Origin of the sequence: Azospirillum palustre (genome assembly GCF_002573965.1) — a bacterium.
Taxonomy (GTDB): domain Bacteria; phylum Pseudomonadota; class Alphaproteobacteria; order Azospirillales; family Azospirillaceae; genus Azospirillum; species Azospirillum palustre.
Genome location: NZ_PDKW01000040.1, coordinates 846404 through 902645, shown reverse-complemented (window position 1 = coordinate 902645; position 56242 = coordinate 846404). Strand labels below are relative to the sequence as shown.

At 68.0% G+C, this 56242-nt stretch carries 45 protein-coding genes and 1 pseudogene; 17 read left to right on the top strand and 29 right to left on the bottom strand.

What is annotated here, in order from left to right; genetic code table 11:
• Together CRT60_RS13905 and CRT60_RS13900 are read left to right on the top strand one after the other, a co-directional pair.
• Positions 1-953, top strand: a pseudogene (locus CRT60_RS13905) (type I glyceraldehyde-3-phosphate dehydrogenase); the annotation flags it as partial.
• 38 nt (positions 954-991) lie between these two features.
• Complete coding sequence (locus CRT60_RS13900; protein ID WP_098736954.1) at positions 992-1237, top strand: hypothetical protein; 246 nt, start codon at positions 992-994, stop codon at positions 1235-1237.
• Between the two features lie 80 nt (positions 1238-1317).
• Here CRT60_RS13900 and CRT60_RS13895 read toward each other — a convergent pair whose 3' ends face one another.
• The 6 genes from CRT60_RS13895 to CRT60_RS13870 all read right to left on the bottom strand — a co-directional run bounded on the left by CRT60_RS13895 (position 1318) and on the right by CRT60_RS13870 (position 9304).
• The gene (locus CRT60_RS13895; RefSeq protein ID WP_098736953.1) at positions 1318-2403 is read right to left on the bottom strand and encodes an FUSC family protein; all 1086 of its coding nucleotides are present in this window, start codon (positions 2401-2403) and stop codon (positions 1318-1320) included.
• 136 nt (positions 2404-2539) lie between these two features.
• Complete coding sequence (locus CRT60_RS13890; protein ID WP_098736952.1) at positions 2540-3793, bottom strand: cytochrome c; 1254 nt, start codon at positions 3791-3793, stop codon at positions 2540-2542.
• Positions 3790-5562, bottom strand: coding sequence for a GMC family oxidoreductase (locus tag CRT60_RS13885; RefSeq protein WP_098736951.1), 1773 nt, complete (start codon positions 5560-5562; stop codon positions 3790-3792). Before CRT60_RS13885 ends, CRT60_RS13890 begins: the two co-directional genes overlap by 4 nt.
• Before the next feature lie 3 nt (positions 5563-5565).
• Positions 5566-6348 (bottom strand): gluconate 2-dehydrogenase subunit 3 family protein, encoded by a 783-nt coding sequence (locus CRT60_RS13880; RefSeq protein ID WP_098736950.1) that lies wholly within the window; start codon positions 6346-6348, stop codon positions 5566-5568.
• Positions 6349-6589: 241 nt separating this feature from the next.
• Positions 6590-8281 carry a caspase family protein gene (locus tag CRT60_RS13875; protein ID WP_244592478.1) on the bottom strand — a complete coding sequence of 564 codons (1692 nt, stop codon included), beginning with the start codon at positions 8279-8281 and terminating at the stop codon, positions 6590-6592.
• 60 nt (positions 8282-8341) lie between these two features.
• Positions 8342-9304 (bottom strand): LysR family transcriptional regulator, encoded by a 963-nt coding sequence (locus CRT60_RS13870; RefSeq protein WP_098736948.1) that lies wholly within the window; start codon positions 9302-9304, stop codon positions 8342-8344.
• A 107-nt stretch (positions 9305-9411) separates the two neighbouring features.
• Here CRT60_RS13870 and CRT60_RS13865 point away from each other — a divergent pair, with 107 nt between their 5' ends.
• From CRT60_RS13865 to CRT60_RS13825, 9 genes are all read left to right on the top strand, one after another.
• Entirely contained in the window at positions 9412-10242 is an 831-nt protein-coding gene (locus CRT60_RS13865; RefSeq protein WP_098736947.1) for an SDR family NAD(P)-dependent oxidoreductase, read from the top strand.
• 217 nt (positions 10243-10459) lie between these two features.
• Complete coding sequence (locus CRT60_RS13860) at positions 10460-11569, top strand: type II asparaginase (RefSeq protein WP_280177218.1); 1110 nt, start codon at positions 10460-10462, stop codon at positions 11567-11569.
• Positions 11570-11731: 162 nt separating this feature from the next.
• On the top strand, positions 11732-12298 hold the full coding sequence (locus CRT60_RS13855; protein WP_098737046.1) for a histidine phosphatase family protein: 567 nt from the start codon (positions 11732-11734) through the stop codon (positions 12296-12298).
• Positions 12299-12527: 229 nt separating this feature from the next.
• Positions 12528-13118, top strand: coding sequence for a DUF6655 family protein (locus CRT60_RS13850; protein WP_098736946.1), 591 nt, complete (start codon positions 12528-12530; stop codon positions 13116-13118).
• Positions 13119-13151: 33 nt separating this feature from the next.
• Positions 13152-13589, top strand: a complete 438-nt coding sequence (locus CRT60_RS13845) for an EamA family transporter (protein WP_098736945.1) — start codon at positions 13152-13154, stop codon at positions 13587-13589.
• A 393-nt stretch (positions 13590-13982) separates the two neighbouring features.
• Positions 13983-16280 (top strand): TonB-dependent receptor, encoded by a 2298-nt coding sequence (locus CRT60_RS13840; protein WP_098736944.1) that lies wholly within the window; start codon positions 13983-13985, stop codon positions 16278-16280.
• A 241-nt stretch (positions 16281-16521) separates the two neighbouring features.
• Positions 16522-17208 carry a Fe2+-dependent dioxygenase gene (locus CRT60_RS13835; RefSeq protein ID WP_098736943.1) on the top strand — a complete coding sequence of 229 codons (687 nt, stop codon included), beginning with the start codon at positions 16522-16524 and terminating at the stop codon, positions 17206-17208.
• A gap of 11 nt (positions 17209-17219) precedes the next feature.
• Entirely contained in the window at positions 17220-17882 is a 663-nt protein-coding gene (locus CRT60_RS13830) for a tetratricopeptide repeat protein (RefSeq protein WP_098736942.1), read from the top strand.
• A complete protein-coding gene (locus CRT60_RS13825; protein WP_098736941.1) occupies positions 17879-18958 on the top strand; it encodes an alpha-hydroxy acid oxidase in 1080 nt (359 codons plus the stop codon). Before CRT60_RS13830 ends, CRT60_RS13825 begins: the two co-directional genes overlap by 4 nt.
• A gap of 8 nt (positions 18959-18966) precedes the next feature.
• On the opposite strand, the gene CRT60_RS13820 is transcribed toward CRT60_RS13825, so the two are convergent.
• From CRT60_RS13820 to CRT60_RS13770, 11 genes are all read right to left on the bottom strand, one after another.
• The gene (locus CRT60_RS13820) at positions 18967-20556 is read right to left on the bottom strand and encodes a methyl-accepting chemotaxis protein (RefSeq protein ID WP_244592477.1); all 1590 of its coding nucleotides are present in this window, start codon (positions 20554-20556) and stop codon (positions 18967-18969) included.
• Between the two features lie 454 nt (positions 20557-21010).
• Positions 21011-21655 carry a response regulator transcription factor gene (locus CRT60_RS13815; RefSeq protein WP_098736939.1) on the bottom strand — a complete coding sequence of 215 codons (645 nt, stop codon included), beginning with the start codon at positions 21653-21655 and terminating at the stop codon, positions 21011-21013.
• Positions 21655-23175: a response regulator gene (locus tag CRT60_RS13810; RefSeq protein WP_098736938.1), complete on the bottom strand. Its 1521-nt coding sequence runs from the start codon at positions 23173-23175 to the stop codon at positions 21655-21657. Before CRT60_RS13810 ends, CRT60_RS13815 begins: the two co-directional genes overlap by 1 nt.
• Positions 23172-28217, bottom strand: a complete 5046-nt coding sequence (locus tag CRT60_RS13805) for an AAA family ATPase (protein WP_098736937.1) — start codon at positions 28215-28217, stop codon at positions 23172-23174. Before CRT60_RS13805 ends, CRT60_RS13810 begins: the two co-directional genes overlap by 4 nt.
• 87 nt (positions 28218-28304) lie before the next feature.
• Positions 28305-29261, bottom strand: a complete 957-nt coding sequence (locus CRT60_RS13800; protein ID WP_098736936.1) for a helix-turn-helix transcriptional regulator — start codon at positions 29259-29261, stop codon at positions 28305-28307.
• A gap of 216 nt (positions 29262-29477) precedes the next feature.
• On the bottom strand, positions 29478-30284 hold the full coding sequence (locus CRT60_RS13795) for an alpha/beta fold hydrolase (RefSeq protein WP_161958045.1): 807 nt from the start codon (positions 30282-30284) through the stop codon (positions 29478-29480).
• A 190-nt stretch (positions 30285-30474) separates the two neighbouring features.
• Positions 30475-31467: an alpha/beta hydrolase gene (locus tag CRT60_RS13790; protein WP_098736934.1), complete on the bottom strand. Its 993-nt coding sequence runs from the start codon at positions 31465-31467 to the stop codon at positions 30475-30477.
• A gap of 17 nt (positions 31468-31484) precedes the next feature.
• Positions 31485-32081 carry a helix-turn-helix domain-containing protein gene (locus tag CRT60_RS13785; RefSeq protein WP_244592476.1) on the bottom strand — a complete coding sequence of 199 codons (597 nt, stop codon included), beginning with the start codon at positions 32079-32081 and terminating at the stop codon, positions 31485-31487.
• Between the two features lie 263 nt (positions 32082-32344).
• Positions 32345-32707, bottom strand: a complete 363-nt coding sequence (locus tag CRT60_RS13780; RefSeq protein WP_098736932.1) for an HPF/RaiA family ribosome-associated protein — start codon at positions 32705-32707, stop codon at positions 32345-32347.
• A 209-nt stretch (positions 32708-32916) separates the two neighbouring features.
• The gene (locus tag CRT60_RS13775; protein ID WP_098736931.1) at positions 32917-34011 is read right to left on the bottom strand and encodes a YeiH family protein; all 1095 of its coding nucleotides are present in this window, start codon (positions 34009-34011) and stop codon (positions 32917-32919) included.
• A gap of 123 nt (positions 34012-34134) precedes the next feature.
• The gene (locus tag CRT60_RS13770) at positions 34135-35337 is read right to left on the bottom strand and encodes an ATP-dependent DNA helicase (RefSeq protein ID WP_098736930.1); all 1203 of its coding nucleotides are present in this window, start codon (positions 35335-35337) and stop codon (positions 34135-34137) included.
• A gap of 129 nt (positions 35338-35466) precedes the next feature.
• Between CRT60_RS13770 and CRT60_RS13765 the strand changes: the two genes are divergently transcribed.
• On the top strand, positions 35467-36441 hold the full coding sequence (locus CRT60_RS13765) for an MBL fold metallo-hydrolase (RefSeq protein ID WP_098736929.1): 975 nt from the start codon (positions 35467-35469) through the stop codon (positions 36439-36441).
• Positions 36442-36624: 183 nt separating this feature from the next.
• On the opposite strand, the gene CRT60_RS13760 is transcribed toward CRT60_RS13765, so the two are convergent.
• Positions 36625-37611 carry an aldo/keto reductase gene (locus tag CRT60_RS13760; protein WP_098736928.1) on the bottom strand — a complete coding sequence of 329 codons (987 nt, stop codon included), beginning with the start codon at positions 37609-37611 and terminating at the stop codon, positions 36625-36627.
• A gap of 190 nt (positions 37612-37801) precedes the next feature.
• Between CRT60_RS13760 and CRT60_RS13755 the strand changes: the two genes are divergently transcribed.
• On the top strand, positions 37802-38902 hold the full coding sequence (locus CRT60_RS13755) for a hypothetical protein (RefSeq protein ID WP_143273244.1): 1101 nt from the start codon (positions 37802-37804) through the stop codon (positions 38900-38902).
• A 13-nt stretch (positions 38903-38915) separates the two neighbouring features.
• Here the strand turns inward: CRT60_RS13755 and CRT60_RS13750 are convergent, their stop codons facing one another.
• Complete coding sequence (locus tag CRT60_RS13750; RefSeq protein ID WP_098736926.1) at positions 38916-39401, bottom strand: Lrp/AsnC family transcriptional regulator; 486 nt, start codon at positions 39399-39401, stop codon at positions 38916-38918.
• 121 nt (positions 39402-39522) lie between these two features.
• Between CRT60_RS13750 and CRT60_RS13745 the strand changes: the two genes are divergently transcribed.
• Positions 39523-40413: an EamA family transporter gene (locus tag CRT60_RS13745; RefSeq protein WP_244592475.1), complete on the top strand. Its 891-nt coding sequence runs from the start codon at positions 39523-39525 to the stop codon at positions 40411-40413.
• A 15-nt stretch (positions 40414-40428) separates the two neighbouring features.
• Here CRT60_RS13745 and CRT60_RS13740 read toward each other — a convergent pair whose 3' ends face one another.
• Genes CRT60_RS13740 through CRT60_RS13730 form a run of 3 tightly spaced genes read right to left on the bottom strand, consistent with a single transcriptional unit; the run spans position 40429 to position 43493 of the window.
• Complete coding sequence (locus CRT60_RS13740) at positions 40429-40758, bottom strand: AtuA-related protein (RefSeq protein WP_098736924.1); 330 nt, start codon at positions 40756-40758, stop codon at positions 40429-40431.
• Position 40759: 1 nt separating this feature from the next.
• A complete protein-coding gene (locus CRT60_RS13735) occupies positions 40760-42103 on the bottom strand; it encodes an acyclic terpene utilization AtuA family protein (protein ID WP_098736923.1) in 1344 nt (447 codons plus the stop codon).
• A 37-nt stretch (positions 42104-42140) separates the two neighbouring features.
• Positions 42141-43493, bottom strand: a complete 1353-nt coding sequence (locus CRT60_RS13730) for a CitMHS family transporter (protein WP_098736922.1) — start codon at positions 43491-43493, stop codon at positions 42141-42143.
• 321 nt (positions 43494-43814) lie between these two features.
• On the opposite strand from CRT60_RS13730, the gene CRT60_RS13725 reads away from it, so the two are divergent.
• Both CRT60_RS13725 and CRT60_RS13720 read left to right on the top strand, forming a co-directional pair.
• Positions 43815-44747, top strand: coding sequence for a LysR family transcriptional regulator (locus CRT60_RS13725; RefSeq protein WP_098736921.1), 933 nt, complete (start codon positions 43815-43817; stop codon positions 44745-44747).
• Between the two features lie 131 nt (positions 44748-44878).
• Positions 44879-46573 carry a methyl-accepting chemotaxis protein gene (locus tag CRT60_RS13720; RefSeq protein WP_098736920.1) on the top strand — a complete coding sequence of 565 codons (1695 nt, stop codon included), beginning with the start codon at positions 44879-44881 and terminating at the stop codon, positions 46571-46573.
• 21 nt (positions 46574-46594) lie between these two features.
• Here CRT60_RS13720 and CRT60_RS13715 read toward each other — a convergent pair whose 3' ends face one another.
• From CRT60_RS13715 to CRT60_RS13685, 7 genes are all read right to left on the bottom strand, one after another.
• On the bottom strand, positions 46595-47695 hold the full coding sequence (locus CRT60_RS13715; protein WP_098736919.1) for a lactonase family protein: 1101 nt from the start codon (positions 47693-47695) through the stop codon (positions 46595-46597).
• A gap of 95 nt (positions 47696-47790) precedes the next feature.
• Positions 47791-49314 (bottom strand): galactarate dehydratase, encoded by a 1524-nt coding sequence (garD, locus tag CRT60_RS13710; RefSeq protein WP_098736918.1) that lies wholly within the window; start codon positions 49312-49314, stop codon positions 47791-47793.
• A gap of 47 nt (positions 49315-49361) precedes the next feature.
• On the bottom strand, positions 49362-50699 hold the full coding sequence (gudD, locus tag CRT60_RS13705) for a glucarate dehydratase (RefSeq protein ID WP_098736917.1): 1338 nt from the start codon (positions 50697-50699) through the stop codon (positions 49362-49364).
• Positions 50700-50732: 33 nt separating this feature from the next.
• On the bottom strand, positions 50733-51821 hold the full coding sequence (locus tag CRT60_RS13700; RefSeq protein ID WP_098736916.1) for a mannonate dehydratase: 1089 nt from the start codon (positions 51819-51821) through the stop codon (positions 50733-50735).
• A 71-nt stretch (positions 51822-51892) separates the two neighbouring features.
• A complete protein-coding gene (locus CRT60_RS13695) occupies positions 51893-53275 on the bottom strand; it encodes an MFS transporter (protein WP_098736915.1) in 1383 nt (460 codons plus the stop codon).
• A 163-nt stretch (positions 53276-53438) separates the two neighbouring features.
• Positions 53439-54350, bottom strand: coding sequence for a 5-dehydro-4-deoxyglucarate dehydratase (gene kdgD / locus CRT60_RS13690; protein ID WP_098736914.1), 912 nt, complete (start codon positions 54348-54350; stop codon positions 53439-53441).
• Between the two features lie 312 nt (positions 54351-54662).
• The gene (locus CRT60_RS13685) at positions 54663-55394 is read right to left on the bottom strand and encodes a FadR/GntR family transcriptional regulator (protein ID WP_167421698.1); all 732 of its coding nucleotides are present in this window, start codon (positions 55392-55394) and stop codon (positions 54663-54665) included.
• 261 nt (positions 55395-55655) lie between these two features.
• On the opposite strand from CRT60_RS13685, the gene CRT60_RS37050 reads away from it, so the two are divergent.
• Positions 55656-56242 (top strand): aldehyde dehydrogenase family protein (locus CRT60_RS37050; RefSeq protein WP_244592493.1); only part of this gene is annotated, 587 nt, incomplete at its 3' end.

Here is a 56242-nt window from a genome sequence, read left to right as displayed (position 1 = left end):
CACCTGCTGAAGTACGACAGCGTCCACGGCCGCTTCCCCGGCACCATCGAGACCGGCGACGGCGTGCTGATCGTCAACGGCCACTCCATCAAGGTCGTGCAGGAGCGTGACCCGGCCAAGCTGCCGTGGAAGGATCTGGGCGTCCAGATCGCCATGGAATGCTCGGGCATCTTCACCAAGCGCGCCGACGCCGCCAAGCATCTGGAAGCCGGCGCCGAGAAGGTGCTGATCTCGGCCCCGGCCACCGACGAGGACATCACCGTCGTCTACGGCGTCAACCACGACAAGCTGACCGCCGAGCACTGATCTCGGCCCCGGCCACCGACGAGGACATCACCGTCGTCTACGGCGTCAACCACGACAAGCTGACCGCCGAGCACAAGATCGTCTCCAACGCGTCCTGCACCACCAACTGCCTGGCCCCGGTGGCCTTCGTGCTGAACAACCTCGTCGGCATCGAAAAGGGCTTCATGACCACGATCCACTCCTACACGGGTGACCAGCGGATCGTCGACACCAACCACAAGGATCTGCACCGCGCCCGCGCCGCGGCCCTGAACATGATCCCGACCTCGACCGGTGCGGCCAAGGCGGTCGGCAAGGTGCTGCCGGAGCTGAAGGGCAAGCTGGACGGCACCGCCATGCGCGTGCCGACCCCGAACGTGTCGGTCGTCGACTTCAAGTTCACCGCCAAGCGCAACACCTCGGTCGAAGAGATCACCAAGGCGATCGTTGATGCCGCCAACGGCCCGCTGAAGGGCGTGCTGGGCGCCTATGACGAGGAACTGGTGTCGTCGGATTTCAACCACGACCCGCACAGCTCGACCTTCGCATGCAACGAGACGAAGGTCGTCGACGGCAATTTCGTTCGCGTCATGGCATGGTACGATAACGAGTGGGGCTTCTCCAACCGGATGGCCGACACCGCCGTCGCGATGGCGAACGCCAAATAAGACTGACCAGCCCGACCCAGACCAGAAGGAGCCGGACGATGAGCAAGACGATCATGTGGGCCGAAACCGATGCCAAAGGCTTCGAGTCCGAGTGCCTGTTCAACGAGGACAGCCGCCAGTACGAAGTGATGGTCTGCGCCTCGGGCCGCCGGCTCTGCCGGTCGGAGTCCTTTCCGGCCCAGTCCGACCCCATGCAGGGGATGAGCGACGACGACCGCCAGCGGGCGCTGCACTGCGCCGAACGGCTGGTGACCGAAATCGAACATGATCTGGGCGACCGCTGAACGGGCAAGCCCGGACTTTTGAAACGGCGAAAGGGCCGGCATCCTCGCGGTGCCGGCCCTTTCGCCGTTGCACCGACGGCCTACCGATGGGCGGCGAAGTCAGCCGTCCGTTCGACGAGGTCGTCCAGGTTGCGGCGGAACTGCTCCAGCGCGAAGCCGGTGCCGAACATCCGCCACAGCCAGTCGGTCGGCATGTCTCGCGTCCGCCTTTCCGCCCGCGTGCGGTCGATCCCGGCCCGGTAGCCCGCCAGCGCATCGGCGAGCGCCGTCGAGCGGTCGGGCGGCTGGCCAGTGGCAAGCGCATCGGCCAGACCGCGCAGGGTGGACGCGCCCGCCGCCGCGACCGGTGTCCAGTCGGGGCAGACGTCGCGGTCGGCGATATCCTGCCTGGGCTCCCCCACGGCGCGACGCAGCATCACCACGTCGTGCCGCAGCCGCATCAGCGTGCGCAGCAGCGGATCGGGGTCGGGCATGTCGGCCAGCCGGCTCCGCCGCTCCCGCGCGGCCTCGCCCACCAGGGTTTCCAGACGGGTCAGGGCTTGCCGGGTCCGCACCACCAACCGGTTCATGACGGCCTGGGACGCGTCGTCGGCAACCGCCAACGCCTCCAACTGCTCCGCCATCAACCGAGCCGCCTCCGCCGCCGTGTCCAGCACGGAGCGCGAGGCGCGGGCCGGTACCACCAGCAGTGACACCAAGATGCCGACGATGCAGCCGAGCCCGACCTCCAGCATGCGGTCGGTGGCGAAGCTGAGTGGGCCGAGGCTGGCCCCGGCGCTGCCCAGCAGCACGATGATCGCGGTGATCGGCGCAATGCGGAAGCCAGCCGACTTGGCGGCCAAGTAGGATAGCGGCGCCACCGCCGCAAGCAGCGCCGCGGCACGCGCCAGCCCGTCCGTGTGTGGGATCAGCATGGTGATCGCCCCGCCATAGGCAACGCCGACCAGCGATCCGACGAAGCGGTCCAGCGCCGCCTTCAGCGAGCCGCCGACATTGCTTTGGGTAACGATCAGCGCGGTGATGACGGCCCAGAATCCCTGCGGCAGGTCCAGCACCTCCGCCAGCGCGAAGGTTGCGAGGGTTGAGGCGGTCATCCGCAAGGCATGCACCAGCTTGGACCGGTTTCGTGTCACCCACGACGCCGCCACGCTCCGCCAATCGCTCATCCCATCAGTCCCGGCCATCTCCGACTGATGCTCAGTGTCCACCATGACGACGCAAATCGCCAGAGACGGTGCGACGCCTTCATCGTCCCGGAGAACGGGCAGCGGCGGCCGGTTCGCTGCCGCTGCCCCGCCCCCGTCAGTTCGCCTGGGCCAGCGTCTTGCGCACCTTCGCCACATCCCCGGCGCTGACCGGCGGGGCGGCATTGCTCCAGCTGTTGCGGATGTAGGTGACGACCGCCGCCACGTCGGCATCGGTCAGCCGCCAGCCGAGCGGCGGCATCGCCGGGCCGGTCGGACGGTCGTCGGTCGCCACCGCGCGGGAGCCGTCGAGCACCAGCCGGATCAGCGTCGCCGGATCGTCGGCCTGCACCAGACCGCTGCCGGCCAAGGTCGGGAACAGGAAGGTCTGGCCCTTGCCGTCGCCGCCATGGCAGGCCATGCAGGTGTCGGTATACACCGCACCGCCCGTCCTCATCCGCGCATCGTCCGCCGCCAGCGGCGCCGGCGCCTTCCCCGCGGGCGGCGTCCGGTCGAGCAGATAGGTGGCGATGGCCTTCAGATCGGCGTCGGTCATCTTGGAGCTGGAGTTCTGGATCTCCTCCGCCATCGGGCCGGAAGCGAGCGACTGATGGTTCGCCCCGGTCTTCAGATAGGCGGTCAGCTGCTCAACCGACCAGTTGCCGATGCCCTGCCGCTTGTCGGCGGTGATCGACGGCGCATACCAGGCCTGGAGGTTGGCCCCCTGCAAGGCGCGGTCGTTGTCGTCGGCGCCCAGCGCGCTCTTCGGCGTGTGGCAGGTGCCGCAATGGCCCAGCGCCTGGACCAGATAGGCGCCGCGGTTCCACTCCTCCGACTTCTGCGGGTCGGGCTTGAAGCTCGAAGGTTCGAAGTTCAGCAGGTTCCAGCCCGCCATCAGCAGCCGGATGTTGAAGGGGAAGGGCAGCTGGTTGGCTTCCACCGCGTTGCTCACCGGCTCCAGCGTCTGGAGATAGACCCACAACGCATGGATGTCGTCATCGGTCATCCGGGTGTAGGCGGGATAGGGCATGGCGGGGTAGAGCCGCTTTCCGCCGCGACCGACGCCCTCGCGCAGGGTTCGGCGCAGATCCTCCTCGGTCCAGTTGCCGATGCCGGTCTCGCGGTCCGGCGTGATGTTGGGGGCGACCAGCGTGCCGAACGGCGTCTGCAAGGCCGCTCCGCCGGCATAGGGCTTGCCGCCCGGCACGCTGTGGCAGGCGACGCAGTCGGCGGCGGTGGCGACATAGCGGCCACGCTCGATCAGGGTGAAGTCCTGGTCGTCGGCAAGCGCCGGCGCCGTGACGGCGGCAATGACGCTGAATGACGCCGTGACCAGCAGGGCCGCGGCGATGGCGAGACGGATCCTGGTCATGCGTGCACCAAGGGGCCGGGGGATTTCAGGTAGCGGCTGCGGATCGCATCCGCCGCGCGGAAGGCCAGCGCCCCCACCGTTCCGGTCGGGTTGAAGCCCGAATTCTGTGGGAAGACGTTCGCCCCGACGGTGAAGACGTTGGGCACGTCCCAGCTCTGCAGGAACGGGTTCACCGCGCTGGTCGAGGGGTCGGCACCTATCGCCGTGCCGCCGACCACGTGGGTCGACTGGTAGGGCACCGTCGACCAGGGCCCGGTGCGCGGATACTCGACGCTCTGCTGCGCCCCCATGGCGCGGACGATTTCCGCCACCTTCTTGGTGACATAGGCCGACATCTTCACGTCGTTCTCGGGGAAGTCGAAGGTGATGCGCATCAGCGGCCGGCCGAGACGGTCGGTGTAGGTGGGATCGAGGTCGAGGAAATTGCCGCGGTTGGCATAGCTGCTGGCCTCGCAGCCGACGCTGAGATTGCTGAGATAGCTGTCGCGCATCGCCTTCTTCCAGCCCGATCCCCAGGCCGGAGTGCCCGGCGGCGTCGGCCGCTTGGAGATCGGCTCCGCCCCGATGGGCGCGCAGCGCGTGCTGCCGCCGCCGAGGAAGCCCAGCGGCCCATGGTCGAAATTGTCGTTGTTCAGCTCGTCGATGGCCATGCCGGTGGCGCCGCCGCCGATGAAGTTGTTGAAGTTGTATTTGGCGGGATCGAAGAAACCGACCACCTGATTGGCCATCTGGTAGCAGAAATTCCGCCCCACCACGCCAGTGCCGGTGCTGGCGTCGTAAGGCTTGCCAATGCCGGACAGCAGCATCAGCCGCACATTGTCCAGCATGAAGGCGCAGAGGATCACCAGATCGGCCGTCTGCTCCAGCTCTTCGCCCGAGGTGTCGACATAGGTGACGCCGGTCGCCTTCTTGCCGGTGGAGTCCAGATTGACCTTCAGCACCTCGCACAGGGTGCGCAGCTCGAAGTTGGACTTGCGCATCAGCACCGGCAGCACGGTCGTCTGGGCGCTGGCCTTCGAATAGTTGGCGCAGCCGTAATTGGTGCAGAAGCCGCAGAAGGTGCATTGTCCCATCGTCACGCCCAACGGGTTGGTGTAGGTGCGCGACAGCAGCGAGGACGGGATCGGGAAGGGCTTGTAGCCCAGCTTGGCCGCCGCCTCGGCGAACAGGGTGGGGCCGTAGGTCTGCATCATCGGCGGGTTGGGGAACTCGCGCTTGCGCGGCCCCTCGAACGGATTGCCGCCGTCCTGTATCTGGCCGTTCAGGTTGCCGGCCTTGCCCGAGACGCCCGCGAGATACTCGAACTTGTCGTAATAGGGCTCCATGTCCTCATAGGTCAGGCCCCAGTCCTGGATCGTCATGTCGTCCGGTATGGCCTGAGCACCATAACGCTCGGTAAAATGAGAGCGCAGCCGGAAGTCGGCGGGCGAGAACCGCCAGGTGATGCCGGCCCAGTGCACACCGGCGCCGCCGACGCCGTTGCCGGGATGGAAGGAGCCGAATTGCCGCATCGGCAGCGCCGTCTGGCCGGCGTTGTTGCGGGCGGTCACCGTCGTCTGCGCCGGGCGCAGCATCAGTTCCTGGCGCGAGTTGTAGCGCAGCTCGTCCGCGGCATAGCCGATGTTGAAGTCGGTGGCGGTGTCGCGCCAGGGGCCGCGCTCCAGCGCCACCACGTCCAGCCCTTCGTCGCACAGTTCGTTCGCGATGATCGAGCCGGTCCAGCCGAGGCCGACGATCACCACATCCTTGTGGGGAAGTTTGCGCGCCATTCCTCAGCCCTTCCTGGCCCAGTCGCCGCGGCCGCCGATCGACACCGGCGGCAACGTGTATTTCTGATTGTGCTTCAGCACATGGTCCCGATAGTCGTACCGGGTGCCGGGGAAGCCGATCATCTTCCAGCTGACCATGTCGCGGTTGCCGCCATGGATCGGGTCGGCGAAGAACCCTTCCATGGTGTTCTGCAACAACAGGCTGAAGAGGCTGCCGGAACCGACGGGACCGTCGAACTTTGCCTCGCCCGCCTCCATCGCCGTCAGCAGTTTGTCCTTCTGGTCCGGAGACAGGTCGGTGAAGCTCTTGCCGTCCATCGTCCGGCGGCAATGGTCGTCCAGCGCCTTCAGACCCTGGCGGTACGTCATCGCCGGGGTCAGGTCGGTCTGGTCGCCCTGGGTCGGCAGGCCGGGCTGGAACGGCCCCTTCATGTAGAGCCGGTCAGAGGTGCCGTAATGGCCGGACAGCTGGCGGTCGATGAAGACGGCGCAGCCGGCATCCTTGCCGCTGACGCTGAGGTCGTCCGCGGGGATCAGCCGTTCGACGATGGCCTCGACCAGTTCGCCTTCGCGCGGGGTGAAGAAGGTCCAGGGGCCGGGAAGCACCTGGCGGGGCGGCTCGATGGAGCCGGAATCCCAGGGCAGCCCGGTGCCGAACAGGATTTTCGCCCTGGCGCCGGAGGCGGTCAGCGCCACCAGCCCCATCGCCGTGGTGGCGAGGAAGCGGCGGCGGCTGGTGTGGAACACGCTTGGCTGGCCCGTATTCGGGCGTTCGCTTGGGTTCATGTCTGGATCATCCCGGAATCGTCACAACCGCAGCCGTTGTCGCATTGCACAACAAATCAGCGGCGAAACGATAATTTCCAATGATCGAAAGACATACACCCGGGCTCAATGGCGCACGCCGTCATCATTGGGCGATGATCGAGCACAAACGGTCAGTGCGGCGGACGCAAATGTAGTCTCCACCGGTGGTAACCGCGGACGGACACTGACCTGTGGCGACGCAATCTTTCGGCGCCCTCGGTCACTCCTCTTCCTCGTCTTCCTCCTCTTCCGGGGCCTCTTCGAAGACGATCCTGTCGCCTACGGCGTAGAGCATGCACTCATGGTTGCCGCCGGACTGCTCGCACCGCTCCAGCGCCGCGTCCTTCGCCTCTTCCTCGCTGTCGCGATCCCAGACGGTGGCCCAGCGCCCGGCCAGCGTCACGGCCAGCGCCTTGTAGCCGGGGTTGCGCTGGTAGTTCACCATGCCGACCTTGCGGGTGTGGTCGCTGACGAAGGGCACCCGCGCCGGATCGAAACGGCCGGCCCCGAGGATCTCGACCGGCATCGGCGTGAAGCCCTTGGCATCCATCACCACCGCATCGTCCACCGCATAGAGCGTGCAGGGCTCCTCCGCACGGTACTGGCAATATTGCAGGGCGCTGCGCTTGACGTCGTCCCCGGTCCGGCTGTTCGACCTGTTGGAGAAATAGGCGTAATTGCCCTTGGTCGAGATCGCCAGCGCCTTGGGCGAGGGCAATCCCCCATACATCGCCAGCGTCTGCCGCGCTTTGGCGTTGAGATAGGGGATCGCCGCCACATCGAGCGGCTGGGCCGGCGGAGCCGCCGGTGCCGGGATTGCCGAAGGGGCCGGGATCGGCGCCGGGGCAGGAGTTGGCCCGGGAACTGGGGCGGGAATTGGAGCAGGAACCGGCGGGGCGGCGAGTGCCGCGACCGAAAGCTGGGCCCGCTCCGCAGGCACCGCCCCGCCCAGTTCGGCGACGCGCACCTCGGCGATGGGGGCGAAGGTGCCTTGCGGGAACTGCTTCAGATAGGCTTCGAAGAGCCCGCGGTTGGAACTGCCCTTGATGCTGTCCCAGAACAGCGTCTCCTTGTCGGCGTTCGCCGCGGAAGCCGCGGGAACCGGAGGCGTTGCTTCGGCGGGAGGCGCCGTCACCACCGTGGTCGGCCCCAGGAAATAGAAACGCCCTTCGATGGGAGACGCCGAAACCCAAGGCTGCTGCACCCCGCCGGAGTTGCGCTTCACCGCGATGCCGACATCGTTGAAGACATCGAAAACCGCCTCGCCCGGCTTCAGCAGCGCCTTGGACAGCACCTCGGTGTAGGGGCTGTTGGAGCCCGCACCATCAGCCGCCACGGCGCCCGGCTGGGTCGCATAGGCGATGATCGTCCCGGCGGGAGCCTGCATCTGCGCCAGGCCCGGCGACGCCGCACGCATGCCGCGCCCACCGAAGGGATTGTTGCGGCAGGCGTCCAGGATGACGATGTTCAGCCGGCTTTCCGCCAGCGCCATCTCGTCCAGCACCATGGCGACGTCGATCAGTTCGTACCGGACATCCGCCTCCTTCTCCAGATTGGCGGAAACCGGCAGCAGGTAATTGGTGCCCCGCGCCTGCATGCCGTGTCCGGCATAGAAGAACAAGCCGACATCGGCCCCGGCCAGCTTGGCGCCGAAGTTGCGGATCGCCCGTTCCGTTGCCGCCCGGTCCAGATCGAGCTGCGGCGCCCCGCCGATCAACTCGAAGCCGGCCGCGCGCAGGGACTCCGCCATCGCCTTGGCATCGTTGGTCGGGTTGGGCAGCCGCGGCGCAAAGCGGTAGTCGCTGTTGCCCAGCACCAGCGCCACCCGCCGTTCCGCCGCGGCCTCACCCGAGGCCGCCACCCACACGAAAAGCGACAGGGCGAGCGCGACGGTGCGTCCCAGGATCTTCAAAGCCGGTTTCCTTCGGATCGAAAGCAGTGCCGGCACTCTGCCCAGGCAACGGCACGGGATTCAAGGCCGGCGACCGTCGTCCTGCACCAACCCGGCATCCGCCTTGCCGTCCGCCATGGACGCGGCGGTGCGAACCGCGTCGATGAAGGCCCGCAGGGCCGGGGCCATCTGCCGCTGGCGCGGATAGCACAGGAACCGGCCGGGAAAGGCGGCGGACCAGTCCTCCAGCAGCGGAACCAGTTTTCCCGCCGCGATAGGCCCGGCCACCGCGTCCTCGACACAAAAGCCGATCCCGATTCCCCGGAGGGTCGCACGCAATGCCACGTCCTTGTCGTTGAAGATCAGCGGCCCGTCGACCGCGACCTCGAACCAGGACCCGTTTCCGAAGAATTCCCAGGCATAGGGCATCACATGGCCCGGCCAGCGCCAGCGGATGCAACGATGGTCGACCAGATCGCGCGGATGCGCCGGACGGCCATGGCGATCCAAATAGTCGGGCGACGCCACGGCGATCTGTCGCAGGTCCGGACCGAGACGCACGGCGACCATGTCGCGGTCGATCACTTCGCCGATCCGGATGGCCGCATCGAAGCCGCCGGCCACCAGATCCACCACGGCATCGTCCAGCGTGATGTCCAGCACGACATCCGGAAAGTCCCGCGCGAAGTCCGCCAGCATCGGTTCGATGTAGAGTTCCGCCGCCGCGCGGAAACTATGCACACGAACGGTGCCGGAGGGGCGTTCGCGATACTGGCGCACCTGCCCGATGGCGTCGCCGAGTTCCGAGACGGCCGGCTGCACGCGCCGGAGCAGATTCTCGCCGGCATCGGTCAGCGCGACGCTGCGCGTGGTCCGGTTGAGCAGCCGCACTCCGACACGCTCCTCGAACCCGCGCACCAGCTGGCTGAGCGCAGACGGGGAAACGCCCAGACGCTCCGCCGCCCGGCTGAAACTCAGCGTCTCGCCGACGGCGAGGAACGCGCGAAGTTGGTTGTAGTCGCTGCCGGAGAGCAAGGGGTCCATCGCTTGAAGAAAGCATTCTTCAGCCACGCTTACAAGTCTGATCAGAAATCCGGGCATTCTGTAAACATGTTACGGGACGTATCTCTGACCGCGAAAGGAGACTTCCCATGACCACATGGTTCATCACCGGCATCTCACGCGGCCTCGGGCTGGCGCTCGCCAAGGCGGCCCTTGCGGAGGGCGACACCGTCATCGGCACCGTCCGCACCGGCAGGCCGGACCTCCCCGCGGGACGCGGCACCCTGCATGTCCTTACCGTCGACCTCGCCGACGGCGATGCAGCGGAGGCGGCGGTCGGTCAGGCCTTCGCTCTTGCCGGCCGCATCGACGTGATCGTCAACAATGCGGGCTACGGCCTGCTGGGGGCGGTCGAGCAGGCCAGCGACGACGAGGTCGCCCGGCTGTTCGCGGTCGACGTGTTCGCGCCCTTCCGCATCATCCGCGCCGCCCTGCCCCGCCTGCGCGCCCAGGGGGCGGGCCATATCGTCAACATCACCTCCATCGCCGGACGGGCACCCGGCGCCGCTTCCGGTCTCTATGCGGCAGCCAAACATGCCTTGGAAGGATTGTCCTCCAGTCTCGCGCAGGAGGTCGGCCCGCTGGGCATCAAAGTAACGGCGGTAGCTCCCGGCGCCTTCCGCACCGACTTCCTGTCCAACCATTCGATCCGCAAGAGCAGCGCCGAAGACGCGGCCTATGCCGACAGCGTCGGACGCATGTCGTCCGCCTTCGACGGCATGGCCGGACGCCAGCTCGGCGATCCGGATCGGGCGGCGCAGGCCATCATGGCCGCCGTCCGTTCAGACACCCCGCCGCTCCATCTGCTGCTGGGGTCCGATGCCCTCAACCGCGCCCGGTCCAAGCTCGACGCCGTGATCGCGGAAATCGACGCCTGGGAAGCGGTGACCCGCAGCACCGACTTCACCGACCGGGGCTGAGGCGCAGGACTGGCGAACGGGTGGGCCAATGGGCAGGAGGGTTTGCAAGGCCGGCGAACTCTCCCGCCCGCGGCGCCGATTTTCGAACGGGCATTCACATTCGGTCCGCAAACCGTTCATGACGCTGACTAAGGGCATTCAATGGAATTGCCGAGACTGCGTCCTCCCGCAGGCTGGCACGGGCCGGCCAATAAAATCGCAATGGGAGAGGAACGCCGTGTTCAAGACCACCACCCGCATCATGGGCCGCGGCATGGGCCGCAAAGTGGCCGCCGCCGGACTTGCCGCGCTGCTCCTGAGCGGAACCGCGACCCACGCCGCCTTCGCCGATGACGGGCTGCCCAACGTCACCATCCTGGCGACCGGCGGCACCATCGCCGGCACCGGCGCCACCAGCACCACGACCGTCGGCTACACCGCCGCCAAGGTCGGCGTCGAAAAGCTGATCGAAGCGGTGCCGGAACTGAAGAAGGTCGCCAACGTCAAAGGCGAGCAGGTCTTCCAGATCGCCAGCGAGAACATGACCAACGACCATTGGCTGAAGCTGGCCAAGCGGGTCAACGAACTGCTGGCGCAGAAGGACGTCGACGGCATCGTCATCACCCACGGCACCGACACCATCGAGGAAACCGCCTATTTCCTGAACCTGACGGTCAAGAGCACCAAGCCGGTGGTGATCGTCGGCGCCATGCGGCCGTCCACCGCCATCAGCGCCGACGGTCCGGTCAACCTCTACAACGCGGTGACGCTGGCCGGCTCCAAGGATGCCGTCGGCAAGGGCGTGCTGGTCTCGCTCAACGACCAGATCAACGCCGGCCGCGACGTGACCAAGACCAACACCTCGACCGCCGACACCTTCCGCACGCCGGAACTGGGCTTCCTCGGCTACATGCAGGACAACAAGGCGCATTTCTACCGGCAGGTCGTGCGCAAGCACACCGCCGAGGCGGAGTTCGATATCTCCAACCTCGACAGCCTGCCGCAGGTCGACATCGTCTATGGCTATGCCAACAACAACCGCACGGCGCTCGACGCGCTGGTGAAGGCGGGGGCCAAGGGCATCGTCCATGCCGGCGTCGGTGACGGCAGCCTGTCCAACGCGATGAAGCCCGGCCTGATCGACGCCCGCAAGCAGGGGGTGGCAATCGTCCGCTCGTCCCGCGTCGGCAACGGCATCGTCGCGCGCAACGGCGAGGCCAACGACGACGAGCTGGATTTCGTCGCCAGCGACACCCTCAACCCGCAGAAGGCGCGCATCCTGCTGATGCTGGCGCTGACCAGGACGACCGACAGCAAGGCCATCCAGAAGATGTTCTACACCTACTGAGCCGGGACATGCAGACAGGGGCCGTCCGGCACTCTCCGGCGGCCCCTCTCCCGTCGCGGAGAATGCTGCCGGCAACAAGCACCCCGGACCGGGCGTTGAGCAGGAGGAAACGGAAGCCGCACCGGGCTCCGATCAGCGGCCGCACCACCGAAGGAGATGCCGATGCCTGCCCCATGCCGCCGCAGCCTGATTGTCCTGTCCGCCGCGGCGCTGGTTGCCGTCCTGGCCGGCGTATGTCCCGCCGCGGCACAGGACACGGCCGGGCTCATCGTGCTGATGCGCCATGCGGAGGCACCCGGCACCGGCGATCCGGCCGGATTCACGCTGGACGACTGCGCAACCCAGCGCAATCTCAGCGAGGATGGCCGCACCCAGGCGGCACGGATCGGCGGGCGGCTGCGGCAACTCGGCATCGATCAGGCGCGCGTTCTGTCCAGCCAATGGTGCCGCTGCCTGGACACCGCCCGCCTGCTGGACCTCGGCCCGGTGAAGGATCTGCCGGTGCTCAACTCCTTCTTCGGCCAGCAGGATGAGGAGAAGGACAGGATCACCCAACTGCGCCAGTTCCTGGCCGACCTGCCGCGCGACGGCAAGCCGGTCGTTCTGGTCACCCATCAGGTCACCGTCACCGCCCTGACCGGCATCTTCCCGGCTTCGGGCGAGGCGGTGCTGCTGCGGGCGAACGGCACCCCCAACCCGGAGCAGGTGGATCGGCTGACCGTCCCCTGATCCGTGCGATGGGGGTGGGTGGTACCGCCCTTCGCGGTGGACCTGGACATCTGCGCCGTTGACCGGACGCCTGCCGTCGGTCTGGATAGGCCGCCCAACGCGGCCGATCGCCGGGAAGATGCCAGGAAAAGGACTGATGTTCGGTGGGCGAACCAAATATTCTCACAATGAATTACCGACCCATGACGGCGCATGGCGCCGGCTTTACCGGATCGGGCTGCCGATTCTATTGAGCATCGTTGGGTTTGGACTGGCCGGCTGCTCGACCTCCCACGTCACCACCCCTGCCCGCTCCGCCACCGAACAGCTGCTGATCTCCACCGCGGCTGATCAGGCCGCCGAGCGTTTGGCAGGCAAGCTGGCGGTGCGGGGAAGCATCTATGTCGATTCCGCCGGCGTCGAAGGCTACGACACCAAATACGCCGTCTCCGCCGTGCGCGACGCCCTGCTGCGCCATGGCGCCGCTATGGCCGAGAACCGCGACAAGGCGGCCACCATCGTCGAGTTGCGGGTCGGAGCCCTGTCGGTGGACAGCGAAAGCTCCCTGCTCGGCATTCCCAGCATCGACATTCCGATGCCGGTCGGCGGCAGTTCCTCCACGCCGGAGATTTCGCTGTTCAAGAAGGAACTGACCCAGGGCGTCGCCAAGATCGCCGCAACCGCCTACGACAGGAATTCCGGTACGCTGGTGTCCTCCAGCGGGCCGCAATACGGTTTCTCCAACCGGGCGGAATGGGTGCTGCTGCTGATGCTGAGCTGGGACACCAACGACCTGCTGCCGCCCGACACCCGGCCAGACCCGAAACCCTGGGACAACTGACCGGACGGAAGCGATCTGAAGGAAACCAAGAGAATGACCGGTGACCTGTTTCCGTCCTGGATGCTGTGGGCGCTGCTGTCGGCCTGCTTCGCGGCGTTGACCGCCATCTTCGCCAAGGTCGGCGTCGAAGGCGTCGGGTCCGACATGGCGACGCTGATCCGCACCGCCGTCATCTTCGCCATGCTGATCGGGATCGTCGTCTCGTCGGACCAGTCGCTGTCGCCGTCGGCGGTGTCGGGCAGGACGTGGCTGTTCCTCGTCCTGTCCGGCCTCGCCACCGGGGCCTCCTGGCTGTGCTATTTCCGCGCGCTGAAGCTGGGGCCCGCCTCGCAGGTGGCGCCGGTCGACAAGCTCAGCGTCGTGTTGGTGGCGGTTTTCGGCGTTCTGTTCCTTGGTGAAAAGCTGTCGGCGCCGAACTGGCTGGGGGTCGTGCTGATCGCTGCCGGGGTGATTCTGCTGGCATTCAGGTGACGCCGGTTTCCACACAGGAACGGGCTACCTCACCTAGTCCTATGCGAATGAAAATCATTCTTATTATCATAGTGACTTTTCGGCAACATTGCCGATTTCCACCCTGGAAAGCCCCTTCCCACTGACATCGACCCGCCACCGCTGGCACACGCCATCTCATTGATAATTAATCATAAATTTCATAACGCGCCGCAGCTTGCCGCCACCGTGACCCGGACCGCCAACCACGCGCATTCGGAGTGAAAGCCGCTTTCGCCGCCCGTGATGGCTGTCGGGGCGCTCTCCAACTCAGAATGCCTCTCAATCTCAGCTGTTGCAAGGGTGGCCTATCCCATTGGTAGAAGGCGCTCCAGCGATCGTCCAATCCACCTTGGCGCATTTCGGGAGAGCTTGATGCGACAGACCACGTCCCCCCACGGACTGAGACCCCTTCTGGCAGGTGCCGCCGCCACCGCCAGCCTTGCCATGAGCTTCGCCCTGCCGGCGACGGCCGCTGCGCAGGGCACCGGCACGGGATCGGGAACTCCGGGGACGGGTCCGACGCCGCAACGGTCCTCCGGCGACGCCTTGCAGCTCGATTCGATCAAGGTCGATGCCGCGGCACCGCCGACCGGCAACGTCAACGCCGCCCCGACCGGCGTGTCCCGCCTGCCCGACACGGTCAAGGACACGCCCCGCGTCGTCAATGTCGTGCCGCAGGAGATCATCGAGCAGCAGCGCGCCACCTCGCTGGAGCAGGCGCTGCGCAACGTGCCGGGCATCACCATTTCGACCGGCGAGGGCAACGGCGGCCAGAACGGCGACCAGTTCCGCATCCGCGGCCTGACCGCGCGCGGCGACATCTACACCGACGGGCTGAAGGATTTCGGCGTCTACACCCACGACGTCTTCAACACCGAGACGGTGCAGGTCTTCAAGGGCCCGTCGGGGAACGGCTTCGGCGTCGGCAATTCCGGCGGCGTCATCAACCAGGGCACCAAGAAGGCGTCCCTGCAGCAGAAGGCCAAGGTGGAGCAGTCGGTGGGCAGCGGCCCGACCTACCGCACCACGGTGGACGTGAATCAGCCGCTGAGCGACACCGCGGCGCTGCGGGTGAACGGCCTGTACCACACCCAGAACGTCTCCGGCCGCGACGATGTGGACGCCGACCGCCGCGGCATCGCCGCCGACCTGGGCCTGGGTCTCGGCACGCCGACCACCTGGCATCTGAACTACGCCTTCCTGAAGGGCGAGAAGACGCCCGACATGGGCCAGCCGATGGTGCAGGGCCGCGACGGCATCTTCCGTCCGGCGGCGGAGTTCGGCCTCAGCCGCTCCACCTCCTATGTCCGCACGCTCGACCGCGACGACACCGAGAACCACATCCTCACCTCGTCCTTCGCGCATGAGGTGAACAAGGCGCTGTCGGTCTACAACGACTCCCGCTTCAGCCATTACGAACGCAACATCGCCTCCACCACCCCGTCGCCCCTCAGCGGCGCCGCGGCGACCCAGTTCCTGGCCGGCCGCGACGTGGCGCTGAGCTATGGCGCCGGCGGCGGCATGGCGTTCAAGCAGCAGGGCTTCGGCGTCCAGAACGTCACCGGCGCCAAGGTCGACGGCGATCTGTTCGGGCTGCGCCACTCCCTGAACGGCGGCCTCGACGTCAGCTATCAGCGCGACAAGCGCGAGAGCGGCACCTGGGTCAACCGGGTCAACAACCAGACGGTCCGCAACCCGACGCGCAACTACTCCGCCAACACCGCCATCGTCTATCCGGAGAGCGGCGGCCGCGAGGCCAGCGTGACCAACGCCGGCCTGTTCGTCACCGACCGCATGTGGCTGTTCGACACGCTGTCGGTCCAGGGCGGCCTGCGCTGGGACTATTTCCGCACCAGCTTCGGCTCCGCCTCTCCGACCATCGCCGGCGGGCAGGCTTCCGACCGCACCTGGAGCCCGTCGGTCAGCCTGATCTATGAGCCGACCAAGGAGTCGTCGGTCTACGCCTCCTACTCGCGCTCCTACAAGCCCATCGGCACCGACATCGCCGCCGCGGTCACCAACGGCACGGCGGAGACGCCGAACGGCGCCCGCAGCTTCGATCCGGAGCAGACCGATCTGTACGAGATCGGCGGCAAGGCCGACTTCCTGAACGGCCGGCTGGGCATCAGCGGCGCGATCTTCCAGGCGGAAAAGACCAACACCTACTCGGTCGACCCCGCCACCGGCACCGTCACCGACGGCTTCTCCGAAGCCGGGCTCGGCGTCCGCATCCGCGGTTTCGAGGCCAGCATCAGCGGCAAGCTGACGGAAGGCTGGAGCGTCTACACCAACTACGCCTATCTGACCGGCAAGGTGACGGAGTCGCGCACCAACGCGGCGCTGGTCGGCCACGCCGCCCCCAACGTGCCGAAGCACAATGGCAGCCTGTGGACGACCTACGAGTTCGATACCGGCAGCGTCGGCAAGTTCACGGTCGGCGGCGGCATGCAGGTGGCGTCGGAGTATTGGACGGACAGCGCCAACACCGGCCGCCTGCCCTACACCTTCTCGGCGGATGCGCTGGTGTCCTACGAGTTCCGCAACGTCTCGGTGGCGCTGAACGGTTACAACCTGACCGACCATCGCAACTACACCTCGGCCTTCAACGCCAGCCGCGCCGTGCCGGCCTCCGGCCGCACCGTCATGCTGACCACCGGGCTGACCTTCTGATCCATAACCGCATCGTCTGATACAGCCGGGCATAAGTCCTGACTTATGCCCGGCTGTAAGGGCCGCGACTGCGGCCCCGCAGGCCCATGCCTGCGCAGGCAAGCGGCCGGATGGCCGCGCCCGCCGATTGAGGGCGAGCGCAAAGCCTGATGTGTCAGGCTTTACGCTCGATAGTATGAAAAGTCGGCCGGACCGCTCCCGTCACGGGCGGTCCGGCCTCTCTTGTACGAGGAACCACCCCATGCTCCTGCAGATCCCCGACATCCTTACCGCGGATGAGATCGCGCAGTGCCGCACGGTGCTGGAGGCATCGCCCTGGGTCGACGGGCGGGTCACCGCGGGCGATCAGGCGGCGAGCGCCAAGCGCAATCTGCAAATCCCGGAGGAGAGCGACACCGCGCGGGAGCTTGGCACTGTCATCCTGCGCGCGCTGGCCCGCAACCCGGCCTTCAATTCCGCCGCCTTGCCGCTGCGCGTGCTACCGCCGATGTTCAACCGCTACGACCAGGCCATGACCTACGGCTATCACGTCGACAACAGCATCCGCACGATCCCTGGAACCGGCGGCATGCGCATGCGGGCCGACGTGTCGACCACCATCTTCCTCAGCGATCCCGAGGAATACGAGGGCGGCGAGCTGATCGTCGAGGACACCTACGGTACCCGGCCGGTCAAGCTGCCGGCGGGGCATGCGGTGGTCTATCCGTCCAGCAGCCTGCATCAGGTCAGCCCGGTGACGCGCGGATCGCGCTGGGCCTCCTTCTTCTTCACCCAGTCGATGGTGCGCGACGACGGGCTGCGCGCCATGCTCTACGACCTCGACATGGCGATCATCGAGCTGCGGCAGGAGCTGGGCGACAGCCATCACGCCGTCCTGTCGCTGGTCAACCATTACCACAACCTGCTGCGCCGCTGGGCGGAGGTGTGAGGACGGTTCCGATGCGGCTCACCTCCCGCGGCATCGGCCCGGCCGACACCCTGCTGGCGCTCGGCCAGTCCTGCCTCGACCGCGGCGAGGACGGGCAGGCCTTCGCCTGGTTCCGCAGCGCGGCGCGCGGCGGCGACGCCCGCGCCATCAACCTGCTCGGCCGCTGCCATGAACATGGCTGGGGCGTTCCCGCCGATCCCGTCCAGGCGGCGGCCCATTACCGCAAGGCGGCCGATCTCGGCGACGGTTGGGCGATGTTCAACCTCGCCGACCTCCATTGCCGCGGAATCGGCGTCGCCAGGGATGACGAGGCCGCCTACCGGCTCTACGCCGCCTCCGCCGCCAAGGGCAATGCCAAGGCATTGAACATGCTGGGTCTGTTCCATGAGAGCGGGCGCGCGGTACCGGCCGACGAGGCCGCGGCGCGTGCCCTGTTCAAGGCGGCCGCGGAGAGCGGCGATTGCTGGGGCTGCTTCAACCATGCCCGCCTGCTGATCGGGGACGGGGCGAGGGAGGAGGCGCTGCGCTGGTTCCGCCTCGCGCTCGACAGCGGCTTTCCCGACTTCTACCGCAGCATGGCGGCGGCCCTGGCCCCGCATCCCGATCCGCAGATCCAGGCGCTGGCCGCCGAGGCCCTGAGGCTTGCCGAAAGCCGAAAGGAGGCTTGCCGATGATCGTCCCGCCCGACACCGTGTCGCTGTCCGACTATGAGCGGCATTTCAACGGCCGGGTCGATCCGGCGACCCGCGCCTACATCTCCGGGGCCGGGGCCGACGGCATCACCCAGCGCGCCAACCGCGAGGCCTTCGACCGCCTGCGCCTGATGCCGCGCGTCCTGCGCGACCTGTCCGGCGCCACCGCCCGGTCCGAACTGTTCGGGGAAGTGCTGGATTATCCCATCGTCCTGGCGCCGATGGCCCATCACAGGCTGGTCCATCCCGACGGCGAACTGGCGACGGTGGAGGCCGCCGGCCTGACCCGCAGCTGGATGACCGTCAGCACCCAGGCCAGCGTCCGGGTGGACGAGATAGCCCGGCGGGCGACGGCGCCCCTGTGGTTCCAGCTCTACAGCCAGCCGCGGCGGGAGGACACACTGACCCTGGCGCGGCGGGCGGAGGATGCCGGCTGCAAGGCGCTGGTTCTGACGGTGGACGCGCCGGTGAACGGAATGCGCAACATGGAACAGCGCGCGGGCTTCCGCCTGCCGCCGACCATCGCCCCGGTGAACCTCGCCGGCCTCGCTCCCGACGATTTCCGCCCGCCACGCCCCGGCAGCCCGGTCTTCCAGGGCATGCTGCACGCCGCCCCGACCTGGGACATGGTGGCGTGGCTGTGCAGCGAAACGGGCCTGCCCGTCCTGCTGAAGGGTATCCTCAATCCCGAGGATGTGGAGCCCGCCATCGCCGCCGGGGCCGGCGGCCTGATCGTCTCCAACCATGGCGGCCGGACGCTCGACACCCTGCCCGCCAGCATCGATGCCCTGCCGGCGGTGGCGGAGCGGGCGGCCCGCCGTCTGCCGGTCCTGATGGATGGCGGCATCCGCCGCGGCACCGACATCCTGAAGGCGCTGGCGCTGGGGGCCGACGCCGTGCTGGTGGGGCAGCCGGTGCTGCACGCGCTGGCCGTCGGCGGCATGGCCGGCGTCGCCCATATGCTGACCCTGCTGCAAACCGAACTGGAGGTCGCCATGGCGCTCACCGGGCAGCCGACCCTGCCGGACATCGACCGCTCGGTGATCTTCAGCACCTGATCGCGGCGTCAGGCCGCCCGGACATGGCGGAGGAACTCCTCCGCCTGATCGCGCAGGGACAGCGCCTGCCGGCCAAGGTCGGCGGCGGCGGCACGGACTTCGGAGGCCATCACGCCGGTCTCATGCGCGGACTGCGAGACCTCCTCGATGTTGTGGGTGACCTCCGTCGTGCGGTCGGCGGCGCGCTGGACGGACTGGGCAATGTCGGCGGTGGTGGCGCTCTGGTGGTCGGCGGAGACGGCGATGCGGCCGACGAGATCGCTGACCGACAGCACGGTGCGGCCGATCCCTTCGATGGCCTCCACCGCATGGCCGGTCACCGCCTGGATTTCCGCCACTTGGCGGGCGATGTCGTCGGTGGCGCGCGCGGTCTGGTTGGCGAGCGTCTTCACCTCGCCGGCAACGACGGCAAAGCCCTTGCCGGCCTCCCCCGCCCGCGCCGCTTCGATGGTCGCATTCAGCGCCAGCAGGTTGGTCTGGGCGGCTATGTCCTGGATCAGGGTCACCACCTCGCCGATCTTGCCGGCGGCGGCGGCCAGCCCGTCCATCGTGTGGTTGGTGCGGGTCACCTCCTCCACCGCGCTGCGGACCATACGGGCGGACTCCTCCACCTGCCGGCCGACCTCGCCGATGGAGCTGCTCATCTCCTCTGCGGCGCCGGCGACGGTGCGCACGTCGTCGCTGGCCTCGCCGGCCGCGGTGCTGACGGTGTGGGCGCGGACGCTGCCGGTCTCTGCGATGTCGTGCAGGCGCTGGGCATTGGCCTGCAACTGCGTCGTGGTGGCGCTCAGCACGCCGACGACGCCCAGAAGTGAGCCCTCGAATGACTGCGCCACCTCCTCCATCGCCGCGCGGCGTTCCTGAACCGACCGGGCGCGCTCCGCCGCCTGGGCCTCGTGCAGTTGGGCGACCTCCAGCGCGTTGTCCTTGAACACGCCGAGCGCTTTGGCCATGCCGCCGATCTCGTCCTTGCGGCCCAGCGCCGGGATGGCGACCGACAGGTTGCCGCGCGCCAGTTCCTCCATCGCGAGGCGGATGCCGGACAGCGGCCGGAACATGCGCCGCGCCAGCAGCAGGCAGCCGGCGGCGACCAGCAGGGTCACGACGGCGCTGATGACTGCGATCATCGCCTGGGTGTCGCGGATCGCCGCGAAGAACTCCGCCTTCGGAATGCCGACATAGAGGATGCCGACGACACGGCCGTCCGGCGCCTTGATCGGGTCGTAGGCGGTGTAGAAGGGCGTACCCAGGATGTCGGCCTGCCCGCGATAGGGCACGCCGCGCCCCAGCACCGCGTCGTAGACCGGCCCCTTCGCCAGCGTCGTGCCGACCGCGCGGCCGCCGTCCGTCTTCAGCACGTTGGTGGCGATGCGGCGGTCGCCCATGAACAGGGTCGCAGTGCCGCCGACCAGCCGCTTGACCCGATCCACCGGCTCGAAGAAATCGTTCAGGGCGCGCTCGCCGGCAAACAGCGTGCCGTCATGCGCATCGAACGCTTGCCCATACTGGTTCAGCACGTCCCAGGCGACGCGCATGTTGGTTTCCTGCCGTTCCATCGCCACCCGGTCGGCATAGCTGGTCAGCAGAAACTCATTCACACCGAATGTAGAGAATGCAAGCAACAGCAGACCGCCGCCACAGAGCATCACAGTCTTGCCCGCGAGGGATAAAGCCTTGATCGTCATACCCAATCCCCGATTTAGTCCCGCCAACGGCGCCTTGCTCTTCTTTTGCGGCGCATGCCTTCTTCCGGCACCCATGCCGGACAGGAAAAACCGGAGAATACTTAAGAAAAAGTTAGAATAAATTCCTGATTTCGCTTTGGGTGATTGTCTCAGTCATACGGATTGATCGAAGATCAACGATCACTTCGAAAGCTTCGTTCAACAAATTGACCGCCGTTACGCCATCGTTGCCGGCCGAGGCGGTCGTTGGGGAGGATTCCGTCGCCAGCAACCGCCGTGACGGTCCGTGGCGACGGATCTATGGAAATAGTCATATGACTGGATCCGACAGCCATGGGGCTCACAGGCGAAGGCGGACAGCTGCCGTCTACTGGGTCCGGCCGGTCGCGGTCAGGCTGTCGACGATGCGGACCAGTTCCACGACGGAGCGGGCCTCCATCTTGCGCATGGCCTGGCCGCGGTGCAGTTTCACCGTCGCTTCGCTGAGTCCGAGATCGTCGGCGATCTGCTTGTTGCGCAGGCCAGAGACCACCATCAAGGTGATCTCGCGTTCCCGCGGGGTCAGCGTGTCGAAGCGGGCACGCTGGGTGGTCAGGCCGCGCTCCTGGCAACGGCGCTCGCCATGGGCGGCGATGGCGGCATGGATGGCGTCCAGAAGCTCCTGGTGATGCACGGGCTTGGTCAGGAACTCGAAGGCTCCCGCCTTCATGGCGCGCACCGACATCGGCACGTCGGCATGGCCGCTGATGAAGATCACCGGCAGGCTGTTGCCGGAGCGCGCGAGTTCCGCCTGGAAATCCAGGCCGCTGCGCCCCGGCAGCCGCACGTCCAGCACCATGCAGCCGACGTCGATGGCCGGCCGCTGGTCGACATATTGCTGGACCGAGCCGTAGCTCCTGACCTGCAGGCCGACGGAATCGAGCAGCCCTTCCAACGCCTCGCGAACGGCTTCGTCGTCGTCGATGATGACGACGGTCTCTGACGCCGCCACGGCCCCCGCCTTCCTCGGCATCACTTTCCTCCGGGCGATACGGGCAGCACGAATTCGAACACGCTCCCGCCCGACGCGCCGGGCGCCGCGGTCAGCCGTCCGCCATGCAGCTCGACGATCGACCGGCTGATCGACAGGCCCATGCCCAGCCCGTCGGGCTTGGTGGTGTAGAGCGCGCGGAAGATGGCGTCGATGTCGGTTTCGACGATGCCCGGCCCGCTGTCCTCGACCCGGACGCGGAGCCAGCCGTCGTCGCTGCCGGTGACGATGCGCAGCCGCCGTTCGGGCAGATCGTCGGCGGACATCGCCTCGATGGCGTTCATCACCAGATTGAGGACGAGCTGCTGCAACTGCACCCGGTCGCCATGGACCCAGGGCGGACCGGCCTGCAGATCGGCTTCCACCGTGATGCGGGCGCGGCGCAGTTCCGCCCGCACCAGTTCCAGCGTGTCGGCGGTCAGCGCGCTGATGTCGACCCAGCCGGGATCGACCGGAGTCCGGCGGGCCAGCGCACGGATGCTGCGCACCACGTCGCCGGCCCGCTGGGCGTCGCGCACGATCCGCTCCACCACCATGCGGGTCTTGTCGAGGTCGGGCTGAGGCTGCGACAGGTGCTGGAGGCAGGTTCCGGCATTGGTGACAATCGCCATCAGCGGCTGGTTCACCTCATGCGCGACGGCGGCGGCCAGTTCGCCCATCATGGTCAGCCGGCCGATATGGGCGAGGTCGGCCTGGGCCGTGCGCAGGGCCTCGGCGATCCGGCGGCGCTGGGTCAGATCGCGGAACACCAGGATCGATCCGACGAAATCCCCACGGTCGTCGATGATGGCGGAGCAACGCTCCTCGACGACGATCCCGGCCGGCAAGGCATCCGCATCCCCGCAGCGCGGCAGCAGGCGGGCTTGCCGTTCCGGCGGGGCGAAGTCGCCGCTGCGCAGGACGACGGCGGAGAAATCCTCCAGCGGCTGCTGCGTTTCCTCGTCGACCACGACGAAGACGACGGACAGCGGCTGCCCGGTGGCCTCCGCGGCGGTCCAGCCGGTCATCGTCTCCGCTGCGCGGTTCATGAAATCGACCCGGCCGTCGCGGTTGCACAGGATGACGCCGTCGCGGATGCTGGCCAGCGTCGCAGCATAGCGCCGCTCGCTGAGGCGCAGCCTGGTGTCGCTGGCATGCTTGTACAGCGCCATCTGGATCACGGTGCGCATCTGCGGCTCTTCGAAAGGCTTCAGCAGATAGCCGAAGGGCTCCGTCAGGCTGGCGCGATGCACGACCTCGTCGTTGGCATAGGCGGTCAGGAAGACGATGGGGATGCGGTGGGCATTGCGGATCCGGCGCGCCGCCTCGATCCCGTCCATCTCCCCTTCCAGGCGGATGTCCATCAGGACGAGATCGGGCTGCTGGCTGCAAGCCATCCGTACGGCATCCTCGCCGCTGGCCGACATGCCGACAACCACATGGCCCATTCGGGACAGTTGATGCTGAATATCGCGCGCAACGATGCGGTCGTCTTCGACGATCAGGATGCGTGCCGCGATCATTGACTTCCCCGATTGCGCCCCTTCAAAGGAAAGGTAACGATGAACTCTGAACCGGCACCCGACCTGTACTTAAATGCACCGTGCAACTGACTGGTCAAATCCGAAACAAGCTGAAAGCCTACGGACTCCATCCTATCGGGATCGCATCCTTCGGGCAAGCCCACGCCGTCGTCCCGGACGGACAGGCGGCACTCCTGCCCGTCGGTGCTCAGGGCGATCCGCAGGACCCCGCCCCGCCCGCCCGGAAAGGCATGCTTCAGCGCGTTGGAGACCAGCTCGTTGACGATCAGCCCGCAGGGCACCGCGCGGTCGAGGTCAAGCTTCAGGTCGTCGAGTTCGGTTTCCAGCCGCACCGCCCCGGCATTTCGGGAATAGGCGCGCAGCAGATGGGCGCAGACCGATTCCAGATGCTCGCGCATCGGCACCCAGGCGAAGTTGCCCAGGCGGTAGAGGCTTTCATGCACCAGCGCCATCGAGCGGACACGGTCGCGGCTGTCGGCGAACAATGCTGCCACCGCCTTGTCCTCGATGCGGCGGGATTGAAGGTTGAGCAGGCTGGTGACGAGCTGGAGATTGTTCTTCACCCGGTGGTGGATTTCCTTCAGCAGCGCGTCCTTCTCCTCCAGCGTCGCCGTCTCCAGCGAGGCCGCCGCCTGCGCGCCGAGCAGGGTCAGCACATTGACCCGCTGCGGGGTGAAGGCGTAGGTCGCCAGCGCATTCTCCAGATGCAGCAGCCCGACGACACGGCGGCGGCGGACCAGCGGCAGGCACAGGATGGAGCGCGCCTCCGTCTCCTGGAAATAGGGATCGGCGGACAGCGGACCGGCGGCACGGGTGTCGTCGACGATCACCGCCTCCTGGTCGCGGACGGCGCCATGGATGATGGTGTGGGGCAGCGGGAAGCGGTCGGCATCCTCCTGCACCAGCCGGACCGACACGCCATAGAGGCCGATTGTCGCCTCCGCCTCCACCCGCAGCCGTTCGCCGCGGGCAAGGATCAGCAGGCCGCGGCTGGCGCCGGCATGCTCCAGCACCAGGGTCAGCAGGGTGGCGGTCAGCTGTTCCACGCCAGCCTGATCGGAAACGGTGCGCAGCGTCTCAAGGAGAGAGGCCAGATCGACCCCATCGAACCCACGCGGGGCCTCCGGCATCACCGCCTCGCCCGACTCCAGCGTCAGGGAGGGATGGCGGCGGGCGAGCTGCCGGACCTTGGCCGTCGCCCCCCAACGGGCGTAGCGGTCGGCCGCCTCGCGGATGCAGGCCAGTTCCAGCGTGGGAACCCCCATCCGGCGGTAGAGGCCGGCGGCGCATTCATGGGCCAGCGCCTCCACATGCGGCAGGGCGTTGCGGCGGGCGGCCAGAACGGCGCGGTCGTAGCCGCGCATCGCATCCTCGGTCCGCCCCTGCGTGCGGGCCGCCTCCGCCTCCGCCAGGGCAAAGCGCGCGTCGAAACTGTCGGGGCTGTGGCCGACCCATTCGCGCAGCTGGTTGAGATGGCGGGACAGCGCCACGGCATGCCGGGCGCGCTCCTCCGGCTCCACCCCGTCCATCGCCCCGGCCCTGGCCAGGGCGGCGTGGAAATGGAACTCCGCCATTTCCCAATGGCCCGAGGTGGTCCACAAAAGCCCCTCGGCCCGCTCGGCCGCCTCGACCGCCGCCGCCATCCGTCCGGCGATGCAGCGGAGCTGGAGCGTGCGGATCCAATGCCAGCAGGTGGCGATGTCGAGGCTTGGATTGGCCAGCAGCCGCGCCTCGAAGGCGGCATTGTCGAAGCCGCGCCCGTCGAAGGAGCCGAGTTCGTCGGTCCGCCCGCGCAAGGCGCGCATCAGCTGCAACTGGGTGGTCAGGATGTCGGCGCACAGCCCGAACTTCACCTGCCGCACATAGGCGAGCCGCGCCTCCGCCGTGCGCTGCACCGTCGCCAGCGGATCGCCCGACGCCAGCATGCTGGTGACCAGCGTCACGCTGGTGAAGCCACCATAGGTGACGTCGCCGGCCTCCCGCGCCTCCTCGAAGGCGCGCAGGAGCAACGGCCGCTCGCTGCGGATGTCGCGGGTCCAGGGCACGACATGATAGGCGAACGTCATCAGCACCCGCGCCCGGTAGCGCGTCCGCCCGTGCCGCTCGGCCAGATCGTAGCCGAGCCGGCCGAACGCGTAGCCGGCGTCATAATCGCCGAAATAGGGGCCGGCCATCATGCCGAGATAGGCGAAGCCGAGGGCGGAGGCGTCGCTGCGCCCATGCTGGAGCGTCAGGTTCGCCATCCGGCAGAGGATCAGGCAGACGAGGTTGCGGTCGCTGAAGAAGGCGGGCGGCAGGGCGGCCGCCAGCACGTCCAGCGTCGCCCGGCTGTCGGGATCGTTCACCGCCGACAGCGTCGCCAGCGAACCGATCGGCCGGCCGCCGATGGCCTCGCGCAGTCGTGCGTACTCCTCATGGGCCAGGGCGGCCGGCGGGTGGGCCGGCCAGTCGATGCCGGCGCCGCGCAGATAGGCGAGGCAGGCGTCGATGGCGCGGTCGCTGCGGTCGATGGCGGTGTAGACGGTCACCAGCAGGGCGGTGATGGCGGCGCGGTCGGCCGGACATCCGCTCCGCCCGACCAGCCCGAGAAGCCGCAACTCCGCCCGTTGCAGGTCGCCGCTGAGGAACTCGCATTCGGCCTGGAGATGTTCGAGCGCGAAGGCCAGCCGGTGCCGCCGCTCCCATTGGCCACCCTCCAGCAGGCGGAGGCCGGCCAGCGCATAGGCGAGGGCGGAGCCATGGGCGCTGGCGGCCTTGGCCTGATGACCGGCGGCGAGGTGGAGCGTCGCCACCTCCTCCCGCTCACGCCCGTCCTGGATCAGGGAGAGGCACCGGTCATACTGCCCGACCAGCGCAAACAGCCGACCTCCCGACAGATCGGCGGCAAAACCGCGATGCAACGCACGGGCAATGTCGAGATGGAGCCTGCTGCGCCCCTCGGCCGGCACCAGCGCATAGGCCCCCTCCTGCACCCGGTCATGGAGGAAGCGGTAACCGCCGTCGCTGCGCAGAATCAGCCCTTCGGCCAGCACCGGCTCCAGATCGCGCGCGGTTTCCGCCTCGGTCAGGCCGGCGGCAAGCGCCAGGGTGGCAAGGGGGGCGCTGGCGCCGAGCGCGGCAAGCCGGGCCAGCAGGTCGCGCGCCCGCGCCGGGAAGCGCCCGAGCCGCTCGGTCATCAAGGTGGCGATGCTGGCGCCCGACCGTGCCGTCTCCACCGCCGCCATGTCCCAGTCCCAGCGCTTCGCCTCGCGGTCGAACCACAGCCGGCCGGAGCGCTCCAGCGCGGTCAGAAGCTGCACGGCGAAGAAGGCGTTGCCACCGGTCCGCTCCTCCAGCAGGGCGGCCAGCGCCGCCACCTCGTCGGGCTTGCGGTCCAGGCTGTCGGAAACCATCCGGCGCAGGTCGTCGGACGACAGCGGTCCCAGCGCGATCTCGCAGCAATCGATTTCCGCTTCGGCAGGCTCGGCCGCGGAACGCCTGATCCGCTCCATCAGGGCAGCGAGCGGGTGGTCCGGCCCGACCTCGTCGCTGCGGTAGGCGCCAATCAGCAGCAGATGACCGATGCCGCCGTCGGCGACCAGCCGGTTCAGCAGATCCAGCGTCGCGCGGTCCAGCCATTGCAGATCGTCGAGGAACAGCGCCAGCGGGTGGTCGGCGCGGGCGAAAAGCTGGAGCACGCGGCGGAACAGCAGGTCGAAGCGGTTCTGCGCCTCCTGCGGCGGCAGCGGCGGCACCGGCGGCTGTTCGCCGATCAGCAGGGCAAGGTTGGGGATCAGCGCGGTCATCAGCGCGCCGCCGTCGCCGACCGCGTCGGCAAGACCGCGGCTCCACTGGTCGCGGTGCGGGACCGGCAGGGCCAGGATGCGCGTGATCAGGCCGCGGAAGGCTTCCGCCAGGCTGGCATAGGGGAGGTCGCGGCGGCCCTGGTCGAACTTGCCGGCGGCGAACAGGCCGCGCGGCGGCACCAACTGTTCCTCCAGCGCATGGACGACCGCCGACTTCCCCACGCCGGACCGGCCGGAAATCAGCACGATGCCCATCCGGCCCCGCCCGGCGACCCGTTCGAAGGCGGCCTGGAGCACGGCCACCGGCTCCTCCCGGCCATAGAGTGAGGACGGCGGCTCCAGCCCCTCCGGCAGGTCGCGACCGCCGGGCGGGAAGGCCGGAATGCTGCCCTGCCCATCCCAAAGCCGGAGGGCATGGGTGAGGTCGCGGACAAGGCCATCGGCGGTCTGGTAACGGTCCTCCGCCGTCTTGGCGAGCAGCCGCAGCAGGATGCCGGACATCGCCGGCGGCAGGTCGGGAGCATGGGTGGCCGGCGGAATCGGCGCGCGGGCGAGATGGCTGTGGACCCATTCCATCGCATCGCGGGCGGCGAAGGGCAGTTCTCCCGTGAACAGCTCGTAGAGCGTGACGCCCAGCGCATAGAGGTCGCTGCGCCGGTCGACCGGCCGGTTCATCCGCCCCGACTGCTCGGGCGCCATGTAGGGCAGCAGCGCCGCCGGCCGCTCCACCTCCTGCCGCTGCGGGGCCGACAGGTCGGCGGCACGGCCGAAGCCGGTCAGCCGCACCGCGCCATCCTCCCCGACCAGGATGTTGAAGGGCCGCAGGTCGCCATGCAGGATCCCGCGACGGTGCAGCCGCGCCACCGCGGCGGCGATGCGGATCGCGAGGGACAGCCGCTGGCGGAATGACCCGGCAGATACGGCAGGCGTGGACAGCATCAGCGCCGACAGCGGCTGCCCGCCCGGATCGGCCAGGGTCAGCACCGGGACGGCGCCATGGCGCAGCAGTTCGAGCGGCTTCACCGCCCAGGCGGGGTCGAGCAGCCGCGACAGGTCATGCTCCTGCCGCAGGCGGGCGAGCACGGCATCGGCGGGCACACCCGGTTCCGCCATGCGCGCCAGGATCGGAAAGGGCTGGCCCGGCCGCGTCACCCGCAGCAGCCGGGTTTCCCCATCGCCGCCAAGCGCGTGGGTGCCGGAGCCCGTCTCCGTCAGATGGTATAGACTGGACTCCATGAAGCGGCCCTTCCCCAGCACAGCCTCGGCAGGATAGCGGCATTCCGCCGCAGTTGGGGAAATTGCCGCGATGCGCCGGCTGGGCGATCAGGCAAAGGGGATTTCGGCAGGCGCATGGGACGGGAGGCCTGCCGGCAGGACGGTATCGACACCGGCATTGCGCCGCCGCCAGCTGCGCGGCGAAATGCCGACCAGACGGCTGAAGGTGCGGGTGAAATGGCTCTGGTCGGCGAAGCCGCAGGCCAGCGCCACGTCGGCCAGCGTCTGGGATCCGTCGCGCATCAGCGTCTTCGCATGGTCGATCCGCCGGTGAAGCAGCCACTGGTAGGGCGTGGTGTTGGCGGTACGGCGGAAGGCGCGGACGAAATGCCCGACCGACAGCCGGCATTCGGCGGCAAGATCGGCCAGCCGGATCTCGCCGTCGAGATTGGCTGCGATCATCTCCTTCACCCGCCTTTCCTGCCAGGGCGCCAGCATGCCCCCGGTCCTGGCGGCGCTCACCCGGCCATAGGCGGTCACGACATGGGTCGCCAGCGCCGAACAGACATGGTCGAGATAGAGCAGGCTGATCCGCTCCGGAAACTCCAGCGTCGGCAGGATGGCCGATGCCAGCGCCCGCACGGTCGGATCGTTGACCGGACTGCTGGGCGCAATCGACAGGTCCTCCAGCCGGCCGCCATGGACGTCGGGGCAGGCGCTTTCCAGCGCCGTCCGGGGCAGATGGAAGGTCAGCGTGTCGAAGGCCGTGTGCATGTGGCAATCGATCTTGCGGCGGTAGTCGTGGATCGAGGTCAGCCCGGCGATGTTGGCGGGCTTCTCCACCAGCCGGCCGTCGACCCAGACGTCGGAATGGAAGTTGGACAGGTGATGGCTGACCAGAAAGGCGTCCTCCGACGCCGGGCTGAAATGGCCGACGCCACCCGCGATGCAGCGGATCCGTGCAACCCCCACCGTGCCGCTGCCCGAGCCGAGGATCAGTACCTCCGGCTCATCCGGCGTCGGAACGTAGCGCATCCGCAGATTGGACTGGTGGGTCGAGGCCATGGGGCGTCTCCGTTGGCTTGCGCGCGTCTTCCCACGGAGAGGAAGCACCGCCCGGCTTGCCCACACAGGGTAAGCGCGACCATGTGCCGCACACCACTAGACACAGATTAACCCCGGCAGTGTTTAGGTCGAGCAACCCTAGACCTTGGTTTAGGGTCTTGGCCTTCGATGCGGCGAATACCGGATTTATACTGTGAGATCACTAAATTAGCAAAGTCAGGAGAGATGGCGGCCGAGCGCCGCGATCACCGTTCCGGGTGCCGACAGGTGGGGCAGGTGCCCGGAGGCGTCCAGAATCTCAAGAACGCTGCCTGACAGATGGTCGCGCAGATATTCCGCCGCTTCACGGGTCACCGCGGCGTCCTCCCGGGCTTGCAGGATGACGGCGGGCACCGTCACCTCGGCAAGACGGCTGCGGACGTCGCTGCGCAGCACGGTCAGCAGCAGCGACAGCGCCATGTCCGGACGCATCGCCCGCAGCGAGGCGGCGAATTCCCGCACGACCGGGTCCTCCGCCGGGCGGGAGACGACCATCTGCCCGAATTGGACCGTCCACCGCATGTAATCCTGCGTGGCGTTGTCGATCAGGGCATCGATGCCGGCGGTGTCGAAACCGCCGCGATAGTCGCCGACATTGCGATAGCAGGCCGATCCGCCCAGCAGGACCAGCTTGGCAAACAGGTGCGGCATCCTGATCGAGGCAAGCGCCGCCACCATCCCCGCCACCGAATGACCGATGCAGATGCACTTCTCGATCCAAAGGGTTTCGAGGATGGCCACCACATCGCGGGCATAGGCGTCCAGCGTGCCGTAGCTGGCATGGTCGTAATGCATCTGATTGCCGGGACCGATCCCGACCAGATCGAACACCACGATGCGATAGCGGTCCTGCATCGCCTCCACGACGTGGCGCCATGCAGACTGTTCCGTGCCGAAGCCGGGAATGAGGACCAGCGTTTCCGCTCCCGATCCGACCACGGAGACCTTGTGGCGCTCCAGAATCGAGGAACCGTTTTCGATCATGTCGAAGCCCCGATCAATCGCAAATATCGACGCAACCATAGTGTGCGCTGCACCGGCAAGTAGGATTGCCCCTGACCGGCCCGGCAGGCGGAAAATATTGCGCCCGCCCGCCCGGACGAACCGGACGGGCGCGGCGGAGAATGGCTCGAAAACGGACGGCCGGCGTTCAGTGGCGCATTCGGGGGCTCAGTCAGCGGCACAAGGCCCGGCGGACGGAGTCGGCGGCCAGGATCACCGCCTCCTCCGCCTTGCGGACAGGACGGGTCATGCAGGCGAAGGAGTGGGGAAGAGTTTCATGCAGGACCAACCGGTGCGGGATCCGTGCCTGCTCCAGCCGCTGGGCGAGCCGCAGGCTGTCGTCGCGCAGGCAGTCCAGCCCGGCAGCGGCAATGTGCAGCGCCGGCAATCCGCGCAGGTCGGCGAGCAGCGGAGCCGCCGCGGGGTCGCGGCTGATCCCGCCATGGCCGAGATACTGCCGCCAGTACCAGCGCATCCGCTCCGTTGTCAGACCAAAACGTCCGTCGCCGAACAGCCGGTGCGATTCGGTGTCGAAATCATGGGCGAACATGCCGTAGAGCAGCAGGACGAAGGACAGCGGCGGCCCCGGCTCGTCCCGCGCATCGAGGGCGAGGCCGAGCGCCAGATTGGCACCCGCGGAATCGCCGCCAGCGGCGATCCGCTCCGGGTCGAGGCCATGGCCGGCACCGTGGCGAACCACCCAGCGCAGGGCGGCCAGCGCCTCCCCCCGCTGATGGGGAAAACGCCGCTCCGGCGCGAGGCTGTAGGCGACGGCACAGACCACGGCACCGCTGTGCCGGGCCAGAAGGCGCAGCAGCCGGTCATGGGTATCGATGGAATTGACCACGAAGCCGCCGCCATGGAAATAGATCAGCACCGGCAGGGGCCGCCCATCCTCCGGCACGCCCGGCGGCCTGATCAGGCGCAGGCGCAAAGGCCCTGCCGGGCCGTCCGTCACCACCTCCCGCACGTCGGCGGGCAGCGCGGCGGGCAGCGCCGGGCCGTTGAGGAAGACATGGTAGCGCTCCGCCGCATCGCGCGCCTCGGCCAGCGTCTGGCGCAGCGGGTCGGCGGGAACGAGGCCGGCGCGGGCAGCCAGCGCGCCCAGCTCCACCACCTGCGGATCGGGCAGATGTCGCTGAAAAGGCAGGACGGTGTCCGGCATCGCCGCTCTCCCCAAGGTCAGAGGATGTAGGACATGACAAGGTACAGCACCGCCTCGTCATCGCCGGAATTGCGGTAGCGGTGGGGGACGTCGGCCTCGAACAGGATCGAGTCGCCCTCTTCCAGCCGGTGCTCGCCATCGGCGGTGACGATGTCGACCTGCCCACGGCCGACCAGGATGTTTTCAATCGTGCCGGGGGAGTGGCCGTCGGCGGACTCGTCGGCGCCGGGCGACAGGCGCAGTTCGTAGAACTCCACCTGCCGCTCGCCCTTCAGCGGAAACAGGGCGCGGGAGGTGAAAAGGCCGTCGCGGGAGGTCAGGCTGCGCTGCTCGGCCCGCCGGATCACCGTGGTGCCGGCGTCGCCCCCGGTGCTGAGCAGGCTGGAAAATGACAGGTCCAGCGCCTTGGCGACCGTCCACAAGGTGCCGATGTCGGGCCGATGCCGTCCTTCCTCGATCGCCATCAGGATATGAGGGTCGCTGCCGGACAGCTGTGCCAGCCCGTCCACCGACAGCCCCTGCCGCCGGCGGAGGCCACGCAGATTGTCCCCGATCACCCCGACCAGATGGTCGAGAGACGGCGGGGCGGAGTGTTGAGCAGTGTCGATCGTCATGGCTCCGTTCTCCTGCGGCACAAATGTCCGGAGCGACGAGATTCGCCCCGACGGATCGGGGAGATTGAACATCACATATTCCTACTTTTCAAGTAGGAAAATTCGCATCTTTATGTGAATTATTGCGGTAATGATTATTTTGTACGTTATTAAGCTGTTTAATTTAATAGGGCTGCCGTAAAGCAAAGCGCCCCGCCCGTCCGGATGGCCGGATAGGCGGGGCGCTGGGCGGATCGGAAACGGACAGTTTGCTGTCCAGGCGATTACGGCAGGGCGGCGTCGGACGCGTGGGCCTTCACCTCGTGGCGATGACGCTCGGCGAAACGCTCCAATGTGCGGCGTGCGGCGTCGAAGGCGTCACGGATGGCCGCATCGGCGCTCTCGTGGCCGTGACCGCCAGACTTGTCGCTGCGAACGACCAGTTCCTCTCCGGGAACGGTCAGGGCGACCTGGACGGTGTACTGCTTGCCCTGATGCTGATGGCGGTGGGGAACTTCGAAAACCACGCGTTTGGACAGGATATTTCCGAAATAGCGGTCGAGCTTGTCGGCATGCTCGCGGATCGAATGCTCCAGGGCGGGAGAGGGGTCGATGTTGCGGAAGGCGATCTGCAACGGTTGACGCATGACCATGCTCCTTGTTCTACGCGCGGGGCGCGCGGCGCCTGGGCCGCCCTCCCCGCGGGGCCCGCCCCATCCGCCGGCCGGCCGTTGAGGGGCGGGCGAAGGGACTTGGTGATCCCAGGATCGCACAGCGGCGGAATCCTGCATTAACCTGCATCAATGCGGCCCTCGGGCGCCGGATGTAGACTCCCGCCCGTTTTCCAGCCCAAGCCTCACGTCAGGCCGATCAGGCGGATCAGGGTCAGGCTGATGGTGCCCAGCGCCAGCAGGGAAAGCACCGCCGCCGCCGTCACCCGCCCGCCGGCCCGCGCCACCGTCCGCACATCGACCCCCAGTCCCAGCGCCGCCATCGACACCACCGTAAGCAGGGTGGCCGCGTGCTCCATCGCCGGCAGGGCGGCATGGGGAATGAGGTCGAACGAGCGCAGGGCGATCATCGCCAGGAAGCCCTGGATGAACCACGGCACCAGATGATGGACCGGCGGACGGGGCCGGACTCGACGCGGCGCGGCGGCATCGGCGTCAACCGCGTCTCCGCCCAGCCGGGGCGCCAGCAGCGACAGCAGCAGGCAGACCGGCCCAAGCATCAGCACCCGCACCAGCTTCACCAGCGTGCCGACCTGCACGGCGGTGGCGCCCAACGGGGCCGCGGCGGCGATCACCTGCGGCACGGCATAGACGGTCAGTCCGGCCAGCGCGCCATACTGCACCCCGCTCAGCCGCAACCCGATGCCGAGCAGCGGCAGGCCAAGCACGACGGCCACGCCCAGCACGGCGGTGAAGGCGATGGAGGCGGCGACGTCGTCGCTGTGCGCATCGATCACCGGCGCCACCGCGGCGATGGCCGAATTGCCGCAGATCGCGTTGCCGCAGGCCACCAGCACCGCCATGCGCACCGGCAGGCCGAGCAGCCTCCCGATCCCGAATCCCGCGAGCAGCGCTAGCGCCACCACCCCTGCGATGCCCAGCAGCAGGGCCGGCCCGGCCGACAGGATGGTCGCGGCGCTGACCGAGGCCCCCAGCAGGACCACCGCCACCTCCAGCAGGATTTTGGCGGAAAAGGCGATGCCCGGTTGCCAGCGTGCCGGCGGCGCCCAGGCGGTGCGGAGCGTGGTGCCGATCAGGATCGCCAGCACCAGCGCCTCGATCCACGCCTCGCCGAACAGCGCCACCTCCGCCCTCGCCGCGAGGAAGGCGAGTGCGGTAACGGCGACGCACAGCGCAAGCCCGGGCAGAAGGCTGCGAATTTGGAAAAGCAGGGGCTTTCCCGGCACCGCCTTTGCGGGTGCCGCGGTATCGGGGATCATGGGACGGGTCTCCGGAAGCGGTCGGGACCGGAAAACACCGTTCCCATACGTAAAATTATGGAGACCGCATCCGATCACATCCAACACAAAGATGTGATGCGTTCGATAAATTGAACTTATGGATCAGGCCGGCAGGCAGTCATCGAATTCAGGAACCTGCCACGGCCCGCCGAGGTCGGCATTGCGCAGCAGCAGAACCAGTTCCTCGCGCGAGCGGGTGACGGCGGTGTAGAGCCAGCGCCAGCGATGCTCCCGGAAGGCAGCCGAATCGTCCACCACGGTGACCGACGGGAATTCCGACCCCTGCGAGGCATGGCAGGTGATCAGCCACGCCCAGTCGTAAAGCTGGATGTCCTTGCCCACCCGCGGCTGAACCATCCCCTCGGTGTAATGGGCCTGGAACATCCAGGGATGGACGATCAGCTTGCTGCGCGACCGCACCTCGTCCTCCATCTGCACGCCGAGCGACCACAGGCCGGCATCGCGGCCCTGCGCCTCGGCGGCCGGCCGGGTCAGGGAGCCGATCATGCCATTGAAGAGCCCTTCGTCCTTCTGGTTGCGCCGGCAGATGACGCGCTCCCCCGCCTGCGGCATCGTGGAGTCGTGGCCGAGCAGCGTGCGCATCCGCTTGGTGTAGGTGGTGCGGACGCGGTGGGTGCCGCAGATCGCCTGCGAGGACTGCCGCATCACCAGGGACTGGGTGCGGTGCTCCAGCGGCAGGACATGGACCTTGCCGACGGACCCGAAGCGCCGCGGCATCTCCTGCCGGCGCAGCAGATGGGCCAGCCGGATCACCGGGCTTTCGCGGGCGGTGCGGTGCGGCTCGGTCAGGCGGAAATCCGGCTCCCCGCTGGTGAACAGGCCCTGGCCGGAAACCGGCGGCAGCTGGTAATCGTCGGCGATGACGAGGATCTTCTTTTCGGTCCGCATCAGGTCGCGCGCCAGATCGTCGCCGATCATAGATCCTTCGTCGCAGACGATCAGGTCGGCGTCGGCGACCGGCCCGTCGTTACGGCGGGCGAAGATCAGCTCGCCGCTGTCGCCGTCCTTGCGCGGGGCGTAGAGCAGCGAATGCAGGGTCGCCGCCCCGTCGATGCCCTTCTGGCGCAGCACCTGGGCGGCCTTGCCGGTGGGGGCGCCAACCACATAATCGGTCAGCCGGCGGCGCTCCAGCAGATGCTCCAGCGCGAAGACGGTGGTCTTGGTCTTGCCGGTTCCGGCCTCCCCGGCCAGCCAGAAGACCTGCTGGGCGCTGTCGTCCTTGTACCAGGCGTCGATCGCCTGGATGGCGCGATGCTGTTCGTCGGTCGGGCTATCTGACTGCATTGGATCGAACCGGGATCAAACCATGAATGAAGACGGCACAGTAGCCCGACCGCCCGCCGCCGGTCCATAGAACTTCGCCGCGGCGACACCATCTCCTCCGGGACCATGGTTGCAAAGGATCCGGTACGCATGCGCAATCCCTACTGGCAGGGTCCGGCGACGTCGAATTTCGACGGGCTGCGCTTCTTCAATCCGGGCGAACCGGAAACCGACCGCAGCCTGCGCCAGCTGCTGCGCTGGCAATTCGGGCGGAAGGCGGTCAAATGGCCGCGGCAGGTGGCGGTCACGCCGGTGATGCCGGCACGGCACGTCGCGGGCCTCCGCGTGACGGTGGTGGGGCATGTCACCACCCTGGTCCAGGCGGCCGGGCTGAACATCCTGACCGATCCGGTCTGGTCCGACCGCGCCAGCCCGGTCCGCTTCGCCGGGCCGAAGCGGGTCACCGCACCGGGCATCCGCTTCCACGATTTGCCGAGGATCGACGCGGTCCTGGTGTCGCACAACCATTACGACCATCTCGACGTGGCGACGCTGAAGCGCCTGCACGAGCGCGATGCGCCGCTGATGGTCACGCCGCTCGGCAACGACACCATCCTGCGCAAGCATATCCCTGGGGTGCGGGTCGCGGCGGGCGACTGGTGGAGCCGGTTCGACCTGACGCCGGAGGCGGAGGTCCACATCGTGCCGGCCAACCATTGGTCGTCGCGCACCGGCCGTGACCGGCGCATGGCGCTGTGGGGCGGCTTCGTCCTGCGCACCCCGGCGGGCTCGGTCTATTTCGCCGGGGACACCGGCTATGGCAGCGGGGCGGCCTTCCGCGCCATCGGCGAACGGCTGGGAGCCTGCGATCTGGGGCTGATCCCCATCGGTGCCTACGACCCGCGCTGGTTCATGTCCGCCCAGCATTGCGACCCGGACGAGGCGGTGCGGATCATGCTGGACATCGGGGCGAGGAAGGCCGTCGGTATCCATTGGGGAACCTTCGCCCTGACCGACGAAGCCAGGGACGAGCCGCCGCAGCTGCTGCGCGCCGCCCTGGCCAGCCACGGCATCGACCCAGCCCGCTTCGAAGTGGGGCACCCGGGGACGGTGGTGGACAGCTGACAGGAGAGCCGAACCTGAAGGTCGGGTCCATGCCGCATGGGTGATGGACCATGAGCCGACGGCCCAGGTTCCGCCTGAAGGGCGCCCCGCCATCGCCGCCGATGGCTTGGCGGTTTGCCCGATGGCGGCGGCGCGGCGCCGAGACGCCGGCACCGCCGCCGGAGTGCCTGAACCGGGACTTGCTCAGGCCGGGGTCGGCGCCTGTTCCGGCAGGACGCCGGAGGACTTCAGCTCCCGCCAGAAGTCGGCGGGGATCGGCTGGCTCATCAGCGTCACATTCTCATGAACGCGCGCCGGGTTCTTGGTGCCGGGAATGACCGAGGCGACGACCGGATGCGCGGCGCAGAATTGCAGTGCCGCCGCGCGCAGATCGACACCGTGGCGCCTGGCGATTTCCGCCAGCCGGTCGCGCGCCGCCACCTTGTCGGGGGACGCCTCCTGATACTCGAAATTCCTGCCCCCGGCGATGATACCGGAGTTGTAGGGGCCGCCGACCACCACATGGACGCCGCGCTCGGCACAGCGGGGAAACAGCTCGTCCAGTGCCGGCTGGTTCAGCAGGCTGTAGCGTCCGGCCAGCAGGAAGACGTCGGGGTCTGCCCGCTCCAGCGCCATCACGCAGGGCTCCACCCGGTTGACGCCAAGGCCCCAGCCGCGGATCACCCCCTCTTCGCGCAGCCGGGTCAAAGCGACGGCGGCACCCTTCATGGCGGTGTCGAACACCTCCTGCCAGCGGTCGCCATGGGCGTCCTCGGCGCAGTCGTGGATATAGGCGATGTCGATGCGCGCCATGCCAAGCCGTTGCAGGCTGTCCTCGATGGAGCGGCGCACGCCGTCGGCGCTGTAGTCGTAATCGACGCGAAACGGCAGGCCCTTCACGAAGGGACCATGCTGGCCGCCCTTGCCGGCATCGGCGCGCAGCAGCCGGCCGACCTTGGTCGACAGAACGAACCCGTCGCGCGGGCGGCTGCGCAGGACATGGCCGAACCGGTGTTCGGAAATGCCGGGACCATATTCGGGGGCCGTGTCGAAATAGCGGATGCCGGCATCCCAGGCGGCGTCGAGGGTTGCCGCGGCCGTCTCGTCGGTCACCTCCTCGAACATGTTGCCCAGGGGCGCTCCGCCGAAGCCGAGCGGGCCGGGCGGGGCGAAATGCGTGCTGTCTGACATTGGAAAACCTTTCCGTCTCTGGCACCGTTCGATGCACCCGATCAACACCGCGCCTAACCGGGCCGTTCCTGAACCAGGCGGGCTCCGCCGACTGTCCAGCCGGCGCTTGACTGGCATTTCCGGCATGCCCAGCTTGCTGCGCGGACCAGCTTGCGACGCGGAATGGACGGGGATCGGGACGTAGATGGCGATGGGGGCGGACAAAAACACGGAAATCCTTGGCGAGGCCCGCCGAATCCTCGCCGCCGGGGACGAGGGCGCGCTGGCACCTCCGGCAACGCTGGGCGATCTGGCGGACTTGCTCGCCGACACCTTCGACGAGAGCTACACCGCCGAGCGGGCACTGGCCCTGCTGACGCCCGTAAGACGCCGCGCTCTGAAAAGCCGCTTCGTCTCCGCCGACGAGAGCGGGGGTGCCGAGGTCTGGCTGCCCGCCGATGTGCTGGACCGGCTGCGGGATCTCGCCGACACGCCGCTCGACGCCATCCGCGTCCTGCTGGACAGCGGGCGCGGCCTGCCGGAAGCGGGCAGCGAGGAGCATTGCCGCAAGCGCCGTTGCGCCCCCCAGCTGCTGCTGGCCGACCCCGGCGCCTGGCAGTGCCGGACCTGCGGCCTGACCGGGAGGGCCGACCTGCCGCCCAACCCCATTGTCGCCGGCCACCTGACCGACCAGCGAAGCCGCGTCGCCGAGCTGCACGCCCTGGCTGCCGCGATCCATGAGGGCTGGGGGGCCGGCGAGCGCTTCACCGTTGCCGATGCCGCGGCGAACCGCCTGCCCGGCATCCCGGCCGACCGCGACCGGCTGAAGTCGCTGCTTGCCGACCTTCTGCGCGACGGGCTGCTGGAAGAGGCCCCCGGCCCGCGCGGCGGCGCCGGCTACCGGGTGCTGGAGGAGCCGCCGGACTGGATCGCCGACGCCATGGCCGAACGCCGCCGCCAGCGCGAGGCGGAAACGCGCATCCGCGAGGATCGCGCCGTCGCCCTGCGCAAGGTCCTGGAGGACGGGCTGGCCCACACCACCGCCGCCGGAGAGCGTGTGGAGATCGTGCAGAGCGAGCGCGGCCTGGAACTGCGCTTTCCAGCCATCCCGTCCTGGGAATTGCGGGAGGAGATGAAGCGGCAGGGCCATTGCCGGTGGGATGGCCGGCGGCGCCGCTGGTGCCGGCTGTCTCCGGTCGGCAGTGTCGAGCCCTGGCTGGCGGCCGCTCTCGATGCCGGGGCCAGCGTGGCGCCGCTCGGGACCGCCGACCCGGATGCCGAGGATTGGGGATACGAGCAGTGGCCAGATTGACCGGCCTGCCGTCTTACAGATCGACCTCCAGCGTCACCTTCACCGGATCGAGCACGACCATGGTCTGGAAGGACTGCACCAGCTCGTTGTCGGCGAACAGGCGGCGCGACATAACCTCGTAGCTCGCCATGTCCGGGACCAGCAGGATCAGGACGAAGCTCGCCTTCCCGGTGACGAAATAGCATTGCTGCACCTCCGGCGCCTCGCGGAACAGGCGCTTGGCGGCGGCGATGGTCGGGGAGCGGTCGTTGACCGTCTGGACCTCCACCACCACCGTCACCCCCTGCCCGGCCGCCACCGGATCGACCACCGCCACATTGCGGCGGATGATGCCGGCCGCCTCCATCCGGGCAATGCGGCGCTGCACGGCCGGGGCGGACAGATGCACCGCCTCGCCGATCTCGCGCTGCGAGGTCTTGTTGTCCAGTTGCAGGATGCGCAGGATCGCGCGGTCCTGCTCGTCGAGTTGATCCGGTGGGCGAGCGATTGTTGAGCGCATGGCGGCTTCGGCGAAAGAACGGTGCGTCGGAAACGCCAAACTTAAGCGCCTTCTGCCCCAGCGTCACAGTATCTTTTCACCAGACCTGTTCCGCCGAACCTTCTGCCGGGAGCCCCCCCGCGTGGTGAACGCCTCCATGGAATCCACCTCCGCCACCCGGCCCGAACCGGCGGCGCTGCCGCTGCTGCTCCTGCTTGCCTCGCTGCTGTCGCAATATGTCGGGGCGGCGTCGGCGAAATCGCTGTTCCCACTGGTTGGGGCAGAGGGCGTGACCGGCCTGCGGGTGGGGCTGTCGGCGCTGATGCTGATGGCGATCCTGCGCCCGTGGCGCAGCCTGCCGGGACGCGGGGATCTGCGCAACCTGCTGGTCTACGGCGCCACGCTGGGCGCGATGAACCTGTCGATCTACCGCGCGATGGAGCTGATCCCCATCGCCATCGCCATCGCCATCGAGGTGACCGGGCCGCTGGCGGTGGCGCTGCTCGGATCGCACCGGCTGAAGGATTTCCTGTGGATCGCCTGCGCCGCGGTCGGGCTTGTCCTGCTGCTGCCGCTGCACGAGGCGTCCGGCGTTCTGAACCCGGTGGGCGTCGCCTATGCCGCGGCGGCGGCCTTCTGCTGGGCGCTCTACATCGTGTTCGGCAAGCGCGCCTCGGCCCTGCCGGGCGGGCAGGCGGTGGCCTGGGGCATGCTGGTGGCGGCCAGCTTCACCGTCCCGCTGGGGATTTCCCATGCCGGCGGCGGGCTGCTGGTTCCGGCGGTGCTCTTCACCGGCCTCGCGGTGGCGGTGCTGTCGAGCATGGTGCCCTATCTGCTGGAGATGATGGCGCTCCGCCGCCTGCCGAGCCACGTCTTCGGCCTTGCCGTCAGCGCCTCCCCCGCCGTGGCGGCGCTGATCGGCTTCCTGATGCTGGGCGAGCTGCTGAGCGCGGTGCAGTGGGCCGCCATCGCCTGCATCATGTTCGCGTCGGCCGGCAGCGCGCTGAGCAAAGCCCGGCGTGGCCGGGAGTAACGCGCACCTCTCCCGTCACGCCGCCTGGATGGGCCGGGCGATGTCGGGCATTTCGAGGTCCAGCAGCGCCGACGCCAGGCACTTGCCATGGGCGTCGAGCGCCAGCGAGCGGGTCACGCCACCGCCGAGCGCCTGCCGCATCACGAAGTTCAGCGCGCCGATGCTGGGTATCTCGTAACGCGCCACCTCGCCATGCACGACCTCATGGAACAGGTCCTTCACGCGGTCGGCGGTGACATGGGCCTCGATCAGCGGATAATCCGCCTCGTCGAAGGCGATGACGGAGATGTTGGAGATGTCGCCCTTGTCGCCGGTGCGGGAATGGGCGATGTCGCGGAGTTTCATGTCAGGCCTCCATAAACTCGATGGCGGGCTTTGCCAGCTCGCGGGGCAGCAGGGCCGAGAGCATCGCCACCACGTCCTTGGCCGACTTGGTGGCACCGCCGCCGCTGGCCGGGCCGTTGGTGTAGAGGGTCTCGACCTCGTTGCCGATGCGCTGCGCCTCCTTCAGGCTGCCGGTCCGGCCGATCACTCGCACGCGCACCTCGTATGGCTCCCGCCCGCCCGCGGTGGACAGCGCACTGCCGTGGATGGAATCGACGCCGATCAGGTCGAAGCGCAGTTCGGTCGCCGCCACGCCGGTCAGCGCCAGACGCTCGCGCACGATCTCCAGCGCCAGCCGGCCGCGCGCCAGCGCGCCGGGACCGGCATAGGAGATCTGCCCCTCGCCGATGAAACTGTCGATATAGCCGACCGAGACCTTCAGCGTGGCCGGCCGCGGACGCCCGCCGGCGCCGGCCACCCGCACACGGTCGGGCCCCTCCTGGGTGAATCGCACCTGCGAGAAATCAGCGACAACATCGGGCGTGTAGTAGGCAGCCGGATCGTGGATCTCGTAGAGCAGCTGTTCCTTGCAGGTGGCGGTGGTCACCGCACCGCCGGATCCCGCCACCTTGGTGATGACGGCGCTGCCGTCCTCCCCCACCTCGGCGATGGGAAAGCCGAGACGGGCCAGACCGGCAACGTCCTTCACGCCGGGATCGGCGAAATAGCCGCCGGTGATCTGGCCGGCGCATTCCAGCAGATGCCCGACCACAGTCCCCTTGCCGAGGCGGTTCCAATCCTCCATCGACCAGCCGAACTCGAAGATCTGCGGGGCGAGGAAGAGGGCCGGATCGGCGACGCGGCCGGTGATGACGATGTCGGCCCCGGCCTTCAGCGCCGCGACGATGGGGGCGGCGCCGAGATAGGCGTTGGCCGAGACCAGACTGCCGGCCATCGCCGACACCGGCTCGCCGGTTTCCTCGATGCGGTGGTCGCCGGATTTCAGCGTCTCCAGCACGTCGTCGCCGGACACCGCCGCGATCTTCAGCCCCTCCAGGCCGAGCGAGCGGGCGATGTCCCGCGTCTTCGCGGCGGCGGCCGCCGGGTTGGCCGCCCCCATGTTGGTGACGATGCGGATGCCCTTCTCATGGCAAGGCCGCAGCACCGCCAGCATGCGCTCCGCCAGCAGCGGGTCGTAGCCTTGCGCCGGGTCCTTCAGCTTGGCGCCCTGGGCGATGGCGATGGTGCGCTCCGCCAGGCATTCGAAGACGAGATACTGGATGTCACCCTTCTCGGCCAGTTCAACGGCCGGCTCGATGCGGTCGCCCGAATAGCCGGCGCCCGATCCGATGCGGATGGTCTTCATGATGGTACTCCTGTGTGCGGACCCCCTTGGGCCCGCGTCAGAAGGGGATGACCCCGAGGATGGCCGCGGCGACGGTCATGACGACCGAGGCGGCGAACAGATAGGGGATCGAGAATTTCTGATGCTCTCCCAGCCCGATGCCGCACAGGCCGACAACCAGGAAGGTGGCGGGGGTGAGCGGGCTGACCGGGAAACCGACGGTCATCTGGCCGAGAACGGAGGCCTGGGCGATCTGGATCGGGTCGCCGCCCAGCGTCTTATAAACTTCGGCGATCACCGGCATCATGCCGAAATAATAGGAGTCCGGGTCGAACAGCAGGCTGAGCGGCATCGACAGGATGCCCAGTGCGAAGGGAACATGCTGCGCCATGTCCGGCGGGACGAAGGCGACGGCGGACTGGGCCATGGCGGTCAGCATCTTGGTGCCGGTCATGATGCCGGTGAAGACGCCGGCCGCCAGCAGGATGCTCGCCATCATCAGCGCCGCCTTGGCATGGGCGTCGACGCGCTCCTTCTGCATCTTGACGTCGGGATAGTTGATCATCAGCGCCAGCACGGTGCCGACCATGAACATCACCACCGGATCGACCGCCCCCTCGATCATCACGGCCATGATGACGGCGGTGAGGACCAGATTGATCCAGAACAGCTTGGGACGGCGGATCTTGATCTGCTCCGGCGTCAGCACGCGCGGCGCCGGCCCGACCGGCATTGCGTCATCGGGAGCGCCCATGGCGCCGACGGAGCGGGCCTGTCCCGCCGCGAGCGGCCGGGAGGACAGGCCGAGACGCCGCTCCTCGCGCTTGCCGAGCAGGAAGGCGACGGTAAAGATGAACAGCAGCCCGACGCCCTGCACCGCGATCAGCGGATTGAAGATGTCGGTCACCGGCACCTTCAGCGCCGCGGCCGACCGGATCATCGGCCCGGTCCAGGGTAGGAAATTGACGCCCGCCGCCATCGACACGCACAGCGCCAGGATGCGCTTGTCCATGCCCAGCCGGTCGTAGAGCGGCAGCATCGCCGGAATGGTGATGAGGAAGCAGACCGCCCCGGACCCGTCGAGATGGATCAGCAGGGCCAGCAGGGTGGTGCCCATGGTGATGCGTGCCGGCCGCGTGCCGACGACGCGCAGAATGCGGTCGATGATCGGGTCCATCATCCCGGCATCGGTGACGACACCGAAGAAGATGATGGCGAAGACGAACATGCCGGCAGTCGGCGCGATGGAGCGGATGCCGGCAATAATGAACTTGCTGGTTTCAAGACCGAAGCCGCCCGCCAGCGCGGCAATGATCGGCACGGCGATCAGCGCGACCAGCGGCGACATCCGGTTGGTCATGATCGCCGCCAGCAGAACGACGATGGTTGCCAAGCCGAGTAACGCGAGCATGTAACCTCCTCCATGGCCGTTGTTATTGTTGTTTTCCGTCCATTGCGCGATCTCTTCACGTCAGGCGAAGAAACACGGCGGAGTCCTGCGGGCGACCGGCTTCGATCCCCGAGTAACGCCGCATGAGCGGATTTCGATAAAACTGCGTCTTTTGCGACTCCGGCCGACGGAAGCACTGGCAGCGGGCCTTTTATAAATCAGCCACTTTGCCGCACCGTGCCGAAGCGGTGTCCGCGATTGACACTGTACGAACCCACAATCAGATTAGAGAAATGAATTTGTTGTATCACGGTAATTCGATTTTTCTATAAGAGGCGCGCCATGCTCCAGGGAGTGAGACATATCAAGGCCTTCGTCGCGGTAGCACGTCTGGGCAGCTTCACCAGGGCGGCGGCGGAGGTCAACCTGTCGCAGCCGGCGCTGACCGTGCAGATCCGCCAGCTCGAAGAAAGCCTGGGCGTGCGCCTGTTCGACCGCAACAAGCGCCATGTGGTGCTGACCCAGGCCGGCCGCGACCTGCTGCCGGCCTTGCAGCGGGTGCTGGCCGAACTGGATGCGGTGATGAGCGTCAGCCACGATCTGGCCGGGCTGCGGCGCGGCTCGGTGTCGGTCGCCACCCTGCCGTCGGTCGCCGCCGGGCTGCTGCCCATCGCCATCCGCCGCTTCGCCGCCGACCACCCCAACATCGACGTCCGGGTCAGCGACGTCGTCGCCGAGCGGATCATCCAGCTGGTCAAGGCGGAGGAGGTCGATTTCGGCATCGGCAGCCGGGTCGGCCCCGACCGCGACGTCGAGGTGATCGATTTCCTCTGCGACCGCATGTGCGCCTTCTTCCCCGCCGACCACCCGCTGAACGGCCGGCGCCCGCTGCTGCTGAAGGACATCGTCGCCTTCCCGATGATCCTGACGGCGCGCGGCACCAGCGTGCGGTCGCTGGTCGAGCGGGCGCTGGAGAAGGAAGGGCTGGAGATCAGCCTGTCCTGCGAGGCGAACTACATGTCGACGGCGGTCGGCATGGTGCGGGCCGGGCTCGGCGTCTCGGTCCTGCCGGAATCCGCCGTCGACGCCGCCTCCTGCGAGGGCATCGTGGTGGAACCGATCCGCACCGCCGGGCTGGTGCGCCGGATCGGCTTCATCCGCAAGACCGGCCGCTCCCTGTCGCCGGCGGCGGAACGCTTCGCCGCCCTGCTGCGCGAGGTCGCCGGCCCGACGCTCGCCCATTTCTCCAGCATGGAGGCCGCCGCGAAGCGGTAACGCGGCTGGAATAATTTTTTAACTGGATAGCGTCAGTATATTACTGAAATCAGCCAATCCGATTTCGACCGCCCTCCTCTTTCGTAGTATATCAGTTGCCGCCCCCCGACGCGCGCGACATGAAGGCACCCATGAGACTCCTGGAAAATCTGACGATCCGGGCAAAGCTGACCGCACTGGTCGCCTTGTCCGTCCTGGCTCCGGCCGTGGTGATTGCCATCAGCAGCAGCTTCGCCCACCAGCGCATGGTCGACGACCGCATCGACACCATCCGCTCGGCGGTGGAGATGGCGGTCGGCATGGCGAAGGGGCTGAATGCCGAGGTCGAGGCGGGAACCCTGCCGCGCGAGCAGGCGCTGGCGCGCTTCCGCAACGCGGTGCATGCGATGTCCTACCATGACGGCGCCGACTATCTGTTCGCCTACGATCTCAACGGCATCGCCGTCGCCAACCCCTCCAACCACAAGGCGGTCGGCACCGACCGGATGGGGCTCCAGGACAAGGCCGGCAAGTATTTCGTCCGCGAGATCGTCGACACGCTGCGCCGGCAGGACAACGCCATCATCCATTATGTCTGGCCGAAGCTGGGGTCCGACGTCCCGCTGCTGAAGACCAACTATGTGCAGCGCTACCAGCCGCTCGGCCTGATCGTCGGTTCCGGCGTCTACACCGACGACATCGACGCCGCCTATCGCGAATTCCTGACCAGGACCGGCGCCGCCACCGCCGCGCTGATCGCCGCGCTGGTGCTGATCGCCTTCCTGGTCAACCGCGACATCGTGCGCTCGCTGCACCGGCTGCGCGACAAGATGACGGCCCTCGCCGCCGGCGACATGGGCGTCACCTTCCCGGAGACGGCGCGGCGCAACGAGATCGGCGGCATGGCGCAGGCGCTTCAGGTGTTCAAGGAGAATGCCCAGGCCAAGGCCAGCCTGGAAGCCAGCCAGGCCGAGCAGGCGGAGCGCGCCGCGGCCGAGAAGCGGGAGGCGATGACGACACTCGCCAGCCATTTCGAACAGACCGTCGGCAACCTGATCCACGACGTCGCCGGCGAGGCGGACGCCATCGAACGGCGCGCCCAGGACATGACGCGCGCCGCCGACGAAACCGGCAGGCTGGCCGGCGCCGTCACCCTGGCGACCGAGCAGACCTCCGCCAACGTCCAGACCGTCGCCGCAGCGACGGAGGAGCTGACCAGCTCGATTAACGAGATCAGCCGGCAGGTCGGCTCGTCGGCCGAGATCGCCCGCGAGGCGGTCGAGAGCGCCGAACGGGCCAACGGCAAGGTCGAGGGGCTGGCCGGCGCGGTCGAGCGGATCGGCGCCGTGGTCGGTCTGATCAACTCCATCGCCAGCCAGACCAACCTGCTGGCGCTCAACGCCACCATCGAGGCGGCCCGTGCCGGCGAAGCCGGGCGCGGCTTCGCCGTGGTGGCGAACGAGGTCAAGGCGCTCGCCAACCAGACCGCCCAGGCCACCGAGGAGATCGCCACCCAGGTCGCCGCCATCCAGGGCGAGACCGCCCAGGCAGTGCGCGAGATCAGGGACGTGGCGCAGGTCATCGGCCGGGTCAACGACGTCGCCACCTCCATCGCCTCGGCGGTCGAGCAGCAGGGGGCCGCGACCCGCGAGATCAGCCGCAACATCCAGCAGGCCGCCCGGGGCAGCCACGAGGTGTCGTCCAGCATCGGCGGCGTGAACGAGGCCGCCGGGCGGAACGGCACGGTCGCCTACGAAGTGCTGGAGAATGTGCGGGAATTGTCTATGCAGACCGAAAGCCTGCGCGGCGAGGTCGGCCGCTTCCTGGCGCAGGTGCGGGCCGGCTGACCGGCCCGCAAAGCCGGCGTTTTACGGCGCGGCGACGAACTCCACCCAGTTCGGCTGCTTGCCGGCCGGATAGCGGGCGAGCGTGGCCAGCGCGCCGCTGCCGCCGTCGATGCGGTAGACGGTCATGCCGTCCGACTTCTCGCCCACCGCCGCCAGGAACCGGCCGGTCGGGTCGATGTTGAAGCCGCGCGGTTGCTCCTCCGTCGCCACGCTGGCGAGCGGGGTCAACTGGCCGCTTTCCGGGTCGATCCGGAAGGAGCGGATGGTGCTGGTCCGCCGTTCCGAGATGTAGAGGAAGCGGCCGTCCGGCGTCGTGTGGATGTCGGCGGCCCAGGGTTCGCCCTTGAAATCGGCCGGCAGGGACGGCAGGCGCTGCGTCTCCGTCAGCCTGCCGGTCGCGGGGTCGTAGGCGAACACGGCGACGGCGGCGTCCAGTTCGTCCACCAGATAGAGGTGGCGGCCGTCGGGATGGAAGACGATGTGGCGCGGACCGGATTTCATCGGCAGCGCCACCGACGGCGGATCGTTCTCGCTCAACCCCCCGGTGGCCGCGTCGAAGCGGAACTGCACCAGCCGGTCCGATCCCAGGTTGGTGGCGAAGGCGAAGCGGTTGTCGGGCGATGGTTGGATCGAATGGGCGTTCTTGCCGGTCGCCACCACCTGCTGCGGCGGACCGACCTTGCCGTCCGGCCCGATCGGGTTCACCGCCACCTTGTCGCCGCCGTAGGACGCGCTGAACAGGTACTTGCCGCTGCGGTCGGTGACGATGTTCGCCATGCTATCGGCCAGCGGAGCAGTGCCGAGATGGCTCAGCTTGCCGGTCGCCCTGTCGACGGCGAAGTTCTGCACCTGATAGGGCTGCGAGCGCACGCCGGCATAGAGGAAGCGCCGGTCGGGGCTGAGCGCCAGGGGGGTGGAGGATCCGGGCTTATCCACCCCGACGAAGGGCACCGTCCCCACCGGGGTCATGGCGCCGGTGGCGCTGTCCAGCCGGAAGATGCTGATGTCGTTGCTGGCGGCGTTGGACACGTAAGCGAAGCTGTCGGCCAGTGCCGGAACAGGCATGGCGAAGGCAGCGGAAGTCAGCAGCATCGCCAGCGCGATGCCGGTGCGGCGTCCCATGGTATCCTCCCTTGTGTGGATATATCCTCCCGCCGCGGGCGCCGGTTGCTCCGGTCATCTCCGCCGCGGGGGTCTTCGGGTCCGGTCAGGCCGGATCAGGTCACCGGCGCCGGGTTGAACAGGGTCAGCGCGTTGCGCAGCCCCCAATGGTCGGCCCAGGTCTGCTTCTTGCCACTCGCCACCTCAAGGATCAGGCGGAACAGCTCCCAGCCCACATCCTCGATGGTGGCTTCGCCGGTGGCGATGCGGCCGGCATCGACGTCGATCAGGTCGTGCCAGCGCGAGGCCAGTTCGGTTCGCGTCGCCACCTTGATCACCGGCGCCATGGCGAGGCCGTAGGGCGTGCCGCGCCCGGTGGTGAACACCTCGATGTTGCAGCCCGACGCCAGTTGCAGCGTGCCGCAGATAAAGTCGCTGGCCGGCGTGGCGGCATAGAGCAGCCCCTTGCGAGTCGCCCGCTCGCCCGGCGACAGCACGCCGGCAATCGGGCTGGTGCCCGACTTGGCGATGGAGCCCAGCGCCTTCTCCACCACGTTGGCGAGGCCGCCCTTCTTGTTGCCGGGGGTCGGGTTGGCGCTGCGGTCAGCGGATCCGGTCTCCAGATAGTCGTCGTACCAGCGCATCTCGCGGATCAGGGCGCGGCCGGTCTCCTCGTCGATGGCGCGCGGCGTCAGCAGATGGATGGCGTCGCGCACCTCCGTCACTTCGGAAAACATGACCGTCGCCCCGGCCCGCACCAGCAGGTCGGCGGCATAGCCCAGCGCCGGGTTGGCGGTCACGCCGGAAAAGGCGTCGCTGCCGCCGCATTGCAGCCCGACGACGAGGTCCGACGCCGGACAGGTCTCGCGCCGCCGCTCGTTGAGCTGGGCCAGCCGGCGGTCCGCCATTTCAAGGATGGAGGCGACCATGTCGCCGAAACCCTGGTGACGCTCGTCCTGCAAGGTGACGATGCTCGGCTCGACCCCGGCCGGCAGCAGCCGTTCCGGCTGGAGCTTCTCGCAGCCGAGCCCGACCACCATCACCGCCCCGCCCAGGTTCGGGTTGCGGGCGAGGTTTTGCAGCGTGCGGATCGGCACCGCGGCCCCCGGCGCGTTGATCGCCACGCCGCAGCCGTAGGTGTGGTTGAGGGCGACAACGTCATCGACGTTGGGGTATTTCGGCAGCAATTCCTTCTTGATCCGCTCGATGGCGAAATCCATCACCCCGGCGACGCACTGCACGCTGATGCTGATGCCCAGCACATTCTTGGTGCCGACCGTCCCGTCGGGATTGCGGTAGCCTTCGAAGCTATAACCCTCCAGTGCCGGGGCGTCGGGCGGCACGGCGGTCGCCAGCGGCAGCGTGTCCAGATCCGGCGCCTGCGGCAGTCGGACCAGCGATTCCTCGATCCAGGCGCCGCGGCGGACCGGCCGGGCGGCGGTGCCGATCACCTGCCCGTAGCGGATGATCGACGCCCCTTCGTCCAGGTCGGCCAGCGCCACCTTGTGGCCCTGCGGCACGAAGTCGGTCAGGACCAGCCCGCACTCGAACTCCGTCCCCGGCGGCAGCCCGCCGGAATTCACCACGATGGCGACGTTGTCCTCGGGATGGACCAGGATGTAGAGAGGCTTCTGGGTCATGGCATGCCCTGACTGTTTGGTCGGGTTTAAGGCGTTGTGGAGCGGCTTCACCGCACCAGGCACGGCCGCTTGTTGTCGAACGTCCAGCCGGGGATCAGGTACTGCATCGCCGTGGCGTCGTCGCGAGCGCCCAGCCCGTGCCGCTTGTAGAGGTCGTGCGCCTTCGCCAGCTCGTCCATGTCGATCTCGACGCCCAGCCCCGGTTTCTGCGGCACGGCGACCAGCCCGCCCTCGATCCGGAACGGCTCCTTGGTCAGGCGCTGGCCGTCCTGCCAGATCCAGTGGGTGTCGATGGCGGTGATGCGGCCGGGAGCGGCGGCGGCGACATGGGTGAACATCGCCAGCGAAATGTCGAAATGGTTGTTGGAGTGCGAGCCCCAGGTCAGGCCCCATTCATGGCACATCTGGGCGACGCGGACGGACCCTTGCATGGTCCAGAAATGCGGGTCGGCCAGGGGGATGTCGACCGACTGCAACTGGATGGCATGGCCCATCTGGCGCCAGTCGGTGGCGATCATGTTGGTGGCGGTCGGCAGGCCGGTGGCGCGGCGGAACTCCGCCATGACCTCGCGCCCGGAATAGCCCCGCTCGGCGCCGCAGGGATCCTCGGCATAGGCCAGCACGGCGCCCTTGCCCTTGCAAAGGCGGATCGCCTCCTCCAACGACCACGCGCCGTTGGGATCGAGCGTGATGCGGGCCTGGGGGAAGCGCTTGGCCAGCGCCGTCACCGCCTCGATCTCCTCCTCGCCGCGCAGCACGCCACCCTTCAGCTTGAAGTCGTTGAAGCCGTAGCGGTCATGGGCGGCCTCGGCCAGCCGCACCACCGCGTCGGGGGTCAGCGCCACCTCGTTGCGCAGGCGGAACCAGCCGTCCTTGGCGTCCGTCTCCGCCCGGTACGGGAGGTCGGTCCTGTTGCGGTCGCCGACATAGAACAGGTAGCCCAGCATCTCCACCGCGTCGCGCTGCTGCCCCTCGCCCAGCAGGGCCGCCACCGGCACCTCCAGGAACTGGCCCAGCAAGTCGAGCAGCGTCGCCTCCAGCGCCGTCACCGCATGGATGGTGATGCGCAAATCGAAGGTCTGCAAACCGCGCCCGCCGGAATCGCGGTCGGCGAAGCCGCGGCGCACGCTGTTGAGGATGGCGTTCCAGGCGCCGACCGGCTGGCCGACCACCAAGGCGCGGGCATCCTCCAGCGTCTGGCGGATCCGCTCGCCGCCCGGCACCTCGCCGACGCCGGTGTGGCCGGCGCTGTCCTTCAGGATCACCACGTTGCGGGTGAAATAGGGCGCATGGGCGCCCGACAGGTTCAGCAGCATGCTGTCCTGGCCGGCGACCGGCACAACCAGCATTTCGGTGACTTTGGGCGACGACATCTGAGTGGCCATGATGCAGGGTCCGGGAAAGGCGGGAAGGACGGATCAGGCGGCTTGCAGCAGCGCCTGGGTATAGCCGAGCGCGAAGGCGAAGAAGCGTTCGCGGTCGGGATCGACCTCGGAGAAGGGCACATGGTCGGGGCAGAGGATCCCCTGGTATCCGACCTCGCGGTAGGCGCGGATGCAGGCCGCCATGTCGACCGACCCCTCGTCCGGCATCGCCTCGCGGAAGTCGAGATAGCCGCCCTTGATGTTGCGGAAATGGACCATGAAGATGCGGTTCTGCGGGCCGAACTCGTGGATCGCCTCCAGCACCGTCTCGGTCGGGTTGCGCGACATCTCGGCGATGGTGCCCTGGCAGAAGTTGAAGCCGAGCGACTTGCTCTCCGGCGCAAGGCTGATGAAGCGCCGCAGCCCGTCGAGCGAGCCCAGCACATGGTGGACGCCGTTCAGGCCCCCGGGCGGATAGGCCGGATCGTGCGGGTGGCAGGCAAGCCTCACGCCGGCCTTCTCGGCGGTCGGCAGGATGGCCTCGACCAGATATTCGATGGCGCGCCAGCCATCGGCCTCGCTGACGCCGCCGGCCTCGCTCGCCATCACCTGTCCGCAGGTTTCCGGCGCGCCACGTGCATCCAGCGGCGACGGCTTGGTCCCCGTCTCGTCCTCCGGCAGCACGGTGCCCCAGTAGGAGAAGCGGGCGTCGTTCTCTGCCTTGTACTCGTCGGCGCGGAAAATGCTGCACTTCATGCCGCCGCGGCCGTCGACCACGCCAGTGCGGGTGATGCCGACCATGGCGACCGTGTATTTCACCGTGTCGACCCCGCCGTCCGCCGCGGCGCGGATGTTGTGGCGCAGCCGCTCCGCGGTGGCCGCCGCCTTCTCCGGCTCCCGCAGGCTGTCGAGCAGGATGGAGCCGACGTCCAGCGCCAGGCAGTCCAGCGTCAGGCCATGGCCCTCCACCCACTTGCGCTGCTCGGCGACCTTGCGGCCGTCCCACAGCCCGGCCTCGACGTCGTCGCTGGCCATCACCGGCGCGTTCGGCCGGCTGTCGATGACGATGCCCCGGGCGCCGAGCTGGGCGGACAGGCGCAGACGCTTGTCGGTGGGGTTGATGAGCTGTTCGCCGATATACATGGGGGAATACCCTTTGCCGAACCGTTCGACGTGGAATTGGACGGGGGGCGGGAACCCCACCCCGCCGGTCGTTACTTCTTCAGTTCCATCCGCTTGATCTCGCCGACGACGACGAGATAGCTGACCGCCGCGATCAGGGCGTTGGCGCCGACGAAGACCAGGGCGCCGTTGAAGGAGCCGGAGCTCTGGATGATGTAGCCGATGATGATCGGCGTCGAGATCGACGACAGATTGCCGCACATGTTGAACACGCCGCCGCTGAGGCCGGTGATCTCCTTCGGCGCACAGTCCGACATCACGGCCCAGCCGAGCGCGCCGATGCCCTTGCCGAAGAAGGCCAGCGCCATCAGCGACACGATGACCCACTGGAGATCGGTGTAGTTGCAGGCGATCATCGCCATCGACATCACCATGCCCAGCACGATCGGCGTCTTGCGCGCCGCGGTCAGGGAATAGCCCCGGCGCAGCATGGCGTCCGACATCACGCCGCCCAGGATGCCGCCGACGAAGCCGCAGATCGCCGGGATCGAGGCGATGAAGCCGGCGTTCAGGATCGACATGCCGCGGGCCTGGACCAGATAGACCGGGAACCACGTGATGAAGAAGTAGGTGATGGCGTTGATGCAGAACTGGCCGAGGAAGATGCCGACCATCATGCGGCTGGCGAAGAGCTGGCGGATGTAATCCCACTTCGCTCCGCTCTCGGCCGACACCGCCTTCTTCTGGCCGTCGTCCATGTTGACCAAGCCGCCGCCGGCCGCGATGTGGTCCAGTTCGGCCTGATTGATGCGGGGATGGTCCTTCGGCGCGTAGACGGTCTTCATCCACACGCCGGCCATGACGATGCCGAGCCCGCCCATCACGCCGAACACCCAGTGCCAGCCGAAGGAATGGGTCAGCCAGCCCATCAGCGGCGCGAAGAGCACGGTGGCGAAATACTGGGCGGAATTGAAGATGGCCGACGCGGTCGCCCGCTCCTGTCCAGGGAACCATGCCGCGACGACGCGGCTGTTGCCGGGGAAGGACGGTGCTTCGGCGAAGCCGACGGCAAAGCGCAGGGCGAATAGCGTGGCGACCGCCGTCCCGCCGGCCAGGAAGCCGATGGAGCCCTGCATCAGCGTGAAGACCGACCAGATGAAGATGCTCAGCCCATAGACGATCTTCGACCCGTAGCGGTCGAGCAGCCAGCCGCCCGGCAGTTGGCCCAGCACATAGGCCCAGCCGAAGGCGGAGAAGATGAAGCCCATCTCGGCTGCGTTGATCCCCAGCTCCTTCGAGATCACGGGGCCGGTGATCGACAGCGTCGCCCGGTCGGCGTAATTGATGACCGTGACCAGGAACAGCATCGCCAGGATGAGATAGCGGACCCTGGTTTGTTTGGCGGCGGGCTGGGCGGCGGCGGCGGTCGAATAGGACGCGCGCTCGGCGTTGACGGCGGTGCTCTCGATTGTCATGAAATTTCCTCCCTCAAGGCATGAGGGCGGGCAGGCGCGGCAGTCCATTCCCGGACCCGTTCGACGGATCCGGCTTCATGGCTGCACCTTGTGTCCGGCGTCGGGAACTGAAGCCCGGCGCCTGCCCGTCCGGCGATGGTTTGTTGCCGTACGCTATGCGGACTTACTGGGGACCCAGCGCCTCGACCAAGGCACGCAGGTCCTCGACCTCGGCCGGGGTGCAGTCGACCAGCGGCGCGCGCACCGGGCCGGCGGGACGGCCGACGATGGCGGCACCCGCCTTGACGATGCTGACGGCATAGCCGGCCTTGCGGTTGCGGATCGCCAGATAGGGCAGGAAGAATTGGTCGAGCAGCCGGTCGGTGGTGGCGGTGTCGCCCGACGCGACCGCCTGGTAGAACTCCATCGCCGTGCGCGGGATGAAGTTGAAGACGGCCGACGAATAGACCGGAACGCCGATGGCGCGATAGGCTGCGGCATAGACCTCGGCGGTCGGCAGGCCGCCCAGATAGCTGAAGCGGTCGCCCATTTTTCGGCGGATGGTCGTCATCAGCTCGATGTCGCCCAGCCCGTCCTTGAAGCCGATCAGGTTGGGGCAGCGCTCCGCCAGCGTCGCCAGACGGTCGGCGCTCAGCTTGCAGGTGGCGCGGTTGTAGATGATGACGCCGATGCCGACCGACTTGCAGATCGCCTCGACATGGGCGGCGACGCCCTCCTGGTCGGCTTCCGTCAGATAATGCGGCAGCACCAGGATGCCGGCGGCCCCGGCCTTCTCGGCGGCCCGCGCCATCTCAATGGCGATGCGGGTAGAATAGCCGACGCCGGCGATGATCGGCAATTCCTTGCCGCAGACCTCGACGGCCAGCGAGACGATGCTCCTGTGCTCGTCGGGCGTCAGCGAGAACAGCTCGCCGGTGCCGCCGGCGGCGAACAGGGCCGACGCGCCGTAGGGCTTCAGCCATTCCAGGCGGCGGGCATAGCCGCCCGGCTCGAAGGTGCCGTCGGCGGTGAAATCGGTCAGCGGGAACGACAGGAGACCTTCGCTGACGACGGCCTTCAGGGCTTGCGGTTCCATCGGGGGCATCCTTGGGAAACGGTGGAGACACGATCCGCAGGGAAAAGGCTGCGGGCATGGTTGGTTTTTGGACGATGGCCTGTTCGGAGGATCCGGGCCGGGTTCGCGGCGATCCGTCCGACATCGTCGTCATCCGATGACAGGACGATTACCATCATATCAGTCATCATACAAGTGGTTTGATGCGGACAGCGGCAATCCGCCTTCCCACCAATTCGGGCATGGCGAAAGCCGGTCCACAAAGCAAAAGGGACGCGGCCGGCGGTCCGGCGGCGTCCCTTCTGATCCCGAAACCCCGGAACGGGCGGACGTTCAGCCCGCCGCGGCGGTCGCCTTGAAGTCGCCGCCGGCACGCAGCCGGTCGCGGCTGCCATTCAGATGCAGGCGGATGGCAGCACGGGCGCCCTCCGGGTCCTGGCGCTCGATGGCGGAATAGATGGTCTGGTGTTCGTCGTTGATCCGCCGCAGATACTGACGGCGCGAATCCCCCTCCAGATGCCCGTAGCGCACGCGGGCGCGCGGGATCAGCAGCGACCCGAGATAGGAGAACAGGGCCAGGAAATGCTTGTTTCCGGTCGCTGCGGCAATGGCGCTGTGAAAGGCCAGATCGGCGTCGATGGCATCCTCGCCCGCCTCCACCGCCGCCGTCATCGTGTCCAGCGCCTCGCGCATGCGGGCAAGCTGGGCGTCGTCGCGACGGATGGCGGCGAGATAGGCCGCTTCCGATTCCAGGCTGATGCGGACCTCCAGCACCGAAATCGCCTCGTTCACCGCCTCCAGCGTCGACTCCTCGATGCGGAAGGGCAGGATCGCGGCGTCGCGCAGGACGAAGGCCCCCAGCCCCTGCCGGGTGGAGACCATGCCGACCGCCTTCAGGTTGGCGATCGCCTCGCGCACCACCGTGCGGCTGACGCCGAATTCGTCGATCAGGTCTTGTTCACTCGGCAGCCGGTCGCCACTCTTGAACTGTCCGCTGGAGATCCGTTCGGCCAGGGCATCCACCAGTTGCTTCGCCAGCGGGTCCCGGCGCCTGCGCGCTGTCATCACCATCCTCACCAAAACCCGGTTCCGGGACGGACCGCCCGTCACCACTCCATGTCCCAGAGTTAACACCCACAAAACCTATACGACAATAGACAAGCCGGCCTGCCGGCCCATGGAAAAATGACACATCAGGGCCATTTCGCACGGTCCCACTTGTATGATGACTGACGTCATGATAGATCGCTTCTCCAACGAATGTTCGGCCGCTCTTGTCGGCGGACGCCCCTTTCCCGGCGCTCCGCCCTTGAAGGAGACCTCAAGATGACCATCACCGGCGAGATGCTGATCGGCGCCAAGGCGCATCGCGGCAGCCAGGGTGAGTTCCGCGCCGTCGACCCCGCCACCGGCGAAGCGCTGGAGCCTGTCTTCGGCGGCGGCGGTGCCGCCGAGGTCGAGCGTGCCTGTGCGCTGGCCTGGGCCGCCTTCGACGCCTTCCGCGAGACAGGCCTGGAGCAGCGCGCCGCCTTCCTTGAGGCGGTCGCCCAGAACATCCTCGACATCGGCGACGGGCTGATCGTCCGCGCGATGGCCGAAACCGGCCTGCCGCGCGCCCGGCTGGAGGGCGAGCGCGGCCGCACCGTCGGCCAACTGCGCCTGTTCGCCCAGGTCGTGCGTGAGGGAAGCTGGATCGAGGCCCGGATCGACCCGGCGATGCCGGCGCGCACGCCGCTGCCGCGCGCCGACATCCGCCAGCGCCACATCGCGCTGGGGCCGGTCGCGGTGTTCGGCGCCTCCAACTTCCCGCTCGCATTCTCGGTCGCCGGCGGCGACACCGCCTCGGCCTTCGCCGCCGGCTGCCCGGTGGTGGTCAAGGGCCATGGCGCCCATCCCGGCACCTCGGAACTGGT

Excerpts from the sequence above, each read along its gene's own strand:
- CRT60_RS13900 (WP_098736954.1), top strand. The coding sequence starts at position 992 with ATGAGCAAGACGATCATGTGGGCCGAAACCGATGCCAAAGGCTTCGAG.
- CRT60_RS13895 (WP_098736953.1), bottom strand. The coding sequence starts at position 2,403 with ATGAGCGATTGGCGGAGCGTGGCGGCGTCGTGGGTGACACGAAACCGG.
- CRT60_RS13890 (WP_098736952.1), bottom strand. The coding sequence starts at position 3,793 with ATGACCAGGATCCGTCTCGCCATCGCCGCGGCCCTGCTGGTCACGGCG.
- CRT60_RS13885 (WP_098736951.1), bottom strand. The coding sequence starts at position 5,562 with ATGGCGCGCAAACTTCCCCACAAGGATGTGGTGATCGTCGGCCTCGGC.
- CRT60_RS13880 (WP_098736950.1), bottom strand. The coding sequence starts at position 6,348 with ATGAACCCAAGCGAACGCCCGAATACGGGCCAGCCAAGCGTGTTCCAC.
- CRT60_RS13870 (WP_098736948.1), bottom strand. The coding sequence starts at position 9,304 with ATGGACCCCTTGCTCTCCGGCAGCGACTACAACCAACTTCGCGCGTTC.
- CRT60_RS13865 (WP_098736947.1), top strand. The coding sequence starts at position 9,412 with ATGACCACATGGTTCATCACCGGCATCTCACGCGGCCTCGGGCTGGCG.
- CRT60_RS13855 (WP_098737046.1), top strand. The coding sequence starts at position 11,732 with ATGCCTGCCCCATGCCGCCGCAGCCTGATTGTCCTGTCCGCCGCGGCG.
- CRT60_RS13845 (WP_098736945.1), top strand. The coding sequence starts at position 13,152 with ATGACCGGTGACCTGTTTCCGTCCTGGATGCTGTGGGCGCTGCTGTCG.
- CRT60_RS13840 (WP_098736944.1), top strand. The coding sequence starts at position 13,983 with ATGCGACAGACCACGTCCCCCCACGGACTGAGACCCCTTCTGGCAGGT.
- CRT60_RS13835 (WP_098736943.1), top strand. The coding sequence starts at position 16,522 with ATGCTCCTGCAGATCCCCGACATCCTTACCGCGGATGAGATCGCGCAG.
- CRT60_RS13830 (WP_098736942.1), top strand. The coding sequence starts at position 17,220 with ATGCGGCTCACCTCCCGCGGCATCGGCCCGGCCGACACCCTGCTGGCG.
- CRT60_RS13825 (WP_098736941.1), top strand. The coding sequence starts at position 17,879 with ATGATCGTCCCGCCCGACACCGTGTCGCTGTCCGACTATGAGCGGCAT.
- CRT60_RS13815 (WP_098736939.1), bottom strand. The coding sequence starts at position 21,655 with ATGCCGAGGAAGGCGGGGGCCGTGGCGGCGTCAGAGACCGTCGTCATC.
- CRT60_RS13810 (WP_098736938.1), bottom strand. The coding sequence starts at position 23,175 with ATGATCGCGGCACGCATCCTGATCGTCGAAGACGACCGCATCGTTGCG.
- CRT60_RS13805 (WP_098736937.1), bottom strand. The coding sequence starts at position 28,217 with ATGGAGTCCAGTCTATACCATCTGACGGAGACGGGCTCCGGCACCCAC.
- CRT60_RS13800 (WP_098736936.1), bottom strand. The coding sequence starts at position 29,261 with ATGGCCTCGACCCACCAGTCCAATCTGCGGATGCGCTACGTTCCGACG.
- CRT60_RS13795 (WP_161958045.1), bottom strand. The coding sequence starts at position 30,284 with ATGATCGAAAACGGTTCCTCGATTCTGGAGCGCCACAAGGTCTCCGTG.
- CRT60_RS13790 (WP_098736934.1), bottom strand. The coding sequence starts at position 31,467 with ATGCCGGACACCGTCCTGCCTTTTCAGCGACATCTGCCCGATCCGCAG.
- CRT60_RS13785 (WP_244592476.1), bottom strand. The coding sequence starts at position 32,081 with ATGACGATCGACACTGCTCAACACTCCGCCCCGCCGTCTCTCGACCAT.
- CRT60_RS13780 (WP_098736932.1), bottom strand. The coding sequence starts at position 32,707 with ATGCGTCAACCGTTGCAGATCGCCTTCCGCAACATCGACCCCTCTCCC.
- CRT60_RS13775 (WP_098736931.1), bottom strand. The coding sequence starts at position 34,011 with ATGATCCCCGATACCGCGGCACCCGCAAAGGCGGTGCCGGGAAAGCCC.
- CRT60_RS13770 (WP_098736930.1), bottom strand. The coding sequence starts at position 35,337 with ATGCAGTCAGATAGCCCGACCGACGAACAGCATCGCGCCATCCAGGCG.
- CRT60_RS13765 (WP_098736929.1), top strand. The coding sequence starts at position 35,467 with ATGCGCAATCCCTACTGGCAGGGTCCGGCGACGTCGAATTTCGACGGG.
- CRT60_RS13760 (WP_098736928.1), bottom strand. The coding sequence starts at position 37,611 with ATGTCAGACAGCACGCATTTCGCCCCGCCCGGCCCGCTCGGCTTCGGC.
- CRT60_RS13755 (WP_143273244.1), top strand. The coding sequence starts at position 37,802 with ATGGGGGCGGACAAAAACACGGAAATCCTTGGCGAGGCCCGCCGAATC.
- CRT60_RS13750 (WP_098736926.1), bottom strand. The coding sequence starts at position 39,401 with ATGCGCTCAACAATCGCTCGCCCACCGGATCAACTCGACGAGCAGGAC.
- CRT60_RS13740 (WP_098736924.1), bottom strand. The coding sequence starts at position 40,758 with ATGAAACTCCGCGACATCGCCCATTCCCGCACCGGCGACAAGGGCGAC.
- CRT60_RS13735 (WP_098736923.1), bottom strand. The coding sequence starts at position 42,103 with ATGAAGACCATCCGCATCGGATCGGGCGCCGGCTATTCGGGCGACCGC.
- CRT60_RS13730 (WP_098736922.1), bottom strand. The coding sequence starts at position 43,493 with ATGCTCGCGTTACTCGGCTTGGCAACCATCGTCGTTCTGCTGGCGGCG.
- CRT60_RS13725 (WP_098736921.1), top strand. The coding sequence starts at position 43,815 with ATGCTCCAGGGAGTGAGACATATCAAGGCCTTCGTCGCGGTAGCACGT.
- CRT60_RS13720 (WP_098736920.1), top strand. The coding sequence starts at position 44,879 with ATGAGACTCCTGGAAAATCTGACGATCCGGGCAAAGCTGACCGCACTG.
- CRT60_RS13715 (WP_098736919.1), bottom strand. The coding sequence starts at position 47,695 with ATGGGACGCCGCACCGGCATCGCGCTGGCGATGCTGCTGACTTCCGCT.
- garD (WP_098736918.1), bottom strand. The coding sequence starts at position 49,314 with ATGACCCAGAAGCCTCTCTACATCCTGGTCCATCCCGAGGACAACGTC.
- gudD (WP_098736917.1), bottom strand. The coding sequence starts at position 50,699 with ATGGCCACTCAGATGTCGTCGCCCAAAGTCACCGAAATGCTGGTTGTG.
- CRT60_RS13700 (WP_098736916.1), bottom strand. The coding sequence starts at position 51,821 with ATGTATATCGGCGAACAGCTCATCAACCCCACCGACAAGCGTCTGCGC.
- CRT60_RS13695 (WP_098736915.1), bottom strand. The coding sequence starts at position 53,275 with ATGACAATCGAGAGCACCGCCGTCAACGCCGAGCGCGCGTCCTATTCG.
- kdgD (WP_098736914.1), bottom strand. The coding sequence starts at position 54,350 with ATGGAACCGCAAGCCCTGAAGGCCGTCGTCAGCGAAGGTCTCCTGTCG.
- CRT60_RS13685 (WP_167421698.1), bottom strand. The coding sequence starts at position 55,394 with ATGACAGCGCGCAGGCGCCGGGACCCGCTGGCGAAGCAACTGGTGGAT.